The organism is Paraburkholderia sp. LEh10, assembly GCF_017814945.1.
Lineage (GTDB): Bacteria > Pseudomonadota > Gammaproteobacteria > Burkholderiales > Burkholderiaceae > Paraburkholderia.
Window position 1 is genome coordinate 115,343 of sequence record NZ_JAGIPX010000015.1, and the last position, 50,448, is coordinate 165,790.

The 50,448-nt window shown below is 64.3% G+C and carries 47 protein-coding genes, 2 pseudogenes and 1 riboswitch (1 of these 50 running past the window's edge); of the genes and pseudogenes, 32 read left to right on the forward strand and 17 right to left on the reverse strand.

The window, feature by feature from the left end; translation table 11 throughout:
- On the forward strand, positions 1-322 hold the 3' portion of the coding sequence (locus tag J8I87_RS15215; RefSeq protein WP_209932277.1) for a type II toxin-antitoxin system RelE/ParE family toxin. Its footprint begins 17 nt before the window's first position; the window shows 322 of its 339 coding nt (coding positions 18-339); the start codon falls outside the window, past its left edge; the stop codon is at positions 320-322.
- Positions 319-657 carry a helix-turn-helix domain-containing protein gene (locus J8I87_RS15220; protein ID WP_209932278.1) on the forward strand — a complete coding sequence of 113 codons (339 nt, stop codon included), beginning with the start codon at positions 319-321 and terminating at the stop codon, positions 655-657. Before J8I87_RS15215 ends, J8I87_RS15220 begins: the two co-directional genes overlap by 4 nt.
- Positions 658-700: 43 nt before the next feature.
- Here J8I87_RS15220 and J8I87_RS15225 read toward each other — a convergent pair whose 3' ends face one another.
- Positions 701-1,258 (reverse strand): cob(I)yrinic acid a,c-diamide adenosyltransferase, encoded by a 558-nt coding sequence (locus J8I87_RS15225; RefSeq protein WP_209932279.1) that lies wholly within the window; start codon positions 1,256-1,258, stop codon positions 701-703.
- A gap of 222 nt (positions 1,259-1,480) precedes the next feature.
- Between J8I87_RS15225 and J8I87_RS15230 the strand changes: the two genes are divergently transcribed.
- The 6 genes from J8I87_RS15230 (at position 1,481) to proC (ending at position 8,655) form a co-directional block, all read left to right on the forward strand.
- On the forward strand, positions 1,481-2,896 hold the full coding sequence (locus J8I87_RS15230) for an FAD-binding oxidoreductase (RefSeq protein WP_209932326.1): 1,416 nt from the start codon (positions 1,481-1,483) through the stop codon (positions 2,894-2,896).
- A gap of 64 nt (positions 2,897-2,960) precedes the next feature.
- Positions 2,961-4,466 carry an FAD-linked oxidase C-terminal domain-containing protein gene (locus tag J8I87_RS15235; RefSeq protein WP_209932280.1) on the forward strand — a complete coding sequence of 502 codons (1,506 nt, stop codon included), beginning with the start codon at positions 2,961-2,963 and terminating at the stop codon, positions 4,464-4,466.
- 220 nt (positions 4,467-4,686) lie between these two features.
- Complete coding sequence (glcE, locus tag J8I87_RS15240; protein WP_209932281.1) at positions 4,687-5,775, forward strand: glycolate oxidase subunit GlcE; 1,089 nt, start codon at positions 4,687-4,689, stop codon at positions 5,773-5,775.
- Between the two features lie 7 nt (positions 5,776-5,782).
- Entirely contained in the window at positions 5,783-7,009 is a 1,227-nt protein-coding gene (gene glcF, locus J8I87_RS15245) for a glycolate oxidase subunit GlcF (RefSeq protein WP_209932282.1), read from the forward strand.
- Positions 7,010-7,126: 117 nt separating this feature from the next.
- A complete protein-coding gene (locus J8I87_RS15250) occupies positions 7,127-7,825 on the forward strand; it encodes a YggS family pyridoxal phosphate-dependent enzyme (protein ID WP_209932283.1) in 699 nt (232 codons plus the stop codon).
- 14 nt (positions 7,826-7,839) lie between these two features.
- A complete protein-coding gene (gene proC, locus J8I87_RS15255; protein WP_209932284.1) occupies positions 7,840-8,655 on the forward strand; it encodes a pyrroline-5-carboxylate reductase in 816 nt (271 codons plus the stop codon).
- An 87-nt stretch (positions 8,656-8,742) separates the two neighbouring features.
- Here proC and ubiA read toward each other — a convergent pair whose 3' ends face one another.
- From ubiA to recG, 7 genes and pseudogenes are all read right to left on the reverse strand, one after another.
- Positions 8,743-9,606 carry a 4-hydroxybenzoate octaprenyltransferase gene (gene ubiA, locus J8I87_RS15260; RefSeq protein ID WP_209932285.1) on the reverse strand — a complete coding sequence of 288 codons (864 nt, stop codon included), beginning with the start codon at positions 9,604-9,606 and terminating at the stop codon, positions 8,743-8,745.
- A gap of 167 nt (positions 9,607-9,773) precedes the next feature.
- Positions 9,774-10,262: a Dps family protein gene (locus J8I87_RS15265; RefSeq protein WP_209932286.1), complete on the reverse strand. Its 489-nt coding sequence runs from the start codon at positions 10,260-10,262 to the stop codon at positions 9,774-9,776.
- Positions 10,263-10,433: 171 nt separating this feature from the next.
- A complete protein-coding gene (locus J8I87_RS15270; RefSeq protein ID WP_209932287.1) occupies positions 10,434-10,601 on the reverse strand; it encodes a hypothetical protein in 168 nt (55 codons plus the stop codon).
- A 164-nt stretch (positions 10,602-10,765) separates the two neighbouring features.
- Positions 10,766-11,644, reverse strand: a pseudogene (locus J8I87_RS15275) (catalase); the annotation flags it as partial.
- 58 nt (positions 11,645-11,702) lie between these two features.
- The gene (locus J8I87_RS45690) at positions 11,703-11,834 is read right to left on the reverse strand and encodes a hypothetical protein (protein WP_280923075.1); all 132 of its coding nucleotides are present in this window, start codon (positions 11,832-11,834) and stop codon (positions 11,703-11,705) included.
- Between the two features lie 183 nt (positions 11,835-12,017).
- Entirely contained in the window at positions 12,018-12,977 is a 960-nt protein-coding gene (locus J8I87_RS15280) for a LysR substrate-binding domain-containing protein (protein ID WP_209932288.1), read from the reverse strand.
- A gap of 124 nt (positions 12,978-13,101) precedes the next feature.
- Positions 13,102-15,336, reverse strand: a complete 2,235-nt coding sequence (gene recG, locus J8I87_RS15285; RefSeq protein ID WP_209932289.1) for an ATP-dependent DNA helicase RecG — start codon at positions 15,334-15,336, stop codon at positions 13,102-13,104.
- A 217-nt stretch (positions 15,337-15,553) separates the two neighbouring features.
- On the opposite strand from recG, the gene queA reads away from it, so the two are divergent.
- From queA to secF, 5 genes are all read left to right on the forward strand, one after another.
- A complete protein-coding gene (gene queA / locus J8I87_RS15290) occupies positions 15,554-16,615 on the forward strand; it encodes a tRNA preQ1(34) S-adenosylmethionine ribosyltransferase-isomerase QueA (protein WP_209932290.1) in 1,062 nt (353 codons plus the stop codon).
- Positions 16,616-16,696: 81 nt separating this feature from the next.
- Positions 16,697-17,884, forward strand: coding sequence for a tRNA guanosine(34) transglycosylase Tgt (gene tgt, locus J8I87_RS15295; protein ID WP_209932291.1), 1,188 nt, complete (start codon positions 16,697-16,699; stop codon positions 17,882-17,884).
- Positions 17,885-18,091: 207 nt separating this feature from the next.
- Entirely contained in the window at positions 18,092-18,421 is a 330-nt protein-coding gene (gene yajC / locus J8I87_RS15300) for a preprotein translocase subunit YajC (protein ID WP_012401902.1), read from the forward strand.
- Positions 18,422-18,556: 135 nt separating this feature from the next.
- Complete coding sequence (secD, locus tag J8I87_RS15305; RefSeq protein ID WP_209932292.1) at positions 18,557-20,608, forward strand: protein translocase subunit SecD; 2,052 nt, start codon at positions 18,557-18,559, stop codon at positions 20,606-20,608.
- 18 nt (positions 20,609-20,626) lie between these two features.
- Entirely contained in the window at positions 20,627-21,577 is a 951-nt protein-coding gene (secF, locus tag J8I87_RS15310; protein WP_209932293.1) for a protein translocase subunit SecF, read from the forward strand.
- A gap of 84 nt (positions 21,578-21,661) precedes the next feature.
- Here secF and J8I87_RS15315 read toward each other — a convergent pair whose 3' ends face one another.
- The 4 genes from J8I87_RS15315 to J8I87_RS15330 all read right to left on the reverse strand — a co-directional run bounded on the left by J8I87_RS15315 (position 21,662) and on the right by J8I87_RS15330 (position 24,929).
- Positions 21,662-22,939, reverse strand: a complete 1,278-nt coding sequence (locus J8I87_RS15315; RefSeq protein WP_209932294.1) for an MFS transporter — start codon at positions 22,937-22,939, stop codon at positions 21,662-21,664.
- Positions 22,940-23,173: 234 nt separating this feature from the next.
- Positions 23,174-23,743 carry a YceI family protein gene (locus J8I87_RS15320; RefSeq protein ID WP_209932327.1) on the reverse strand — a complete coding sequence of 190 codons (570 nt, stop codon included), beginning with the start codon at positions 23,741-23,743 and terminating at the stop codon, positions 23,174-23,176.
- A 41-nt stretch (positions 23,744-23,784) separates the two neighbouring features.
- The gene (locus J8I87_RS15325) at positions 23,785-24,348 is read right to left on the reverse strand and encodes a YceI family protein (RefSeq protein WP_209932295.1); all 564 of its coding nucleotides are present in this window, start codon (positions 24,346-24,348) and stop codon (positions 23,785-23,787) included.
- An 8-nt stretch (positions 24,349-24,356) separates the two neighbouring features.
- Positions 24,357-24,929 carry a cytochrome b gene (locus J8I87_RS15330; RefSeq protein WP_209932296.1) on the reverse strand — a complete coding sequence of 191 codons (573 nt, stop codon included), beginning with the start codon at positions 24,927-24,929 and terminating at the stop codon, positions 24,357-24,359.
- 415 nt (positions 24,930-25,344) lie between these two features.
- On the opposite strand from J8I87_RS15330, the gene J8I87_RS15335 reads away from it, so the two are divergent.
- The 5 genes from J8I87_RS15335 to J8I87_RS15355 all read left to right on the forward strand — a co-directional run bounded on the left by J8I87_RS15335 (position 25,345) and on the right by J8I87_RS15355 (position 30,470).
- Positions 25,345-26,094 (forward strand): paraquat-inducible protein A, encoded by a 750-nt coding sequence (locus tag J8I87_RS15335; protein WP_209932297.1) that lies wholly within the window; start codon positions 25,345-25,347, stop codon positions 26,092-26,094.
- Between the two features lie 7 nt (positions 26,095-26,101).
- Positions 26,102-26,785, forward strand: coding sequence for a paraquat-inducible protein A (locus J8I87_RS15340; RefSeq protein ID WP_209932298.1), 684 nt, complete (start codon positions 26,102-26,104; stop codon positions 26,783-26,785).
- The gene (locus J8I87_RS15345; RefSeq protein ID WP_209932299.1) at positions 26,778-28,415 is read left to right on the forward strand and encodes an intermembrane transport protein PqiB; all 1,638 of its coding nucleotides are present in this window, start codon (positions 26,778-26,780) and stop codon (positions 28,413-28,415) included. The genes J8I87_RS15340 and J8I87_RS15345 overlap by 8 nt, the downstream gene beginning before the upstream one ends.
- On the forward strand, positions 28,412-29,125 hold the full coding sequence (locus J8I87_RS15350) for a membrane integrity-associated transporter subunit PqiC (protein ID WP_209932300.1): 714 nt from the start codon (positions 28,412-28,414) through the stop codon (positions 29,123-29,125). The genes J8I87_RS15345 and J8I87_RS15350 overlap by 4 nt, the downstream gene beginning before the upstream one ends.
- 76 nt (positions 29,126-29,201) lie before the next feature.
- Positions 29,202-30,470: a class I SAM-dependent RNA methyltransferase gene (locus tag J8I87_RS15355; RefSeq protein ID WP_209932301.1), complete on the forward strand. Its 1,269-nt coding sequence runs from the start codon at positions 29,202-29,204 to the stop codon at positions 30,468-30,470.
- A 1,179-nt stretch (positions 30,471-31,649) separates the two neighbouring features.
- Here the strand turns inward: J8I87_RS15355 and ribB are convergent.
- From ribB to J8I87_RS15375, 4 genes are all read right to left on the reverse strand, one after another.
- On the reverse strand, positions 31,650-32,381 hold the full coding sequence (ribB, locus tag J8I87_RS15360; RefSeq protein WP_209932302.1) for a 3,4-dihydroxy-2-butanone-4-phosphate synthase: 732 nt from the start codon (positions 32,379-32,381) through the stop codon (positions 31,650-31,652).
- 225 nt (positions 32,382-32,606) lie between these two features.
- Positions 32,607-32,773, reverse strand: a riboswitch (FMN riboswitch).
- Positions 32,774-32,848: 75 nt separating this feature from the next.
- Positions 32,849-33,553, reverse strand: a complete 705-nt coding sequence (locus J8I87_RS15365; RefSeq protein ID WP_209932303.1) for a helix-turn-helix domain-containing protein — start codon at positions 33,551-33,553, stop codon at positions 32,849-32,851.
- Positions 33,554-33,873: 320 nt separating this feature from the next.
- Positions 33,874-35,052, reverse strand: a complete 1,179-nt coding sequence (locus J8I87_RS15370; protein ID WP_209932304.1) for an MFS transporter — start codon at positions 35,050-35,052, stop codon at positions 33,874-33,876.
- 20 nt (positions 35,053-35,072) lie between these two features.
- Positions 35,073-35,468: a VOC family protein gene (locus tag J8I87_RS15375; RefSeq protein ID WP_209932305.1), complete on the reverse strand. Its 396-nt coding sequence runs from the start codon at positions 35,466-35,468 to the stop codon at positions 35,073-35,075.
- 114 nt (positions 35,469-35,582) lie between these two features.
- Between J8I87_RS15375 and J8I87_RS15380 the strand changes: the two genes are divergently transcribed.
- The 14 genes and pseudogenes from J8I87_RS15380 to J8I87_RS15445 all read left to right on the forward strand — a co-directional run bounded on the left by J8I87_RS15380 (position 35,583) and on the right by J8I87_RS15445 (position 50,299).
- Positions 35,583-36,617 carry a LysR family transcriptional regulator gene (locus tag J8I87_RS15380; protein ID WP_209932306.1) on the forward strand — a complete coding sequence of 345 codons (1,035 nt, stop codon included), beginning with the start codon at positions 35,583-35,585 and terminating at the stop codon, positions 36,615-36,617.
- Between the two features lie 193 nt (positions 36,618-36,810).
- On the forward strand, positions 36,811-38,193 hold the full coding sequence (gene miaB / locus J8I87_RS15385; RefSeq protein WP_209932307.1) for a tRNA (N6-isopentenyl adenosine(37)-C2)-methylthiotransferase MiaB: 1,383 nt from the start codon (positions 36,811-36,813) through the stop codon (positions 38,191-38,193).
- Between the two features lie 34 nt (positions 38,194-38,227).
- The gene (locus tag J8I87_RS15390) at positions 38,228-39,301 is read left to right on the forward strand and encodes a PhoH family protein (protein ID WP_209932308.1); all 1,074 of its coding nucleotides are present in this window, start codon (positions 38,228-38,230) and stop codon (positions 39,299-39,301) included.
- 30 nt (positions 39,302-39,331) lie between these two features.
- Positions 39,332-39,793: an rRNA maturation RNase YbeY gene (ybeY, locus tag J8I87_RS15395; protein ID WP_209932309.1), complete on the forward strand. Its 462-nt coding sequence runs from the start codon at positions 39,332-39,334 to the stop codon at positions 39,791-39,793.
- A gap of 95 nt (positions 39,794-39,888) precedes the next feature.
- Positions 39,889-40,542 carry a gamma-glutamylcyclotransferase gene (locus J8I87_RS15400; RefSeq protein WP_209932310.1) on the forward strand — a complete coding sequence of 218 codons (654 nt, stop codon included), beginning with the start codon at positions 39,889-39,891 and terminating at the stop codon, positions 40,540-40,542.
- A gap of 242 nt (positions 40,543-40,784) precedes the next feature.
- The gene (locus J8I87_RS15405; protein ID WP_209932311.1) at positions 40,785-41,681 is read left to right on the forward strand and encodes an HlyC/CorC family transporter; all 897 of its coding nucleotides are present in this window, start codon (positions 40,785-40,787) and stop codon (positions 41,679-41,681) included.
- A gap of 37 nt (positions 41,682-41,718) precedes the next feature.
- Complete coding sequence (gene lnt / locus J8I87_RS15410; RefSeq protein ID WP_209932312.1) at positions 41,719-43,431, forward strand: apolipoprotein N-acyltransferase; 1,713 nt, start codon at positions 41,719-41,721, stop codon at positions 43,429-43,431.
- A gap of 180 nt (positions 43,432-43,611) precedes the next feature.
- On the forward strand, positions 43,612-44,619 hold the full coding sequence (gene glyQ, locus J8I87_RS15415; RefSeq protein ID WP_209932313.1) for a glycine--tRNA ligase subunit alpha: 1,008 nt from the start codon (positions 43,612-43,614) through the stop codon (positions 44,617-44,619).
- 15 nt (positions 44,620-44,634) lie between these two features.
- Positions 44,635-46,734 carry a glycine--tRNA ligase subunit beta gene (gene glyS / locus J8I87_RS15420; RefSeq protein WP_209932314.1) on the forward strand — a complete coding sequence of 700 codons (2,100 nt, stop codon included), beginning with the start codon at positions 44,635-44,637 and terminating at the stop codon, positions 46,732-46,734.
- Between the two features lie 10 nt (positions 46,735-46,744).
- On the forward strand, positions 46,745-47,302 hold the full coding sequence (gene gmhB / locus J8I87_RS15425; RefSeq protein ID WP_209932315.1) for a D-glycero-beta-D-manno-heptose 1,7-bisphosphate 7-phosphatase: 558 nt from the start codon (positions 46,745-46,747) through the stop codon (positions 47,300-47,302).
- 40 nt (positions 47,303-47,342) lie between these two features.
- Complete coding sequence (locus J8I87_RS15430) at positions 47,343-48,101, forward strand: 1-acyl-sn-glycerol-3-phosphate acyltransferase (RefSeq protein WP_209932316.1); 759 nt, start codon at positions 47,343-47,345, stop codon at positions 48,099-48,101.
- Positions 48,102-48,170: 69 nt separating this feature from the next.
- Positions 48,171-49,028: a M48 family metallopeptidase gene (locus J8I87_RS15435; RefSeq protein ID WP_209932317.1), complete on the forward strand. Its 858-nt coding sequence runs from the start codon at positions 48,171-48,173 to the stop codon at positions 49,026-49,028.
- A gap of 307 nt (positions 49,029-49,335) precedes the next feature.
- Positions 49,336-49,527: pseudogene (locus J8I87_RS15440) on the forward strand (VOC family protein); the annotation flags it as partial.
- Positions 49,528-49,612: 85 nt separating this feature from the next.
- The gene (locus tag J8I87_RS15445; RefSeq protein ID WP_209932318.1) at positions 49,613-50,299 is read left to right on the forward strand and encodes a helix-turn-helix transcriptional regulator; all 687 of its coding nucleotides are present in this window, start codon (positions 49,613-49,615) and stop codon (positions 50,297-50,299) included.
- 54 nt (positions 50,300-50,353) lie between these two features.
- Here J8I87_RS15445 and J8I87_RS15450 read toward each other — a convergent pair.
- On the reverse strand, positions 50,354-50,448 hold a 95-nt coding region (locus J8I87_RS15450), incomplete at its 5' end, for an NAD(P)(+) transhydrogenase (Re/Si-specific) subunit beta (protein WP_209932328.1).

The following is a 50,448-nucleotide window of genomic DNA, read 5'->3' on the forward strand; positions in this document are numbered from 1 at the left end:
AATACGCTGGCTCGGCTCCAGCTACCACGATCTGCTTGCGTTTCCGGACGAAGCGCGCCGCCAGGCCGGCTTCCAGCTTGCCAAGGTGCAGGCGGGCCTCGATCCGGACAACTGGAAGCCGTTCGATATCGTCGGCGCGGGCACGCGCGAAATTCGCATCGTTGAACAGGAAGGCGCGTTTCGCCTGATGTACGTCGCCAAGTTTGTCGAAGCTGTCTACGTACTGCACTGTTTTCAGAAGAAGACGCGGGCAACGGGCCAGCACGACAGGGAAATCGCCGAAGCGCGCTATCGCGCCATAGCCAATGTGAGGAAAGCATGACCAAAACGATCGACACGACGATCCGTCACGTCACGAAACCGGGCGCGAATCTGTTTCTCGAGCTCGGCTTCCCTGCTGACGAGGCAAAACGGCTGCACGCCGCATCACAGAAGCAGATCAACGACACGCGGCTGCTCAAGGAACAGTTGATGACCGAACTGTCCACGTGGATCGAACAACATCATCTGAAGCAGTCGGAGGCAGCGGAAATTCTGATGGTGTCGCGGCCGCGCGTGTCGGACGTCGTCAACAAGAAGACGGCCAAATTCACGATCGATACGCTCGTCGAAATGATGAGCCGCATCGGCAAGCCCGTCACGCTCGCGGTCGGCTGAATGGCCTCGCCTGCCGTCAGGCTAGACGTTACGCTACTCGTTGTTATCGGCCTGCGCCACGGTCGTGCCGCCACAGCACATCACTGCCGCCGTCCACGCGGTTCAATACGCGGGCCAGCACGAACAGCAGATCCGACAGACGGTTCACGTAGCGGCGCGGCGCAGCGTTGATCGTATCGACGGCGCCCAGCGCCACGATCGAGCGCTCCGCGCGCCGGCAGACCGTCCTGCACACATGCGCGAGCGAAGCGGCCCGTGTGCCCGCCGGCAAGATGAATTCCTTGAGCGGCGGCAACGTCGCGTTGTACTCGGCAAGCCAGCTATCGAGCTGGGCGAGATGCGTATCGGCGATCATCGAATGACCAGGGATGCAAAGCTCGCCGCCCAGGTCGAACAGATCGTGCTGGATCGCCGTCAGCGCCGCGCGAACTTCGTCGGGTAATGCTTCGCACAACAGCACGCCGATGTTCGAGTTCAACTCGTCGACATCGCCAATCGCGGCAATGCGTGCGTCGTCCTTGCGCACACGGCTGCCGTCGCCGAGGCCTGTGGTGCCGTCGTCGCCCGTGCGCGTCGCGATCTTGCTCAAGCGGTTGCCCATGATGTGCGTTTCCTCATATCGATTGGCGATGCATCCGTACGGATACATCGCAGCATGCCAGTCGGTTTCAGCTCATTATAAAGTTGCCCGCCCGGCCCTCGCGGCGGCCACGCGCGCTTTCCGGCCCGATCCGGCGCGATCTGCCGGCATCGCGCCGCGCCGGCGGTCGATCGGCGTAAAATGAATAACAACCATCAGAACATTCGCCAACAGGAGACGCAGGTGAACCATCCCGTGCCGCCCACTTCCGTGCGCCGCCCCTTTCCTGCTGAACTTCTCGCCGCGCTCAAGTCGGCATTCGGCGAACGCGTATCCACGTCGGAGGCCGTACGCGCCCACCATGGCCGCGACGAATCGCCATTCGATCCGCAACTGCCCGATGCCGTTGTGTTTGCTCGCAACACCGAAGACGTGCAGACCATCGTCAAGCTGTGCGGTCAATATGACGTGCCCATCATTCCATATGGCAATGGTTCCTCGCTGGAAGGCCATCTGCTTGCCGTCCAAGGCGGCGTGTCGATCGACCTGTCCGAAATGAACCGCGTGCTCGCGATCAACGCGGAAGATCTGACCGTTACCGTCGAGCCCGGCATCTCGCGCAAGCAGCTTAACGAAGCGCTGCGCGACACGGGTCTGTTCTTCCCGATCGATCCGGGCGCGGATGCGAGCATCGGCGGCATGTCGGCGACGCGCGCGTCTGGCACGAATGCCGTGCGCTACGGCACGATGCGCGAAAACGTGCTCGGCCTAAGCGTCGTCCTGGCCGATGGCCGCGTGATTCATACAGGCACGCGCGCACGCAAGTCGTCGGCGGGATACGACCTTACGCGGCTTTTCGTCGGCTCGGAAGGCACGCTCGGCGTCATCACCGAAATCACCGTGCGCCTTTATCCGCAGCCGGAAGCGGTGTCCGCGGCTATCTGCGCGTTCCCGTCGATGGGCGACGCGGTGCGCGCCGTGATCGAGACGATCCAGATCGGCGTCCCCGTTGCACGCGTCGAGTTCGTCGATTCGCTCGCGGTCCGCTCGATCAACCGTCATTCGAACCTGACGCTGCGCGAGGCGCCCACGCTGTTCTTCGAGTTTCATGGCACGCAGGCGAGCGTGAAGGAGCAGGCCGAACTCGTGCAGGACATCGCCGCGCAGAACAGCGGCGAAGGCTTCGAGTGGGCGACGCGTCCTGAAGACCGCAGCCGTCTATGGAATGCGCGTCACAGTGCCTATTTCGCGATGCTGCAACTGAAGCCTGGCAGCCGCGCCGTCACGACGGACGTGTGCGTTCCCATCTCGCGCCTTGCCGAATGCGTGGTGGAAACGGAAGAAGACTTGAAGAGCTCGCCGCTGCCGTGCCCCATCGTCGGTCATGTCGGCGACGGCAACTTCCACGTCGCGATGCTGATCGACCCGAACAAGCCGGAAGAGCTGGAGGAAGCCGAACGCCTCAATCATCGTATCGTGCAACGCGCGTTGCGCATGGACGGCACCTGCACAGGCGAGCATGGCGTGGGGCTGCACAAGATGGGCTTCCTGCTCGAAGAACATGGTCCCGTCGCAGTCGACGTGATGCGTTCGATCAAGCACTCGCTCGACCCACGCAACCTGATGAATCCAGGCAAGATTTTTACGTGGGCGGCATAGCGTAACCATATGTCCGGCCGCGCGGCACAACGAGAAACGCGGCCGTCCAAGGAGGAGACCTTCCATGAACGCACCCGGCGAGCTGTCCCCCGAGATGTCGCCCGAGATGCTCGCGCAGCGTCAGCGCGAAGTCGTTCAGGCGTTGATGGCCGTACTGCCAACGCATTGCCTTTTATATCGTCAGGAAGACACCGTCGCGTACGAGTGCGACGGTCTTGCCGCGTACCGGCGCTTGCCGCTGGCCGTCGCATTGCCCGAAACGGAATCGCAGGTGCAGCGCATCGTGCAGATCTGCCACCGGCTGAATGTGCCGATCGTGCCGCGTGGCGCGGGCACGAGCCTGTCGGGCGGCGCGATGCCGATCCGTCATGGCGTCGTGGTCTCGCTCGCGCGTTTTCGCAAGATCATCGAAGTCGATCCGTACGCACGCACGGCGACGGTGCAGCCCGGCGTGCGCAATCTTTCGATATCGGAAGCGGCCGCGCCTTACGGGCTTTACTATGCGCCCGATCCTTCGTCGCAGATTGCCTGCACGATCGGCGGCAATGTCGCCGAAAATTCCGGCGGCGTGCATTGTCTCAAGTACGGGCTGACGGTGCATAACGTGATGCGCGTCCGCGCGGTCACGATGGAAGGCGAAATCGTCGAGTTCGGTTCGCTGAGCCCGGACGCGCCCGGTCTCGACCTGCTCGCCGTTGTGATCGGCAGCGAAGGCATGTTCGCGATCGTCACGGAAGTGACGGTCAAGCTGATTCCCAAGCCGCAGGCAGCGCAGGTCATCATGGCGAGCTTCGACGATGTCGTGAAAGGCGGCGATGCCGTCGCCGGCATCATTGCCGCGGGCATCATTCCGGCTGGCCTCGAAATGATGGACAAGCCCGCCACGCGCGCCGTCGAAGAATTCGTCAAGGCCGGCTACGACCTCGACGCCGCTGCTATCCTGCTGTGCGAATCGGACGGCACGCCCGAGGAAGTCAGCGAAGAGATCGTGCGCATGACAGCCGTGCTGCGCGAGCACGGCGCGACACGCATCCAGATCTCCCGCACGGAAGCCGAGCGCCTGCGCTTCTGGTCGGGGCGCAAGAACGCGTTTCCCGCCGCGGGCCGCATCTCGCCCGATTACTACTGCATGGACGGCACGGTGCCGCGGCGCAGCATCGGTCCGCTGCTCGCGCGTATCGAAGAAATGGAGAAGAAGTACGGCCTGCGCTGTATCAACGTGTTCCACGCGGGCGACGGCAACATGCACCCGCTGATCCTCTTCAACGGCAACGACCTCGACGAATGGCACCGGGCGGAAGCATTCGGCTGCGACATTCTCGAAACGTGCGTGGAACTGGGCGGCACAGTGACGGGCGAACACGGCGTGGGCATCGAGAAGATCAATTCGATGTGCGTGCAGTTTTCGCCGGAAGAGCGTGATGCGTTCCACGCCGTCAAGCGCGCCTTCGATCCCGCTTGCTTACTCAATCCCGACAAAGGCATTCCAACGCGCGCCCGCTGCGCCGAGTACGGCAAGATGCACATTCGCGGCGGCCTGCTGCCTCATCCCGAGCTGCCGCGTTTTTAAGCACCGCTTCGCGATGCCGGGCCAACCGGGTGATGTCCGGCATCGCTTGCAAGCCGGGCGGCCGCCGGCGCTTGTTGCCCGCTTCACTTGACGGACACGCATCACCGTTGCAGCGCGAAAACGCATAACCAGCCTCAATACCGTCGATACGGGTCGGAACCGGGTTGCCAGCGCGGCTTGCCTCGGTACAATCGAAAGCACTACAACGAAGCAACGCACCATGAAAGAGGACGACATCGTCGCCGCGTGGGCGGAACGGATTCGTGCGGCCACGGCCGCGGAGCAGCCGATCCGCGTCCGCGGTGGCGGCACGAAGGACTGGTACGGCCAGTCATTGCAGGGTGAGATCCTCGACACGCGCGCGCACCGCGGCATCATTGCGTATGACCCGGCCGAACTCGTCATCACTGCGCGCGCCGGCACGCCGCTCCTTGAAATCGAGGCGGCGCTCGCCGAACACGATCAAATGCTCGCTTTCGAGCCGCCCCACTTCGGCCCGCAGGCGACGCTCGGCGGTTGCATCGCGGCGGGGATCGCGGGTCCGCGCCGTCATTCGGCGGGCGCGCCGCGCGACTTCGTGCTCGGCGCCGTCATCCTGAACGGCCCGGGGCAAGTGCTGACGTTCGGCGGTCAGGTCGTAAAGAATGTCGCCGGTTACGACGTGTCTCGTCTGATAGCCGGTTCACTCGGCACGCTTGGGCTGATTCTTGAGCTGTCCGTTAAGGTATTGCCGCGCCCGAAGGCTGAAGCCACGCTCAAGTTCGACATGAACGGCACTGATGCCGTGCGTAAGCTCAATGAATGGGGCGGCCGCCCGTTGCCCATTACGGCGAGCGCATGGCGTCACGGCACGCTTGCCGTGCGGCTGGGCGGCGCGGAGGCGGCCGTGAAGTCGGCGCGCACGTCGCTGGGCGGCGAAGTGGTCGACGCGGTGGAGGCCGAACGCTTCTGGGCGGGCCTGCGCGAACAGACCGATCCGTTCTTCGCGGCCATCGGACCGAAGTCCGCGCTCTGGCGGCTCGCGCTGCCGACCATCACCGAACCGCTTCAGCTGCCCGGCGCGCAACTGATGGAATGGGGCGGCGCGCAACGCTGGTGGATCACCGACGCCGACGCGCAGACCGTGCGCATCAGCGCGAAGCAGGCGGGCGGCCACGCGACGATCTTCCGCACCGGCACCGGCTACGACCGCAGCGCAGGCGTGTTCACCCCGCTGCCCGCCCCGCTGATGAAGATTCATCGCGGCCTGAAGGCTGCCTTCGACCCGGCCCGCATCTTCAACCGCGGCCGGCTGTACCCCGACTTCTGAGCGCGCGATGCAAACCAATCTCGCCGACTTCATTCGCAACACCCCCGACGGTGACGAAGCCGACGCCATCCTGCGCAAATGCGTGCATTGCGGCTTTTGCACCGCCACCTGTCCGACCTATCAGCTGCTCGGCGACGAACTCGACGGACCGCGCGGACGCATCTATCTGATCAAGCAGATGGTGGAAGGCGCGGAGGTCACGCGCAGCACGCAACTGCACCTGGACCGCTGCCTCACGTGCCGCAATTGCGAATCGACCTGTCCTTCCGGCGTGCAGTACGGCAGGCTTGTCGAGATCGGCCGCAAGCTCACGGAAGAGAAAGTGCCGCGCCCGCTGAGCCAGCAACTGATGCGCCGTTTGCTGGCGAGCTTCGTGCCGAACAGCACGCTGTTCACGCCGGCGATGCGCCTCGGCCAGCACTTCCGTCCGCTATTGCCGAAGAAGCTGCGGGACAAGGTGCCGCAACGGCAGCGTCAGCTCGCATGGCCGACGGCCACGCACGAGCGCAAGATGCTGATGCTTGCCGGCTGCGTGCAGCCTTCGATGATGCCTAACGTCAACATCGCGACGGCGCGCGTACTCGACGCGCTCGGCATCCAGACCGTCATTGCGCCGGAAGCGGGATGTTGCGGCGCGATCCGCCTGCATCTCGGCTACAACGATGAAGCGCTGAACGACGTACGGCAGAACATCGATGCATGGTGGCCGCATGTCGAACAGGGCGCCGAGGCGATCGTGATGAACGCATCCGGCTGCGGCGCGACGGTCAAGGAATACGCGCATCTCATGCGCAACGACCCTGCGTATGCGGAAAAAGCGAAACGCATTGTTGAACTGACGCGCGACATCTGCGAGATCCTGCCCGAGTTCGAAGAGGCACTGACGCCGCTCACGCGGCGGCGCGCGATTCACACCGTTGCGTATCACCCGCCCTGCACGCTGCAGCATGGCCAGCAGATTCGCGGCAAGGTCGAGCATCTGCTGACGGCGCTCGGCATCGACGTGAAGCTGCCCGCCGACAGCCACCTGTGCTGCGGCTCGGCGGGCACCTATTCGCTCACGCAGCCCGCGCTTTCGTACGCATTGCGCAACCAGAAGCTGGAAAAGCTGAAGGCAGAGGAGCCACAGATCATCGTGTCTGCGAATGTGGGTTGTATCGCGCATCTGCAAAGTGGCACCTCCACGCCTGTTGTGCATTGGATCGAACTCGTCGAGCACATGCTCGCGTCCTGAGCGGCAGCATCGCCTGTCGGGAATTCGCACGCAACCTGGCCATTCGGCCAGGTCGTGATGCGCGGGCGGCGTCCGTATAATTCGAATCGTCGCCCTCGCATCGGTAGTCAACGCTTCATGCCCGATCTCACTCACAATCTCGACGCAGTGCATCAGCGCATCGCCCTCGCCGCGCAGGTAGCGGGCCGCGATCCGCGCTCCATTGCGCTGCTGGCCGTCTCGAAGACCTTTCCAGCCGAAGACGTTCGCGCCGCGCATGCCGCTGGCCAGCGCGCGTTCGGCGAAAACTACGTGCAGGAAAGCCTGACGAAAATCGAAGCGCTGTCCGATCTGCGCGCATCGATCGAATGGCATTTCATCGGGCCGCTGCAGTCGAACAAGACGCGTCCCGTCGCCGAAAATTTCGACTGGGTGCATTCCGTCGACCGGCTGAAGATCGCGCAGCGCTTGTCCGAACAGCGGCCGGACGCGCTGGCCCCTCTCAACGTCTGCCTGCAGGTCAACATCAGCGGCGAGGCGTCGAAGAGCGGCATGACGCCAGACGAAGCCCTCAGCATCGCGCGTGAAGTCGCCGCTTTGCCAAAGCTGCGCCTGCGCGGCCTGATGGCGATTCCAGAACCGGCGGGCGGCGTCGAGCAGCAGCGCGTGCCCCATCGCGCGTTGCGCGAACTGTTCGAGCGGCTGCGCGCGGAAGCGCTCGATCTCGATACGCTGTCGATGGGCATGTCGGGCGACCTCGAAGCCGCCGTGCTCGAAGGCGCGACCATCGTGCGCGTCGGCACGGCGATCTTCGGCGCCCGCGACTACTCTCACTGAACTCTCCGGACATCATGAAAATTGCCTTCATTGGCGGTGGCAACATGGCCGCCGCGCTCATCGGCGGTCTGATCAGGCGCGGCGTCGCGCCGTCGGATATTCGCGCCATCGACCCCAACGACGACGCGCGCAAGCGCAACGAGCAACAATTCGGCGTCAGCACGAGCGCGTCGGCGGACGCCTCGCTGAAATCGTTCGACGCCGTCGTGCTCGCCGTCAAGCCGCAAATCGTCAAGGACGTCGCGGCCGCGCTCGCGCCGCATCTGTCGGCGTCGCAGCTCGTCATCAGCATCGTCGCGGGCATTCGGGGCGTGGATTTGACGCGCTGGCTCGGCGGCCACGCGCGCATCGTGCGCACGATGCCGAACACGCCCGCGCTGATCGGCATGGGCGTGACGGGGCTGGTCGCGCTGGAAGGCGTCGATGAAGCGGGACGCGCGCTCGCTTCGCAAGTGCTCGGCGCAGTCGGTCAGACCGTGTGGTTCGACGACGAGGCGAAGATCGACGCCGTCACCGCGATCTCCGGCAGCGGCCCGGCCTACGTCTTCTACTTCATCGAAGCACTGCAGGAAGCCGCGCGTCAGCTCGGCATGGACGAAGAACAAGGCCGCGCGCTGGCTGTCGCGACGTTCACGGGCGCCGCGCAACTCGCCGCGCAATCGGATGAACCGGCCAGCGTGTTGCGCGAACGCGTGACGTCGAAAGGCGGCACCACGGCTGCCGCGCTGGCGTCGTTCGATGCACAGGGCGTGAAGGACGCGATCGTGCGCGGTGCATTGGCGGCGGATGCGCGCGCCCGGGAAATGGGCGAAGAATTCGGCAAGCAGTGATGCCGCTTGCGGAGTGATGGCAGAGTCGATGCGGGTTGCGGCAACCACCGAACCCGCATCGCTCAAGCAGAAATCACGAAGCGGAAATCAGAAAGCCTGCGCCGCATAGTGCGCGGCAATGCCCGCGAACAACGCGCCGCCGAGCCAGTTGTTATGCCGGAACGCCGCGAAACAGGGCATGCGCTCGCGGTCCTTGATCAGCGTGTAGTGGTACACGGCGCAGCCTGCCGCGGCGGCGAGACCGATCCAGTAAAGCGCGCCGAAGCCGAGCATGACGCCGATGCCGACATAGATGCCGAGCGTGACCGCGTAGCAGATCATGATCGCGAGCACGTCGAAGCGGCCGAATGTCAGCGCGGACGTGCGAATGCCGATCTTGATGTCGTCGTCGCGATCGACCATCGCGTACTCGGTATCGTAGGCGACCGACCAAAACACGTTCGCGATCAGCATCACCCACGCGAGCAGCGGCACCTGGTTTTGCACGGCTGCAAAAGCCATCGGAATACCAAAGCCGAACGCAATGCCCAGATACGCCTGCGGAATCGCAAAGAAGCGCTTCGTGAACGGATACGTGCCTGCGACGAACAACGCGGCCACGGACAATTCCTTCGTCAGCGTATTGAGCGGCAGAATCAGCAGGAACGCGACCAGCGACAGCCCCGCCGCCAGCGCCACCGCTTCCCATGCCTTGATCTTTCCCGACGTGATCGGACGGTTTTCCGTGCGCTTCACATAGCGGTCAAAGTCGCGGTCGGCGTAGTCGTTGATTGCGCAGCCGGCCGAGCGCATCAGTATCGTGCCGATCACGAAGATCACCAGCAGCGACAACGACGGATGACCATCCGACGCGATCCACAATGCGTTGAGCGTGGGCCACAGCAGCAGCAGGCTGCCGATCGGCTTGTCCATGCGGACGAGGCGGAGATAGAGCGGGAGGCGGGCGAACATGGCGGTGCTCAAGGATACGATCCCCGTATTTTAGAGCAGCGTGGACGACAGACCTTCTCGGACACGCAGCACAAAAAAGAAAGCCCGACAGGGTTCACCCATCGGGCTTCTGATTTTGCCACGCGGCAACGGGCGCCTCCCCCGGCACTCCGATGCCGCGACGGTCATCAGGCCAGCATCGAACGCAGCATCCATGCGTTCTTTTCGTGCGTCTGCATGCGTTGCGTCAGCAGGTCGGCCGTCGGCTCGTCGTTGGCCGCGTCCGTCACCGGGAAGATCGCGCGCGCCGTGCGCACGACGGCTTCCTGGCCTTCCACCAGCTGGCGGATCATGTCTTCGGCGGCCGGCACGCCGTCCGCTTCGGCGATCGACGACAGCTTTGCGAATTCCTTGTAGCTGCCCGGCGCCGCGACGCCCAGCGCACGAATGCGCTCGGCGATCAGATCGACGGCCGTCGCCAGTTCCGTGTACTGCGTCTCGAACATCAGATGCAGCGTGTTGAACATCGGACCCGTGACGTTCCAGTGGAAGTTGTGGGTCTTCAGATAAAGCGTGTACGTGTCAGCGAGAAGGTGCGAGAGACCTTCGGCGATCTTCTTGCGATCCTTGTCGCTGATACCAATGTTGACGTGCGGTACGGCTTCTTTCTTGGCCATGATGACTCCTTTTAAGAGTGATTCGAACCGGTCTGCATGCCCGGAGATGCGCGTGCGCACTCCTTGAACGCTCGAACGCCCGTCAGTGTAGCGTAGAAACCGCATGCGTTCGCGAGACCCCGGCGCCTCGCTGCGCGTGCCCTCCGGCCGCTTGTCGGCAAGTGTCGCCCGTCATCCTTTGACTGCGTGAACCAGGCTCGCGACGAGCACCACATAGCCGCTGCCGAGAATCACGAGACCCGCGAGCTTCTGAAAAAGCATCGTGCCACTCACCTGTTGCGCGCTGCCGCCCGTGCTCCCCGAGTGATAGCCGACTGCGCCCATTACCATCTGGACCATGATCGTTCTCCATTGATACGGGCGGCACGTTCATGCACGCCCTTGCTGCTCAATTGCCGTTTGTTCCGCACATTCACTGCCGCTCGATGCCTGACTGCGCGTTCGCTTTCGCGAGCGCCTCGATGGCGGCGACCACCCCGTCCGCGTACGCAGCGTCGATGTACGCCGACGTCGATCAGCGGATAGTCGTTGTACGGCCACACCTTCGTGACGTCGAACGGGTTGAATCGATACGTCTGCGCATCCGCTTCGGGCATCACCTGAATCTGGAAGCGCCATCGCGGGAACTTGCCGCTGTCGATCGACCCGATCAGACCTCGCTGCGCGCTCTCACGGTCGCGCGCGACGACTTGCGAGGCTTCCTCGTCGGTGTAGTTCTGGATGCCCTGCATCGACTTGAAATGGAACTTCACCCAGAAGCGCTCGTTGTTCGCGTTGATGAACGAGAACGTATGCGACCCGAAGCCGTGCATCTGCCGATAATTCTTCGGGATGCCGAGATCGCTCATCAGTATCGTCACCGGATGCAGCGCCTCCGGATGACGCGAGAAAAAATCCCATGCGTTCGTCGCGCTGCGCGTGTTCGTGTGCGGATCGCCCTCTTGCGTGTGGATGAAGTCCAGAAACTTCAACGGATCGCGGATGAAGAATACGGGCGTGTTGTTGCCGACCACGTCCCAGTTGCCTTCTTCCGTGTAGAACTTGATCGAAAATCCGCGCCCGTCGCGTTCGGCGTCGGCGGCGCCGCGCTCGCCCGGCACTGTCGAAAACCGCATGAAAAGCGGCGTTTGCTTGCCGACTTCCGAGAACACCTTGGCTTTCGTGTAGCGCGTGATGTCGTGCGTCACCTTCAGCGTGCCGAATGCACCCGGGCCTTTCGCGTGTACGCGGCGCTCGGGGATCACTTCGCGATCGAAGTGCGCGAGCTTCTCGATCAGCCACACGTCCTGCAACGCGACGGGCCCGCGCGGACCCGCCGTCAATGAGTTCTGGTTATCGGCGACGGGTGTACCCGACGCCGTCGTGAGCGGGCGTTCAGACATGCTCGTTCTCCGATATGGTCTTGCCGTGTTCGAGTCGGAAGAAAAAATACAGCGCGCGTCAGGCGGCCAGAGCGCGATCGACGAGCAGCGCGAATGCGACGGTCCTGAAGCTGTACGCAAATGTCTTCGTGCTCGGGGCTTCCCGTGACGATGGGGAAACGGCCTGAATCAGCGGCGTAGATGACTGCATGATTTCCTCCCATGTGTCGTGGTGGATCTCGATGACCCGTTGGAGGAAATCCTAGCAAAACTATCGAAAATCGTGATTTGATTAATTTTATTTATTCGATAGCTTTCGCCTCGTCCGGAAGGCACAAGGCAGCAAGCGGCCCGGCGGCACGCGCAAGGCTGCGGCGCGCCGCCTGAGAGGGAGTCAGTTGACGGCGGCCGGCAAATCGAGCTTCTTCACGCCCGGCAGTTCGCATGCGGCGACCGCGTCGCAGATCGCATCGATGGCGGGCATCCGCGTGAAGCTCTTACGCCACGCGAGCACGACTCGGCGGTCCGGCACAGGATCGTCGAATGGCACGTAGCTGAGCAGGCCCGAATCGACGCCGCCCGCGTGCGGCTTCACCTCATGCACCGACATGCGCGGCAGCACGGTAATGCCGACGCCGCTCGCGACCATATGCCGGATCGTTTCCAGCGACGATCCTTCAAAGGTCTTCTGGATGCCGTCCGCGTTCTGCGAAAAGCGCATCAATTCCGGACACACGCCGAGCACATGATCGCGGAAGCAGTGGCCGCTGCCGAGCAACAGCATCGTTTCCTGCTTCAGGTCGGTCGGGTCGATCTTGTGCCGCGACTCCCACGCGTGCCCCGACGGCAGCGCGACGACGAACGGCTCGTCGTACAGCGGGCGCAGCATCAGCCCCGTTTCCGGGAACGGCAGAGCCATGATCGCGACGTCGATCTCGCCCTGCTTGAGCAGCTCGATCAGCTTTAGCGTGTAATTTTCCTGGAGCATCAGCGGCATCTGCGGGACGCGCTTGATCATCTGCTTGACGAGCGTGGGCAGCAGGTATGGCCCGATCGTGTAGATGACGCCGAGGCGCAGCGGCCCGACGAGCGGGTCCTTGCCCTGCTTGGCGATTTCCTTGATGGCGAGCGTCTGTTCGAGCACGCGCTGCGCCTGCGTGACGATCTGTTCACCGATCGGCGTGACGCTGACTTCGCTCGTGCCGCGCTCGAAAATCTGCACATTGAGCTCGTCTTCGAGCTTCTTGATCGCAACCGACAGCGTCGGCTGGCTCACGAAACACGCTTCCGCCGCGCGGCCGAAGTGGCGTTCGCGGGCAACGGCGACGATGTATTTCAGTTCGGTGAGGGTCATTGGGGACCAATCAGGGCGATAGATTCGATAGGTTTCTGTTATACACCTATGGGGCCAATTCGCCAACCTTCAAGCCGGAATCAGCCATTGTGCGGTGCGCAAGCGCTTTCACGCGCCCCTTTCGTCACGCTTTCAGGTATTGCTCGCGCGTATTCAGCCACCGCAGAAGATGCTGCGTGACGACGTTCGGATACCGCGCGAGCAGCGTCGCGGCCGCCTCGCGAGCGGGTTCGATGAGCCAGCCGTCGTTTTCGAGGTCCGCGAAGCGCAGCATCGCAGCGCCCGACTGCCGCGCGCCGAGAAACTCGCCGGGACCACGGATTTCCAGGTCGCGGCGGGCGATCTCGAAGCCGTCGGTGGTTTCGCGCATCGTTTGCAGCCGCGCGCGCGCCGTCATCGACAGCGGCCCCGAATACATCAGCACGCACACGGAAGCCGCGCTGCCGCGCCCCACCCGCCCGCGCAACTGATGCAGCTGCGCGAGCCCGAATCGCTCCGCGTGCTCGATCACCATCAGCGACGCGTTCGGCACGTCGACGCCCACTTCGATCACCGTCGTCGCGACAAGCAGTTGCACCTCATTGCGGCTGAACGCGTCCATCACGGTCGCCTTTTCGACGGGCGTGAGGCGTCCATGCACGAGCCCGACTTTCAGCTCCGGCAGCGCGGCGACGAGGGTTTCGTACGTTTCGACGGCGGTCTGCAACTGCAGCGTTTCGCTTTCTTCGATCAGCGGACACACCCAGTACACCTGCCGCCCCGTCAGCGCCGCCTCGCGCACGCGCCCGATCACTTCGTCGCGGCGCCCGTCGGACACGAGCTTCGTCAGGATCGGCGTGCGGCCGGGCGGCAGTTCGTCGATGGTCGAGACGTCGAGATCCGCGTAATACGTCATCGCCAGCGTGCGCGGAATCGGCGTCGCTGACATCATCAGTTGATGCGGCTGGAAGTCGCGCGCGCCGTCGGCTGCGTTTTGCGCCTTCGCGCGCAGCGCGAGCCGCTGCTCAACGCCGAAGCGATGCTGTTCGTCGACGATCACGAGGCCGAGCCGCGCGAATTCGACCGCGTCCTGAATGATCGCGTGCGTGCCGATCACGAGTTGCGCGGTGCCGAGCGCGGCCGCCTCGAGCGCGCTGCGCTTCTCTTTCGTCTTCAGGCTGCCCGCGAGCCACGCGACCGTCACGCCGAGCGGCTCCAGCCAGCCGCGCAGCTTGCGCGCATGCTGCTCAGCGAGAATTTCGGTCGGCGCCATCATCGCGGCCTGATAACCGGCGTCGATCGCCTGCGCGGCCGCGAGCGCCGCGACGATCGTCTTGCCGCTGCCGACATCGCCTTGCAACAGGCGCTGCATCGGATGCGGCTGCGTCAGATCGTGCGCGATCTCGTTGCACACGCGCTGCTGCGCGCTGGTTAGCGCGAACGGCAGCGCCTTCAGCAAGCGCGCGACCAGCGATGCTTCGTCCGCCGTCTCACGGCGCGCCATTGCGGGCGCGGCGCGGGTGCGGCGCTCCTCGTGCGCGCGCTTGAGCGACAACTGCTGCGCGAGCAGCTCCTCGAACTTGATGCGCGTCCACGCGGGATGCGTGCCGTCGATTAGCGCGGTCTCGTCGGAATGCGCATCCGGATGGTGCAACGTGCGCACGGCATCCATCAAAGCCGGCACCTCGAGCGGCTTCAGATACTGCTCGGCGACGGGCTCGGGCAGCAGTTCCGGCAGCGACGTGCGCGACAGCGCGTTGTCGATCGCCTTGCGCAGATAGGCCTGCGAGACGCCCGCCGTGCTTGGATAAACGGGCGTCAGCGCCTGCGGCAGGGGCGTGTCCTCATCGACGACGCGCACGGCCGGATGCACCATCTCCATCCCGAAAAATCCGCCGCGCACGTCGCCGCGCACGCGCAGCCGCACGCCGACCGACATCTGCTTGACCTGCGAGCCGTAGAAGTTGAGAAAACGCAGGATCAGTTCATCGCCCGCGTCGTCGCGCATTTTGACCAGCAGCTGACGACGCGGCCGGTACGCGATTTCGTTGTCGAACACGACGCCTTCCGACTGCGCGATGCCGCCCGGCAGCAGTTCGCCGATCGGCGTCAGCGACGTTTCGTCCTCGTAGCGCATGGGCAGATGCAGGACGAGATCGATGTCGCGCGTGAGGCCGAGCTTCGCGAGCTTGTCGGCCGTTTTGGCGACGGTGGACTTCGCAGCGGACTTCTTTGCGGCAGGCTTGCTTGCGCCTTCAGCATCGGCTGCGGACGGCGCCTGAGCCGCGCCCCCGCCCGCCTTGCTCCGCGCGGCGCCGCGCTTGTTCGTGGCGCTGGCGTCGTCGGTGTCGAGGGGTGGACGGCTGTCGGACAAGGGCATGAGTCGCTTCGCAAGTACAATATCGGCTTCAGAAGTTTTCGCGGCCGGCGCGCGCCTGTGACGGCATGCGCGCGGGCCGCTGCGGCAATGTCCCGCAATCATAGCCGCTCGGCGGCCGCTGGCGTATCCGCGCTGTCGATCCGACCATCGATCCCGCCGCCGCTCCAGCTTCGTTCCGCCCGAGGGGCCATTCCGTTTCGTACCGCATCAAATCCGCATGTTCACGCTTTCCGATTTCGATTTTGACCTGCCCCCCGAACTGATCGCACAAGTCGCGCTGCCCGAGCGCAGCGCGAGCCGCCTGCTCGAAGTGAACGGGCAGACCCGGCCCGCGGCGCTCGCCGACCGCCGTTTCGCCGATCTGCCCGACTGCATCGAGTCCGGCGACCTGCTCGTGTTCAACGATACCAAAGTACTGAAGGCGCGTTTCCTCGGCCAGAAGGCCAGTGGCGGCAAGATCGAAGTCCTGATCGAGCGTCTGACGGGCGAACGAACGGCGCTCGCGCAGATCCGCGCGAGCAAGAGCCCAGGCCCCGGCACGACGCTGCGCCTTGCCGATGCATTCGACGTCACCGTCGGCGAACGCGTGGAGCCGTTCTACACGCTGCATTTCCCCGACGACTGCCTGACGTTGATCGAGCAGTTCGGCCGCCTGCCGCTGCCGCCGTATATCGAGCACGACCCCGACGCATTCGACGAAACGCGTTACCAGACCGTGTATGCGCAGAACCCGGGCGCCGTCGCCGCGCCCACGGCAGGCCTGCATTTCGACGATTCGATCTTTGCGCGGCTCGATGAAAAAGGCGTCGAGCGCGCGACGCTCACGCTGCATGTCGGCGCGGGCACGTTTCAGCCAGTGCGCGTCGAGAATATCGCCGAGCACAAGATGCACAGCGAGTGGTATCAGTTGCCGCAGTCGCTCGTCGACAAGATCGCGGCAGCGAAGGCGCGCGGAAACCGCGTGATCGCCGTCGGCACCACGTCGATGCGCGCGCTCGAAGCCGCCGCGCGCGACGCCGAAGCGGCTGGCCGCCCGCTTTGCGCGACGAGCGCCGAAACGGACATCTTCATCACGCCAGGCTACAGATTCCGCCTGGTCGACCGGCTGGTGACGAATTTCCATTTGCCGAAGTCGACGCTGCTGATGCTGGTGTCCGCGTTCGCGGGCATCGAAACGATTCGCGCGGCGTACCGGCATGCGATCGATGCGCGCTACCGCTTCTTCAGCTACGGCGACGCGATGCTGCTCACGCGCAGCGAAGACGCGCTTAACGCATAATCCATCACCCGCCGCCGGCAGCCGTCCGGCGGCGCTCATCAATTGCGCCGGACTGTATTCCGGTGGCACTGGAGTTAATCAATGACGGAAGGTCATCACCACGGCGCCTACCTTGGCGACCACGTTCGCCCCGACAACGGCCTCAGGTTCGAACTGCTCAAGACCGACGGCCAGGCGCGCCGCGGCCGCCTGACACTCAATCATGGCGTGATCGAAACGCCGATTTTCATGCCCGTCGGCACGTACGGCACGGTCAAGGCGATCCAGCCGCGCGAACTCGAAGAAATCCGCGCGCAGATCATCCTCGGCAACACGTTTCACCTGTGGCTGCGCCCCGGCCTCGAAACGATCGGCGCGCACGGCGGCCTGCACGGCTTCATGGGCTGGAAACGGCCGATTCTCACCGACTCCGGCGGCTTTCAGGTCTTCTCGCTCGGGGATCTGCGCAAGATCACCGAAGACGGCGTCACGTTCGCGTCGCCGATCAACGGCGACAAGCTGTTCCTGTCGCCGGAAGTGTCGATGCAGATCCAGAAGGTGCTGAACTCGGACATCGTGATGCAGTTCGACGAATGCACGCCCTACGCGACCAACGGCGTGCCGACGTCGCGCCAGGACGCCGCCGACTCGATGCGCATGTCGATGCGCTGGGCGAAGCGCTCGATCGACGAATTCAACCGGCTCGGCAATCCGAATGCGCTGTTCGGCATCGTGCAAGGCGGCATGTTCGAGGACCTGCGCGACGAGTCGCTCGCGGGGCTGTCCGAGATCGGCTTTCATGGTCTCGCGATCGGTGGACTGTCGGTCGGCGAGCCGAAGGAAGACATGATGCGCGTGCTGAACCATATCGGTCCGAAGCTGCCCGCCGACAAGCCGCACTACCTGATGGGCGTCGGCACGCCGGAGGACCTGGTCGCGGGGGTCGCGGCGGGCGTCGACATGTTCGACTGCGTAATGCCGACCCGCAACGCGCGCAACGGCTGGCTTTTCACGCGCTACGGCGACATCAAGATCCGCAACGCGACGCACAAGAACTCGCTGCGCCCGCTCGACGAACAATGCGGCTGCTACACCTGCCGCCATTTCACGCGCGGCTATCTGCACCATCTGCATCGCGTCGGCGAAATCCTCGGCGCGCAGCTGAACACGATCCACAACCTGCACTACTACCTGGAACTGATGCAGGAAATGCGCGACGCCATCGACGCGCAGATGTTCGATGCGTTCAAAAAGCGGTTTCAGGACAACCGGGCGCGCGGGACGGACTAAAGTTAAGCGAAGCTCAGGACGACGGGTGAAAACGGCAAAACGCACGTCCTCCCACATAGCGCAGCAGACATTACAATTGACTTTCGGACCGTCACCCAAACCCCTTGACAGGCCGTCAGGAAAACCCGCTCCGGGTGCCGTCCCATAAATGGCCGGTGGTAGAATAACCGGCTGATTTTTTTCGATTGTTATAACGGAGAGACCAACGTGTCGTTCATTTCCAATGCCTTCGCGCAAGGCAGTGCAGCAGGTGGCGCCGAATCGAGTCTGATGAGCTTCCTGCCGCTGATTCTGATGTTCGCGGTGCTGTACTTCATCATGATTCGCCCGCAAATGAAGCGCCAGAAGGAACACCGCAACATGCTCGCAGCGATGGCGAAGGGCGACGAAGTGGTGACGAACGGCGGTATCGTCGGCAAGGTGACCAAGGTCGGCGAAGCCTACGTTGGCGTCGAGATCGCTGAAGGAACCGAAATCACCGTGCAGAAGGCGTCGGTCACGACCATTCTGCCGAAGGGCACCCTGAAGTCGCTGTAAGGCCTGCTCTCTCGCGTCCGGCGCGGCCACGCGCCGCGTGAAGCACAGACCAAGGCGCAGACCGCCCATGCTTCCGCCCTCCGCGCTCATCGCCGGACGCATCGCTTTCAAGCCAACCTCCCGTTGGACCACTCCATGAATCGTTACCCCCTCTGGAAATATGCCGTGATGCTGGTGGCGCTCGTCATCGGCCTCGTCTACACGCTGCCCAATTTCTTCGGCGAAGCGCCGGCGGTGCAGGTGTCGAGCGGCAAGGCAACGGTGAAGCTCGATTCGGCCACGCTGTCGCAGGTCGAAGCCGCGCTCGCCTCCAGTCAGATCAAGCCGGACGACGTCACCTTCGACAATTCGACGTTGAACGCGAACATCCGCGTGCGTCTGAAGGACACCGATACGCAGTTGCGCGTGAAGGATCTGCTGCAAAAGGCGCTCAATAGCGACCCGAGCGATCCACAGTACATCGTCGCGCTGAATCTGCAGAGCGCGTCGCCGCACTGGCTGACGGCGCTGCACGCACTGCCCATGTACCTCGGTCTCGATCTGCGCGGCGGCGTGCACTTCCTGCTGCAGGTCGACATGGCGGGCGCGCTGAACAAAAAGCTGGATTCGGACGCATCGGATGCGCGCACGCTGTTGCGCGACAAGAATATCCGTGACGGCGGCGTGAATCGCGTCGGCCAGTCGGTGGTGGTGAATTTCGCGGACCAGGACGTTGCGCAGACGGCGCTCAAGCAACTGCAGACGGGTGTCACGGAACTCCAGTGGGCCACGCAGCCGAACCCGAGCGGCGGCTTCCAGGTGGTGGGCACGTTCACGCCGGCCGTGCAGAAGACGGTGCAGGACGCGGCGCTCAAGCAGAACATCACGACGCTGCACAACCGCGTCAACGAACTCGGCGTGGCCGAGCCGGTGATCCAGCAGCAAGGCCCCGACCGCATCGTCGTCGAACTGCCGGGCGTGCAGGACACGGCGAAGGCGAAAGACATCATCGGCCGCACCGCGACGCTCGAAGCGCGCCTCGCCGATCCGAACGGCCTGCATCCGAACCCCACTGACCCTGTCCCGCCCGGCGACGAGCTCTTCACGCAAGGCAATCAGGCACCCGTGCTGCTGCGCAAGGCGGTGATCTTCACGGGCGACCGGATCATCGACGCGTCGGCGGGCTTCGACGAGCATCAGCGACCATCCGTCAACATCCGTCTCGACTCGGCGGGCGGCCGCGCGGTGCGCAGCGTGTCGCGCGACAACATCGGCAAGCCGATGGCAATGGTGCTGTTCGAAAAGGGCAAGGGCGAAGTGCTGACGGTTGCGACGATCCAGTCGGAACTGGGCGACCGCTTCCAGATCACGGGCCAGCCGACCCCGCAAGCCGCAACCGACCTCGCGCTGCTGCTGCGCGCCGGCTCCCTGGCGGCGCCGATGGACATCATCGAAGAACGCACGATCGGCCCGAGCCTCGGCGCAAACAACATCAAGAAGGGCTTCGATTCCGTCGTCTACGGCTTCATCGCGATCGCGGCGTTCATGATCGCGTACTACATGCTGTTCGGCCTGATCTCGATGATCGCGCTGTCGGTGAACCTGCTGCTCCTGATCGCGATCCTGTCGATGCTGCAGGCCACGCTGACACTGCCCGGCATCGCCGCTATCGCGCTCGCGCTAGGTATGGCAATCGACGCGAACGTGCTGATCAACGAGCGCGTGCGTGAAGAACTGCGCAACGGCGCGCCGCCGCAACTGGCGATCCAGAACGGCTACGCGCACGCATGGGCGACCATTCTCGACTCGAACGTGACGACGCTGATCGCCGGTCTTGCGCTGCTCGCGTTCGGCTCCGGTCCCGTGCGCGGCTTCGCCGTCGTGCACTGTATCGGCATTCTGACGTCGATGTTCTCGGCCGTGTTCTTCTCGCGCGGTCTCGTGAACCTGTGGTACGGCGGTAAGAAGAAGCTGAAGTCGCTGGCCGTCGGCCAGGTGTGGAAGCCCGCTGCCGCCGACGGCGCAACGGCTTACCTCGACAACACCGACGCGCAGACCGACACGGCCAGCGCGATGACGGCGGCCACGACGCCGAAGCCCAAGACGAAGGCGAAATCGCCTGCTGGCGCGCAAGCCCGCGCCGGCAAGCCGACGCTGCGCAACCGCAACGCGCCGGGTGGCACGAACAAACCGGGTTCATCCCGCTGAGTCCCGGAGAAAGAGAACATGGAATTTTTCCGCATCCGCAAAGACATTCCGTTCATGCAGCGCGCGTTGATCTTCAACGCGATCTCGCTGCTGACGTTCATTGCCGCCGTGTTTTTCCTGCTGCATCGCGGACTGCATCTGTCCGTCGAGTTCACGGGCGGCACCGTGATCGAAGTGCAATATCCGGGCGCCGTGCCGCTCGAGCCCGTGCGTGAAACGCTGACGAAGATCGGCTACGGCGACGCACAGGTGCAGAACTTCGGCACTTCGCGCGACGTGCTGATCCGTCTCCCCTTGAAACAAGGCCTGACCTCGGCGCAGCAAAGCGATCAGGTGATGGCCGCGCTGAAGGGCCAGGACGCGAATGCGAAGCTGCAACGCGTCGAGTTCGTCGGCCCGCAGGTCGGCAAGGAACTCGCCACCGACGGCCTGCTCGCGCTTGCGTGCGTGGTCGCGGGCATCGTGATCTATCTGTCGTTCCGCTTCGAGTGGAAGTACGCAATCGCGGGCGTGATTGCGAACCTGCACGACGTCGTGATCATTCTCGGCTTCTTCGCGTTCTTCCAGTGGGAGTTTTCGCTGTCGGTGCTGGCCGCCGTGCTCGCGGTGCTCGGCTACTCGGTGAACGAATCGGTGGTTATCTTCGACCGGATTCGCGAAACGTTCCGCCGTGAACGCAAGATGAGCGTGATTGAAGTCATCAACCACGCAATCACGAGCACGATGTCCCGTACGATCATCACGCACGGCTGTACGCAGATGATGGTGCTGTCGATGTTCCTGTTCGGCGGCCCGACGCTGCACTACTTCGCGCTCGCGCTGACGGTGGGTATTCTGTTCGGCATCTACTCGTCGGTGTTCGTCGCGGCGGCGCTGGCGATGTGGTTCGGCGTCAAGCGCGAAGACCTGCTGAAGGACAAGAAGGAACGCCACGATCCGAGCGACCCGAACGCGGGCGCACAGGTTTGATCGAAATCGTCTGATACGCTCCGATGCAAAACGAAAGGCCGGTTCGAATGCGAACCGGCCTTTGTCGTTTACATCGGCTGCCTATCATCTGAAGCCGAGCTTGCGCCGCGCCGCCACGAGCGCGATCACGCTGATCACGGCGGCGAACATCAGATAGAAAGCCGGCGCGACTTTCGAGTCCGTCGCGCGAATCAGCCACGCGATGATGAACGGCCCGAAGCCGCCGAAAATCGTCACCGCGATGTTATACGCGAGCGACATGCCCGTCGTGCGCGTCTGCACCGGGAAGATTTCCGACAGCAAGCCCGGCAGCGAGCCGAAGTAGCCCGTCATCAGGAAGCCGAACACGATCTGCATCAGCATCAGCGTGTCGAACGTGGGATGCGCGACGAGATACGCGAACGCCGGCCAGATCAGAAGCAAAAGCAGCACGGCGGGCACGAGCATGATGCGCACGCGCCCGTGGCGATCCGACAGATGGCCGATGATCGGCGCGAACACCATCTGGATCACGCCGACCAGCGCAATCGCCTCGAACGCCACCGACGGCGCGAGGCCCAGTTGTTTGATCGCGTACGTGGGCATGAAAAGCACGAGATACGTCGCGACGGTGCCCAGCACGACGATCCCCATGCCGATGAAGAGCCGCGTCTTCTGGCTCGCGAACGTATCGCGGATCGGCGTGCTGGTCGTTTCCGCGGCGAGAAATTCAGGCGTTTCGTCGAGCTTCGCGCGGATGTACCACGCGACGGGCCCAATCAGCAGGCCGAAGAAAAACGGCACGCGCCAGCCCCACGCGCCCAGTTGCTCTGGCGACAACCGGCCCGTCAGGACCGCGCCGAACAACGCGGCCAGCAGCGTCGTAAGCCCCTGGCTCGCGATCTGCCAGCTTGCGAAAAAGCCGCGCCGGCCCGGCACGTGCTCGGCGAGAAACGCGGTCGCGCTGCCGAACTCGCCGCCCGCCGAGAAGCCCTGCATCAGCCGCGCGACGACGAGAATCAGCGGCGCGGCGAGCCCGATCGACTGATACGTCGGCAGCACCGCGATGATCAGCGTGCCCGACATCATCAGCAGGATCGACAGCGTGAGCGCGGCCTTGCGCCCTGCACGGTCCGCATAGGCGCCGAGTACGATCGCGCCGAGCGGCCGCATGAAGAACGACACGCCGAAGGTGCCAAGCGTCAGGAGCAGCGACACCGTGTCGTTGCCCGCCGGAAAGAACAGCTTCGAAATGACGACGGCAAAAAAACCGTAGACGACGAGGTCGAACCATTCCAGCGCATTGCCGATGGACGCGGCGACCACCGTGCGCCATGTATCGGGACGGCTTTGCGCCGCACTCGCGGCTATCGTTGAGCTCATTGCGGATCTCCTCGTGCGCGCGGTGGTCTTTCGTGGCGGCGAAATGCCCGGCCCGTCAGTCGGCCGGATTCGATGCGCGCACAACCGTTCCGGCGTCTCTCGTCCACTATGTACCTGAAAAATAAATTCAGCACGAGCCGTAAAAGCGCCAGGTGCAGGCGCGCCAATAAAAAAACCGCTTCGCCGGCAACGCCGACGAAGCGGTCCTGCTGACACGCACCGCCGCAAAAGGCGTTACTGCTTGATGCCTTCCGCCTGGATATGCAGCACGGTCTTCATGTTGAAGCCATATTTGGTGCCAAAGTCCATCCCATAGTCCGCGCGATTGAACTCTCCCGTCGCCTCGACGCCGCACACTTCGCGCTTGAGCACCGGATGCTGAATGCACTTGAACGATTCGATCTTCAGATTCAGCGGCTTCGTGACGCCCTTCAACGTGAACTGGCCGTCGACGGCAACCGGCGTGTCGCCGTCGAACTTGATCGCCGTGCCCTTGTAGGCCGCCGTCGGATATTTCGCGACGTCGAAGAAATCGTCCGAACGCAGATGTTCTTCGAGCTTCGTGTTGCCGATCTGGATCGACGATGTGTCGACGGTCACATCCACGGTGCCCGTCTTCGCGGCGCGGTCGAGCGTGACCGTGCCCGAGCTCTTCGTGAACTTGCCGCGCCAGGTCGATACGCCGCCCATGTGGTCCGCTTCGAAGCTCGGATACGTGTGCGCCGGATCGAGCTGATAGGTGTCGGCGGCAAATGCACCCGCTGCAAGCGATGACGCCAGCGCGCCAGCCGCGATCAAAAGCATCGGATTCACTTTATTCTCCTTGCTGTTCTGCGTGCGATAGATCACTTGCTCGCGGCGACGATATGAAACTTGATCGTCACATCGTCCGCGACCACCGACGTGTCCTTCCATTCGCCCGTGCCGATATCGAACTGCGAGCGCTTGACGGACAGCGCGCCGTCATAAACCTGTGCGGCGCCCTGCTTCGCCACCGTGACGGGCACGACGACAGTCTGCGACTTGCCCTTCATCGTCAGCTTGCCTGTCACCTTGAACTGATTGTTGCCGGCGGGAGCAATTGCACTGGAGACGAACGTGGCCGTCGGATACGTCTTCGAATCGAACCAGTCCTTGCCGCGCACCTGCTCGTTATAGCTTTCGTCGCCGAGATCATAGCTGGATGTATCGATCGTCACCTGCGCGCTGCCTGTGGTCGGCTTCGACGGATCGAACGCGATCTGTGCAGTGAACTTGTTGAACTTGCCTTCGACGGGCACGTTCATCTGCTTTGAGATCGCCGTGACCGTGCTCTTGCCCATGTCGACCTGCGCGAACGCGCCGCCCGACGCGGCCAACGATGCCGCAGCAAACGCGGCGAGCATATAGCGATAGAACAAAACCTTCATGTTTGTCCTTATTTGAGGAAAGGGAGCATGCGCGACAGCAGGCCATCGCGATCGAGCCATTGATGCTTGAGGGCCGCCACGACATGCAGCGCGACCAGAGCGAGCAGCGTGTAGTTGAGCGCGCTGTGAACGGACTTCAGCACTTCCTTCAGGTGCGGATCGGGCGCGATCAGGCGCGGCAGCGGCACGAGCCCGAGATAGACGACAGGCACGTTCGCCGCGGAGCTATACAGATAACCGGACACAGGAATCGCGACCATCAGCACGTAAAGCAGGAAGTGCGTGAGATGCGCGACACCACGCTGCCATGCGTGCATGTGCGCGGGCATCGGCGGCACGGCATGCGTGGCGCGCCAGAGGATGCGCAGCACGACGAGCGCGAATACCGTCACGCCGATCCACTTGTGCCACGAAAAGTATTTGAGCTTGGTCGGCGTGAAGCCGGGGATATCCGTCATCACCCAGCCGAGCGCGAATCCGCCGACGATCAGAAGTGCGATAAGCCAGTGCAGCGCGATGGCCGTCGATGTGTACGACGAACCGCGTGCAGAGAACGAATGAAACGAAGAAGTATGTGCCATGACAGAACCGACGCCGACATAAAAGTTAAACGACACAGCCGATGCCGTTATTCCCTTTGCGCCCGGCCTCGGCGCCAACGGCTTGCGCGGCGCTAATCGTACCGCAAGCGGCGGCAACTGGCCGGCCACTTCTGGCGCGGCGCGATACTTGCTAATGCCGGTTGAACCCGCGTGCGCCGCATTTGCCGGACAAAGCCTACAACGCATGGGCGATGCCTGCCCGGCGCCGTCATATCGGCAGGGGCGGCCTTACGAACGTCATCGATACGAGCTTTGATACTATTGCCCCCAAGCCGTGCACCGCGCGACGCTCGCACGCGCGCCAGCGCGAGGCGCGGCAGTGCGCGGTAACAGTCTGTAATATGCCGGCCACCAACACGACGACAACACCGCTTCCCGTTTTCTGATCGCCTGCATGGACCATGATCATCTGATTGCCTGTCACGAATGCGACGCGCTGTTCCAGAAACCCCGCCTCGGACGCTGGCGGGTCGCGCGCTGCCAGCGGTGCGGCGCGATGCTGTACTGGAGCGCGTCGGGGCGGCTAGACGGCATCACGGCAATGACGTTCGCCGCGCTGATCACGTTCCTCATCGCGCAGGGATTTCCGATCGTTGAGCTGGAAACGAACGGCATCACGTCGCAGACCAGTCTGCTCGGCGCTATTGTCGCGCTATGGGACGAAGGGATGCAGATCGTCGCGATCATGGTGTTCTGCTCGACCACACTCTTTCCGCTCACCGAACTGCTCGCCCTGCTCTATCTGCTGATCCCGATCCGCGCCGGCTATGTGCCGCCCTGCTTCAATCAGGTGCTGCGCGCGATCCAGTTCGTGCGTCCGTGGGGCATGATCGAAGTGTTCATGCTCGGCGTGCTCGTGACGATCGTGAAAATGGTCAGCATCGCGCGCGTGATTCCCGAAGCCGCGATGTTCGCGTTCGGGGCGCTCACGCTGATATTCGTCGTGGTCGTCACCTTCGATCCGCGTACGCTGTGGGACGTCGCCGAAGGCCTGGGCGTGCTGCAGGCGCGGCGCGAGCGGCATCAGCGCGAACAAGAAGCACGCGAAGCCAGCCAGCGCGACGCGCGCAACGAGCAGCGCCAGAGCGGCGAGGCAGGCGAGGCAGGCGATAGGGATGTCGATGGATCGCCGCACCGGGGATGAACGGCCGATGAAATACCTCACGGCCTCGCGCGCCGGTCTCGTCGCATGTCACGCGTGTTCGCGCGTGCAGCCGCGCGTGCGCTCGAAAGAGCCGCAACGCTGCACGCGCTGCGGCGCGGTCCTGCACCGGCGCAATCCCGACAGCCTGATGCGCACCTGGGCGCTGCTGATCGCGGCCGCCTTGCTCTACATTCCCGCTAACCTGCTGCCCGTGCTGCACACGACGTCGCTGCTCGGCGCCGAGGACGACACGATCATGAGCGGCGTTGTTTACTTCTGGATCTCGGGCGACTGGCCGCTCGCGATCATCGTGTTCGTCGCGAGCATCCTCGTGCCGATGCTCAAGCTCACGGTGCTCGCGCTCCTCACCATCACCGCGCAACGCCATTCCACATGGCGCCCGCTCGAACGCACAAAGCTCTACCGGATCGTCGAGCGCATCGGCCGCTGGTCGATGCTGGACATCTTCGTCATCACGCTGACGGTCGCGCTCGTGCGCTTCAAGTCGCTGGCCGTCATCACGGCGGGACCGGGCGCGCTCGCGTTCGGCTCGGTCGTGATCCTCACGATGATCGCCTCGATGCAATTCGATCCACGCCTCATCTGGGACGACGTGGACAAAGTCACGGGCGACGCAGCCCGCGCGAGCCGCAAAACAGCCGCAAAACCTCAGGACCCGCCACATGAATAGCCCTCAAGAGCCGACGCCGCCCTCCGGCCCGCCGAACAACGAACCCGTGCCCGAACCCGAGATCGTCGCCAAGCGCGGCTGGCTGCCTTCGCTCGTGTGGGTGATACCTCTGATCGCGGCGCTGATCGGCGTGGGGCTCGTGGTCAAGTCGGTGATCGAGAAAGGGCCGACCATCAACATCACCTTCACCACCGCGGAAGGGCTCGAGCCGGGCAAGACCAAGGTCAAGTACAAGGACGTCGACATCGGCTTCGTGAAGACGATCAAGCTCGCGAAGAACCACTCGCGCGTGAACGTCGAGGTCCAGTTGACGAAGGAAGCCGAAGACTTCGCGGTGAAAGACAGCCGCTTCTGGGTCGTGCGTCCGCGCATCGGCGCAAGCGGCGTGTCGGGACTCGGCACGCTGCTGTCGGGCGCGTACATCGGCGTGGACGGCGGCCGTTCGACGGAAACGCAGACAGAGTTCGTGGGCCTCGAATCGCCCCCCGCCGTCACCGTCGATCAGAAAGGACGCCAGTTCACGTTGCACGGCGAGTCGCTGGGCTCGATCGACATCGGCTCGCCCGTGTTTTACCGGCGCGTGCAGGTCGGTCAGGTGACGCGCTTCTCGCTCGACAAGGACGGCACGGGCGTCACCGTGCAGGTGTTCGTCAACGCGCCATTCGATCAGTACGTCGGCACGAACTCGCGCTGGTGGCACGCGAGCGGCGTCGACGTGCGGCTCGATTCGAGCGGCTTCAAGCTGAACACGCAGTCGCTCGCGACGGTGATCGTCGGCGGGCTCGCGTTCCAGTCGCCGCCGGGCCAGGCCGTCGGCGTGCAGGCGCCGAACAACATGACGTTCCGGCTCGGCTCGGACGAAGCCGACGCGATGCGCGAGCCCGACGGCGAGCCGGTGCGCGTCGTGATGAACTTCAACCAGTCGCTGCGCGGCCTGTCCGTCGGCGCGCCCGTCGATTTCCGCGGCATCGTGCTCGGCCAGGTGACGAATATCGGCGTCGAATATGATCCGATGACGAAGAACTTCAACATGCCCGTCACGATCGATCTCTACCCTGACCGGCTGCGCCGACGTACGCTCGGCCAGCCGATGCCCGACACGGGCACGGACGCGAGCCACAAGATGCTGCTCGCGCTCGTCGCGCACGGCCTGCGTGGCCAGCTGCGCACGGGCAATCTGCTGACGGGTCAGTTGTACGTCGCGATCGACCTGTTCCCGAAGGCGCCGCACGCAACCGTCGACGTCACACGCGAGCCAATCGAGCTGCCGACGATGCCGAACTCGCTCGACGAGCTGCAGCTGCAAATCGCGGATATCGCGAAGAAGCTCAATCAGGTGCCGTTCGACCAGATCGGCAATAACCTGAACACCGCGCTGAAGAACGCCGACCAGTTGTTCAGCCGGCTCGACAAGGAAGTCCTGCCGCAGGCACGCGACACACTGGCGGCCGCGAAGCAGACCTTCAGCACGGCGGAAGCGACGCTACAGCAGGACTCGCCGATGCAATCCGACGTGCACCAGGCGCTGCAGGAACTGACGCGCACGCTGCAATCGCTGAACGCGCTGTCGGATTACCTCGAACGCCATCCCGAATCGCTGCTGCGCGGCAAACCAGGAGAGAAGCCATGACGTCCGCACGCGTCACCCGAACGATGCGCGTCGCCGCGCTGGCACTGCCGGCCGTGCTGCTTTCCGCGCTCGCCGCATGCTCGTCGCCGCCGAGCCACTTTTACACGCTCTCGTCCGGCGACACATCGCCGGATGCGTTGCGCACGGCGAGCAACCCGTCGTTCCTGATCGAAGTGCCGCCCGTGGACGTGCCGCCGCAAGTCGCGAAAAACCAGTTGGTCGTGCAGACAGGACCGACCCAGGTGCAGGTGCTCGAACAGGAACGCTGGGCATCGCTGCCCGGCGACGAGATCCGCCGCGCGCTGTCCAGTTCGCTCACGCAGCAGTTGGGCACGATCGACGTGTATGGCACGCCGTATCCCGATCGCGTGCCCGTGTATCGCGTCAGCGTGAACGTGCAGCGCTTCGAGTCGTGGCCCGGCTCGCGCGCGTTGATCGACGCCGTGTGGAGCGTGCGCGCCGTGCGCACGCAGGCGGTGCTGACGTGCCGCAGCGTCGTCAGCGAGGCGGTGGCGGGCGGCTACGATGCGCTCGCCGGCGGTCATCGGCGAGCGGTTCAGCAGATTTCGACGGAGATCGCGGCCGCCGTGCGCAATCTCGCGGCTGCGCCAGCGCGCGGCGCCGTTGTGACGTGCCCGGCTTCGACGACGGGACCCGCTGCTTCGCCATCCGCGTCCGCGCCGGCTTCGAACGCGGGGACCAAGGGTTGAGCCCGGCACCTGCCCGAAGGCGCGGCAAGGCGACCGCGTACAATGTCGCCTTGATCCACGCCTGACGGCAACCTCCATGTCCTTCGAATTTTTCATCCCCTGCCCGCGCGGCCTCGAAGCCGCGCTCGCCGCCGAACTCGCCGAGATCGCCGCGCGTCATCTGAACGGCGCGCCGTTCACCGCCGGCGCGCAGGTGCCGGGCGGCGTGCACTTCAAGGGCGGCTGGGCAGCCGGCATGGCCGCCAATCTGCATTCGCGGATCGCGAGCCGCGTGCTGCTGAAGATCGCGCACCGCCCGTACCGCAGCGAGCAGGACATTTACGCGCTCGCGCTCGAACAGCGCTGGGAGCAATGGTTCTCGGCCAACGAGACGCTGCGCGTCGATGTAACCGCAATCAAGTCGCCGCTGCGCAGCCTCGAATTTGCGACGCTGCGCGTGAAGGACGCGATCTGCGACCGTCTGCGCGACAAGACGGGTGCGCGTCCGAGCATCGACACGGGCGCGCCCGACGTGCGTGTGTTCGCGTTCCTGACGGCCACCGATTGCACGCTGTATCTCGACACCTCCGGCGAGCCGCTCTTCAAACGCGGCTGGCGGCTCGACAAGGGCGCCGCGCCGCTGCGCGAGAACCTTGCGGCGGGTATCCTGCGGCTGACGAGCTGGACGCCGGGCACGCCGCTATACGACCCGATGTGCGGCAGCGGCACGTTCCTCGCGGAAGCCGCGCAAGTGGCGCTGAGCATCGCACCGGGTGTCGACCGTCGCTTCGGCTTCGAGAAGTTCAAGCAGTACGACGTATCGGCCTGGCAGTCGCTGAAAGTCGCCGCGCAGGACGCGAAGCGCGCGGCGCGTGCGGGCCGCGGCGATCTGTTGATCTTCGGCAGCGACATCTCCGTCAACATGCTCGACAAGGCACGCGCGAACTTCGAACGCGCGGGTTTTCCGGCGTTGCCGCTGAAGCAGATCGACGCGCGCAACATGATGCCGCCTGTCGGCGAAGCGGGCATCCTCGTTGCGAATCCGCCGTATGGCGAGCGGATCGAAGTGCGCGGACGCGGGCCGCGAGGCGAGATTCGCAATACTGGACGTGAAGAAGGCGGTTTCCGTCGCGCGGAGGCGGATACGGCGGATATCGCCGAGTTCTTTCAGTCGTTCGGCGATGCGTTGAAGAAGCGCTTTACCGGATGGCATGCGTTTGTGCTGACTTCGGACCGGAAGCTGCCGGGGCAATTGCGGTTGCGCGAGTCTGCGAAGACGCCGTTGTATAACGGGGCACTTGAGTGCCGGTTGTTCAGGTTTGATCTTGTGGCGGGGAGTGTCAGGCAGAGACCTGGATCGGAGTGAATTTCGATTCCCGGTGTGCGTTGGTTTTGCCTTTCGCTGGCATTTGCGAATGCGGTTCGCTTTTGCCGCTGTCGCTGGCGTCCGCGATGCGGTCTGTTCTGCCGCTGTCGCTGGCATCCGCGATGCGGGCTGTTCTGCCGCTGTCGCTGGCGTCCGCGATGCGGTCTGTTCTGCCGCTGTGGCGTCCGCGATGCGGTCTGTTCTGCCGCTGTCGCTGGCATCCGCGATGCGGTCTGTTCTGCCGCCTTCGCTGACATCCGCGATGCGGTCTGTTCTGCCGCCTTCGCTGACATCCGCGATGCGGTCTGTTCTGCCGCTATCGCTGGCATCCGCGATGCGCCTCGCGGCGCAGGCGTTGCCCCTGTGCGGGGCGGCACTTACTTTCTTTGCCGCCGCAAAGAAAGTAAGCAAAGAAAGCGGCTCACACCGCCAATGCTTGACCCTTGTCCACGGGCTCTCAACGTCCCCGCACTTCGCACGGCAGCGTGCTGAACTTGCCCGTTGCGCGCGCGCTGATTGAATGCCTCACCCGCTTCACGCGCTCGCACAGCGACTACCCGTGCCAGATGTTTCAGTGCCGCTTTGCGGCAAACCTATGTTGGTCGTCGCGTATCACAGGCCAGCGCACGAACCGGGTACGCGCATCACGCGGCAAAGGTGTTCTGATGGCGCGAATGCCTACATAGGTTTGCCGCATGGGGACGCTGAATAATCGAGGGCGTGGTCTGCAACGCAGGGGCATGAAGCGGGTGAGACCCGAGTCAGTGCGTTGGTAACGGACATGGGCCAGCACACTGCCGCGACAAACATGGGGATGTTGCGGGCCCGTGGGTAACGGTCAAGAACTAGCGGTGTGAGCGGCTTTCTTTGCCTACTTTCTTTGCCGCGGCAAAGAAAGTAGGTGCCGCCCCGCACAGGGGCAACGCCCGCGCCGCGAGGCGCATCGCGGATGCCAGCGACAGTGGCAAACCAAACCGCATCGCGGATGCCAGCGACAGCGGCAAACCAAACCGCATCGCGGATGCCAGCGATAGCGGCAAATGACAAACCGCATCGCGGATGCCAGCGACACCGGCAAACCAAACCGCATCGCGGATTCCAGCGAAAAAGCAAAGCGCACCGCATCGCCGATGCCCGCGCGGTTGACCACCCAGACCGAAAATCCCTCGAAGGTCCCCTTCAAACCTCGACACACTCCCGCGCCGCAGCCAACGCGCAACGAAATTCAACCAGCTCCGCAATCGTCAACATCGGCATCTCGTGCTGCGCAGCAAACTTCTCAACATCGGCGCCACGCATCATCGTTCCATCCGCGTTCATCAGTTCGCATAGCACGCCTGCTGGCTTGAGGCCCGCCAGCGTCACCAGATCGACCGTGCCTTCCGTATGCCCGCGGCGCGCCAGCACGCCACCTGGCATCGCGCGCAGCGGGTACACGTGGCCCGGACGCACGATGTCCGACGGCTTCGCATGATCGGCGATCGCGGCACGGATCGTCGTGATGCGGTCCGCCGCCGACACGCCCGTCGATACGCCCTCGCGCGCCTCGATCGATACCGTGAACGCCGTCGTGTTGCGGCTCTCGTTGTGCGCGGTCATCGGCGGCAGTTCGAGCGCGTGGACCTTCTCGTCCGTCAGGCACAGGCACACAATGCCGCTGCACTCGCGAATGAAGAGCGCCATCATCTCGACGCTCATGCGTTCGGCGGCAATGATCAGGTCGGCTTCGTTCTCGCGATCGTGGTCGTCCTGCAGCACGACCGCGCGGCCTTCGCGCAACGCGGCAAGCGCAACGGCAATGCGCGGCGGGACGGGTTCGGTGGCGAGCAGGGGAAGATCGGCGCTCGCGTCGTCGGCGATTGCGGACGGGGCGGGCCAGGCGAATGCTGCAGACTTCGATACTACGGACATGTGAAACGCTCCTCGCAAGAGTGTGGGCGAAAAACGTTTCAGGGCATTGCAAACAGACAAACGCGTCCCCGCCGGCCGCGAACGGCTACCCCATGCGTCGCACGGACAACGAACCCGCGCGCCGCTCATCGCAACGAGCGGCAGAGCCGCAACCATGTCGGATGGGACGGGAGCAAGCCGCGAAAGCGCCCACTCCCGCTGACAGGAACAGTCAGATGACTATCTGCACATCTTCTTCCATCCGGACTCTGACCGTCGGCTCTGGCCTCTCACCAGATCTGCTGACCCTGCCACAACGGCGCAGGCGCTCGCGGGCTCGCAGACTCGCGCTTCACGAAGCGCGCCGCCTGCATACCGCCGGTGGGGAATTTCACCCCGCCCTGAAGACGTACTGATTGCCGGATCGATCCGGCTCGCAGAGCATACCGCATCGGCGCGCGGCATGCAGGCCGCGCGCGCAGACGATGTCATGCGCCGGAATGGGCGGGCGCGAGCGGCGCGTCGTGGGGCACTTCCCAGCGCGGCGGCGTCTCCGCGTTCACCGTCACGCGAAATGCGCGCGCTTCCGTGTCACCGGGATTGCGCAGGCTGTGCGGCTGGTCGGCGTCGAAGACGATCGCGTCGCCTGTCGCGAGCAACTGGCGTCGATCGTGCACGCTGACTTCGATCGTCCCTACGCTCACGACGAGATTCACCGTCGTACCCGGCGCGCGCCGCGTGCCCGGCTCGGTATGCAGCGGCGCGATGCGCAACTCGTGAAACTCCGCTGCCGCCGGCTCGGCATCGGGATGCAGCGCGCGCGTCCAGTAGCGGCCATTCGACGTGACGACGCGCGCCGTCCGATCCGCGGGCAAATGCTCGAAGCCGTTCACGGCATGCTGACGCAGGAACGCCGCCACCGACACCTTCAACGCCGCCGCGACCTTGCACAGCACCTTGATCGACGGCACGCTGCGCGCCGATTCGATCTGCGCGAGCATCGCGCGCGAGACACCCGACGCACGCGCCAATGCATCGAGCGATAACTGGCGCTCGGCGCGCAGGCGCGCGAGATTCACACCGACGCGGCGCTCGAGCGCATCGAACTCCGATGCACGCGCTTCGTCGTGAGGGTGAGCTGCTTCGTGATTGTCGTGCGCGCGCTCGCGCACCAGTGCAAGCGGTGATTGCATGGTTGCCTCCAGACGCCCCGCCGAAACGCGGAGCGAGCATCAGTGAAGGCAAGCCTAGCATCCCGTTTTCAGCGTCCCAACGAAGTTATCTTCACACTGTTATCACGATCGCAGAGGACGCTTATGCGCTAGCGTGCGATGCGTTCAGCACGCGTGGCAGCGCTGGAGCAACGCTGCGCGCGTAGCCGCTGAAAACAGCAAGCGCCTTTTGTCGAAGGACGCCTGCTCGCGCTTCGTCGGCTGGCAAACCGCGGCAGATCGCAACGTCATTCGGGCGCGGACCGCGATTGTGACCTTCGCGACGCGGCCCGGCGCCGGCATCAGGCCCGCTCGCGCACTTCCGGCGACACGACAGCAGCAGGCGCATCCATGCGCGCGGCGATCCAGGTCAAGGCCAGCGCGGCGAGCGCGACCACGGCGGCCACGTACGGCAACGCATCGAGCCCGTACCCGTGTCTTATCGCCAGACCGCCGAGCCACGCGCCGCCCGCATTGCCGAAATTGAACGCACCGATGTTCAGCGTGGACGCGAGATTCGGCGCGGCCTTCGCCTTCTCGACCACGCGCATCTGCAGCGGCGGCACCGTCGCGAACGCCGCGATGCCCCAGACGAACACCGTGATCGCCGCCGCGACCTGCGAGTGGCTCGTATGCGCGAAAACGGCCATCACGACGGCGAGCGCAATCAGAATGCCCATCAGCGACGGCATCAGCGAACGATCCGCGAGCTTGCCGCCGATCGTATTGCCGAGCGTCAGCCCCGCGCCGAACAACACGAGAATCAGCGTGACGCCGTGCGGCGTGAAGCCGCTCACCTGTTCGAGGATCGGCGCGATGTAGGTGAACACGACGAACACGCCGCCGAAACCGAGCACCGTCATCGTCAGCGCAAGCCACACTTGCGGCTCTTTCAGCACGCGCACTTCGTGGCCGAGACCAGCCGGGCCCGCGTCATGACGGTTCGGCACGAGCGCCGTGATGCCGGCAAGCGACAGCACGCCGAACGCGGCGACGATCCAGAACGCGGCGCGCCAGCCGAACTGCTGGCCGATGAACGTGCCGAACGGCACGCCGAGCACGTTTGCGAGCGTGAGGCCCGTGAACATCAGCGCGATCGCGCTTGCACGCTTTTCCTGCGGCACGAGCGACGCGGCCACCACCGCACCGATGCCGAAGAACGAACCATGCGCGAACGATGTCACGACGCGCGCGATCATCAGCACCGGGTAGTCCGACGCAATCGCGCACAGCACGTTGCCGACGATGAACACGCCCATCAGCAGTTGCAACGCGAGCTTGCGCGGCATCTTGCTGGTGACGACGGCGAGCAGCGGCGCGCCGACGGCCACACCGAGCGCATACCCGCTGACGAGCAGACCGGCGCAAGGAAGCGAAACGGCGAGATCTTTCGCCACGTCGGGCAGCAGGCCCATGATGACGAACTCGGTCGTGCCGATGGCGAATGCGCTGATCGCGAGCGCAAGCAACGGAATGGGCATGAAAAGCTCCAGACGACGATTCAGAAGGACGCGCGCTGGACGTTGCGCGCCGCCGTCACGAACTCGATGACGACAGCGCTCGCGAGCGCGACGAACAGTTGCACTTCACCCGAGAGCGGCACATCGGCCATCCGGTACACGACGCCCGCTGCGTTGAGGCGCGCGAGCAGCGCCTGCCGCGCATCGTCGCCGTCGAGACGGAACGCGATGTGGTCGATGCGCGGGCTCGCGCGGCCGACGTGGCCCGGCAGCGTCGAATCGACGAGATGGATCACGGGGCGGCCTTGCGCGCATAGCCAGTGGCCGCTGATGCCGAACGGCGGCCGCGCACCGTCCGTCAAGCCGACGACATCGACGAAAAAGCGCCGGGTGGCGTCGAGATCAGGGGTGACGATCGTCGCGTGGTCGAGATGCATGATGCGAACTCCGGGTAAACGCGGACTCCGCGTTTTCAGGATCGGATTCTCGGCGAACCGCACGATTTTGATAATTGGCGTACGATTTGAAGGATTTTCAAATGCCGTCGAATAATGACCGACAATCTAGGTGACATTCGCCTCTTCGTCGAAGCGGCCCAACAGGGCAGCCTGTCGGCGGCCGGGCGCAAGCTCGGTGTCACGCCGGCTGCCGCCAGCGCGCGCCTCGCGAAGCTCGAAGGCGGGCTGAAGGCGCGGCTTTTCGAGCGCACGACGCGGCAACTGCGGTTGACCGACGAAGGCCGTCTGTATCTGAACTGCTGCCAGCAGGCGCTGCGCGCGCTCGACGACGCCGAAGCCGCATTGCAGGCCGGCCAGAACGCGGTGCGCGGCAAGGTGCGCATCTCCGCGACGTCGGATTTCGGCCGCAACCTGCTGATGCACTGGCTCGACGAATTCAACGCGCTTTACCCCGACGTCACGTTTGCGCTGACGCTGTCCGATTCGCTGTCGAATCTGGTGCAGGAAGACATCGACCTCGCGATCCGCTTCGGCATTCCGCAGGACAGCTCGCTCGTCGCGCGCCGCCTCGCGCCGAACCCGCGCGTGCTGTGCGCGTCGCCGGACTACATCGCGCGGCGCGGCGAGCCGAAGGATCCGCTCGATCTCGCGCGCTTCGACTGCATCGTGCTCGGCACGGCGTCCGGGCCTGTCAACGAATGGCGCTTCACGCGCGGCGACGAAACGCTCACCTACACCGTGCCGCTCGAATCGGCGCGCGAAACCAACGACGGCGCCGTCGCCCGTGAATGGGCGCTGCGCGGCTACGGCATCGTGATCAAGTCGATGTGGGACGTCGAAGCCGATCTGAAAAGCGATGGCCTGCGTGTGCTGCTGCCCGACTGGCGTTATCCCGACGCACCGCTGCACGCGCTCTACCACCGCAACCGCTTCATGGCGCCGCGCGTGCGCGTGCTGCTGGACTTTCTCGCCGACCGCTTCGCCAAAGTGACGGGCGAACTGGAAGCGCAGCTTGGCTTGCCGCAGCCGCCAGGCGGCGCGCGAGCACGGCGCGGCGGAACGCCAGAAACGCCAGAAACGGCAGCACGGACGCGAAAGGCGTCGGCGAAGCGGGAATCGCGCGCATAGCAAACGCCCGCGCTCGCCCCGGCACGCCGCCAAAGCCCCACGCCCCAAAGGGCTATAATGTGGGACTACGCTGTAAAAACGCGTCTCGGGCGCTCAGATTCGCCCGTCTCTCCGCGCCGCGGCGCCGCGCGTTTTTGTCTCTTCACCCTTTATTGACGCCCCCAGGTTAATTACTGCGACCGGCGAACACTCGATGACCAAGAAAGTTTATGTAAAGACCTTCGGCTGCCAGATGAACGAGTACGACTCCGACAAGATGGTCGACGTACTCGGCGCTGCTGAAGGGCTCGTCAAGACCGACAACCCCGAAGACGCTGACGTCATTCTCTTCAACACGTGCTCGGTGCGCGAAAAGGCGCAGGAGAAGGTCTTCTCCGACCTGGGCCGCGTGCGCGAACTGAAGGAAGCCAATCCGAACCTGCTGATCGGCGTCGGCGGCTGCGTCGCGAGCCAGGAAGGTGCGTCGATCGTGTCGCGCGCGCCGTATGTGGACCTCGTGTTCGGTCCGCAAACCCTGCACCGCCTGCCGCAGATGATCGACCAGCGCCGCGCGAGCGGCCGTCCGCAGGTCGACATCACTTTCCCGGAAATCGAGAAGTTCGATCACCTGCCGCCCGCGCGCGTCGAAGGCCCGAGCGCGTTCGTGTCGATCATGGAAGGCTGCAGCAAGTATTGCAGCTACTGCGTCGTGCCCTATACGCGCGGCGAGGAAGTATCGCGCCCGCTCGACGACGTGCTGACCGAAATCGCCGGTCTCGCCGATCAGGGCGTGCGCGAAGTGACGCTGCTTGGCCAGAATGTGAACGCTTATCGTGGCAAGTTCAGTGGCGCAACGACGCCCGGCTCCAGTGAAATCGCCGACTTCGCGACGCTGATCGAATACGTCGCCGAGATTCCCGGCATCGAACGGATTCGCTATACGACATCGCATCCGAAGGAATTCACGCAGCGCCTGATCGACACCTACGCGAAGGTGCCGAAGCTCGTGAGCCATCTGCACCTGCCCGTGCAGCACGGCTCGGACCGTATCCTGATGGCGATGAAGCGCGGCTACACGGTGCTCGAATACAAGTCGGTGATCCGCAAGCTGCGCGCGATCCGGCCGGACCTGTCGCTGTCGACGGACATGATCGTCGGCTTCCCCGGCGAGACGGAAGAAGACTTCGACAAGATGATGCAGCTCGTGCACGACATGAGCTACGACACGAGCTTCTCGTTCATCTACAGCCCGCGCCCTGGCACGCCCGCCGCGAACCTGCACGACGACACGCCGCGCGAAGTGAAGCTGCGCCGTCTGCAACATCTGCAGGCGACCATCGAAGAGAACGTGCAGCGCATCAGCCAGGCGATGGTCGGCAAGGTCGAGCGCATTCTGGTCGAGCGCCCCGCGCGCAAGGACCCGAACGAACTCGCGGGCCGCACCGAGAACAACCGCGTCGTCAATTTTCCCGCGCCCGTGGAGTCGCACGCGCGCCTGATCGGCCAGATGATCGACGTGAAGATCGTGCATGCGTACCCGCACTCGCTGCGCGGCGAACTCGTGATGGTTCACGACACGGCAACGGCCACTCATTAAGCAATGCACTGACTGACAGGACAGATTCAAAGCCTTGAAGACCTCTCAGCAACATCTGGAATTCACCGCGCCGCGCGACGACAACGCACGGCTTGCCAACCTATGCGGCCCGCTCGACGAAAATCTGCGGCAGATCGAGCAGGCGCTCGACGTCACGCTGCAACGCCGGGGGCACCGCATCAGCATTCGCGGGCGCGGTGCGAAAGTCGCGCTGAATGCACTCGAAAACTTCTACAACAGCGCACGCGATCCGTTGTCCGTCGACGATATCCAGCTCGCGCTCGTCGAAGCGCGCCATCCGGGCAACGGCGGCCGGCCGAACGGCGATGGCGACACGGGTGTCGACGCGCGTTTTCGCGGCGATCCCGATCATCCATTCGACGAACCGGCGCATGAAGGCGACGAGGACGTCGAGGAGCTCGGCCCGAAGCTGTACACGCGCCGCGCCGATCTGCGCGGCCGCACGCCGGCGCAGCGCGAGTATCTGAAGCAGATCGTGTCGCACGACGTCACGTTCGGCGTCGGCCCGGCCGGCACGGGCAAGACGTATCTGGCCGTCGCGTGCGCCGTCGACGCGCTGGAGCGCGATCAGGTCAAGCGCATCGTGCTGACGCGCCCCGCCGTCGAGGCGGGCGAGCGTCTCGGCTTCCTGCCGGGCGATCTCGCGCAGAAGGTCGATCCGTATCTGCGGCCGCTCTATGACGCGCTGTACGATCTGCTCGGCTTCGACAAGACGGCGAAGATGTTCGAGCGCCAGATGATCGAAATCGCGCCGCTCGCGTACATGCGCGGCCGCACGCTGAATCACGCGTTCATCATTCTCGACGAGGCGCAGAACACGACGCCCGAGCAGATGAAGATGTTCCTGACGCGTATCGGCTTCGGCTCGAAGGCGGTCGTCACGGGCGACACGACGCAGGTCGACTTGCCGCGCGGGCAAAAGAGCGGGCTGATCGAGGCGCAGCAGGTGCTCGCCAACGTGCGCGGCATCGCGCTCACGCGCTTTACGAGCGCGGACGTGGTGCGGCACCCCCTCGTCGCGCGCATCGTCGAGGCGTACGACGCGGCCTCGAAGAAAGAAGTGGACGCCGCGGACGCAGCGAAGTGACACGGACATGACCGCTACGAAGAACAACGCATGAGCCGCGCCCCGAAACTGTCACTGAACCTGCAATTTCCCGCCGGAAAAGCGTGGCCCGGGCACAAGGCGCTGCTGCCGAAGGCGACCGTCGCCGGGTGGATCAAGGCCGCGCTCTTCGCCGACGCCGAACTGACCGTGCGGTTCGTCGATGCCGAAGAGGGCCGTACGCTGAACCGCACGTATCGCGGCAAAGACTACGCGACGAATGTGCTGACGTTCGCATACGCCGAATCGGACGACGATCCCGTGACGGGCGATCTGATCCTGTGTTGCCCTGTCGTCGAGAAAGAAGCGGGCGAGCAGGGCAAGCCGCTTGAAGCGCATTACGCGCATCTGCTTGTCCACGGCACGCTGCACGCCCAGGGCTACGACCACGAAGACGAACAAGAAGCCGAAGAGATGGAAGCCATCGAAACCGAAGTGCTCGGCAAGCTCGGCTTCCCCGACCCGTACGAATAAGGCTCGACAGCAACAGTATCGCGCGACAGAGCCCGACGTCGCTTTCGATCGCAGGCTCTGATCCTCAAGTCAGCCTGCGAACCGATCGAACCACCGTGAGCCAGCCCCTTTCCTCCCCGCCGACGCTTCCGCCCTGTCCCGGCTATCCGCCCTCGCTTGGCGAATCGCGGCTTTTGACGGACGACGAGTTGCGGGCGTCGCTGAATGCGTCGCTGAACGGCTGGGACGGCACGAGCGATTTGTGGCTGTTCGGCTATGGCTCGCTGATCTGGAACCCGGGCCTGCCGACGGCGGAAGCGATGCGTTCGCGCGTGCACGGTTATCACCGTGGGCTGTATCTGTGGTCGCGCGTGAATCGCGGCACGCCGGAGCAGCCGGGACTCGTGCTCGCCCTCGATCGCGGCGGCTCGTGCAGCGGCATCGCGTTCCGGCTCGCGGCGGACGGCGCGATGCCGCATCTCGAAGCACTGTGGCGCCGTGAAATGGCGATGGGCTCATACCGGCCCGCGTGGCTGCCGTGCGTGCTCGCGGATGGGCGGCGCGTCGCCGCCCTCGCGTTTGTGATGCGGCGCGAGGTGCCGTCGTACACGGGCAAGCTCTCGGACGAAGTGGTGAGAACGGTGCTCGGGTGCGCGTCGGGACGCTATGGGACGACGCTTGACTACGTGAGCCGGACGGTCGAGGCGTTGCGGGCGAGCGGGATGCCGGATCGGGCGTTGGAGGCGCTGCTCGCGCGGTGCAGGGGATGAGTGCTTTTGCCCTGCGCGGGCGCATCTGCCACCAGAACCGTCGCAGATACGGGCAAAGCTTGTTAATTTTGACCTGCCGCCCCCGCCGCCCGGATATCAGTTAGGATAAAAGCAAGTGTGTTCCGCCGACCCGGCGGCATTTGCCGCGAAATCGATGATTTCCCCGGGACACGGTCCTGCCACGCGCGTGGTGTATCCTTAACGCTCTGCAACAGCGCGCCCAGCTTTTCGGGCGCACCACCATGAACGACACGTATCCCAGTCGACGCCATTCCAGCGACAAACCCCACGAAAAACGCTCGCTTCTTGAGCGATTGACCGATTTCATCTCGCCCGAGCCCGATTCTCGCGGCGAACTCCTCGAAATCCTGCAGGACGCGCATGAGCGCAATCTGATCGACGCGGATTCGCTGTCGATGATCGAAGGCGTGTTCCAGGTTTCCGAGCTCTGCGCCCGCGACATCATGATTCCGCGCGCGCAAATGGACGCGATCAACATCGCCGACGCCCCCGCCGATTTCATCCCCTTCATGCTGGAAAAGGGTCACTCGCGCTACCCGGTCTATGAGGGCAACCGCGACAACGTGATCGGCGTGCTGCTCGCGAAAGACCTGCTGCGCTACTACGCCGAAGAAGAAGCCGACGTGCGCGGGATGCTGCGCCCGGCCGTGTTCATTCCCGAATCGAAGCGCCTGAACGTGCTGTTGCACGACTTCCGCGTGAACCGCAATCACATCGCGATCGTCGTCGACGAATACGGCGGCGTCGCGGGCCTGATCACGATCGAGGACGTGCTGGAGCAGATCGTCGGCGACATCGAGGATGAGTACGACTTCGACGAGGAGAGCGGCAACATCATCGCGTCGCCGGACGGCCGCTACCGCGTGCGCGCGCTGACCGAGATCGAGCAGTTCAACGAGGAGTTCGGCACCCATTACTCCGACGAGGAAGTCGATACGATCGGCGGACTCGTCACGCATCACTTCGGACGCGTGCCGCATCGCGGCGAAAAAGTGCGACTCGACGACCTGATCTTCGAAGTGCTGCGCGCCGACGCCCGCCAGATTCACATGCTGCTCGTGCGCCGCGACCCGCTCGCGGGGCAGCGCGAACGCGACGCCCAGCACGTGCAAACCTGATTCCCCTGAGTTTTCCGTTCCAGCCGACCACGCAATAATGGCCGACCCGATCACCTCCCGTCTGCGCCGCGGCGTGACGTCCGACGCAGCGAACACCCGCGGCCGGACGATGCCGTGGTGGCACTACCTCGCCGCAGCCACTGCCGGCGCGCTCAATACGCTGTCGTTTGCGCCGACGCCGCATGGCGGCTGGCTCGAACTCGCGATCTTCGTGTTCTTCTTCGCGTGGCTCACGCGCACGACGGGCTGGAAAAGCGCGGCGTTCACCGGCTTCGCGTTTGGCTTCGGCAACTACGTGACGGGCGTGTGGTGGCTGTATGTGAGCATGCATTTCTATGGCGGCATGGCGCCCCCCCTCGCGGGCGCGGCGCTCGTGCTGTTCTCGATGTATCTCGCCGTCTATCCGGCGCTCGCGGCGGGAATCTGGTCGTTCTGCGCGGGACACGCGCGCAACGGCAAGCTCGTCGACGACGAGCCGTTTTCGCCGACCTGGCACGGCGCATTCGCGTTCGCGAGCGCGTGGGCCATCGGCGAATGGCTGCGCGGCACTGTGTTCACCGGCTTTCCGTGGCTGGCGGGCGGCTATGCGCAGGTCGATGGTCCGTTTGCCGGTTTCGCGCCGATTGCGGGCGTATATGGGGTCGGCTGGGTGATGGCGCTTGCCGCCGCGCTGATCGCGCAAGCCGTGCTGCGCGCGCGATCGGACGCCAATCGCGATGCGGGCGAGTCTTCAGCCGCGGCGCGCGTCGTCACACCCGCCGTGATCGCGATCGCGCTGATCGCCGCGGGCCTGCTGCTGCCGCTCGTCTCGTGGACGACGCCCGCCAACGCATCGCTCACCGTGCGTCTGCTGCAAGGCAACGTGAAGCAGGACATGAAGTTCGAAGAATCTGGCGTGAAGGCGGCCATCGACGAATACCAGCGGATGATCACCGAGAAGCCCGCCGACCTGATCGTCACGCCGGAAACAGCAATTCCCGTGCTCGCACAGGCCGTTCCCGAGTCGTTCGCGCTCGCCGTGCGCCGTTTCGCGGACTCGACGAATACGTCGATCCTGTTCGGCGCTATCGGTGGAACGATCACGCCGGAGGGACGCGTGGTCGACTATACGAACAGCCTGTTCGGCATCACGCCGGGCCAGGCGGGCGTGTACCGCTACGACAAGCATCATCTCGTGCCTTTTGGCGAGTTCGTGCCGTGGGGCTTTCGCTGGTTCGTCAATCTGATGAACATTCCCCTGGGCGATTTCGCGCGTGGCCCGGCAGTGCAGAAGCCGTTCGTCGTGCACAACCAGCCGGTCGCCGTCGATATCTGCTACGAGGACATCTTCGGCGAGGAAATCGCGCGCACGGTTCGCGAGAGCGCGATGCCAGCGGGCGTGCTCGTCAATTCGACGAATCTCGCATGGTTCGGCAACACCATCGCGCTCGACCAGCATCTGCAAATCGCCCGCATGCGCTCGCTCGAAACCGGGCGCCCGATGCTGCGCGCGACGAACACAGGCGCAACGGCCGCGATCGATGCGCACGGCAACGTGATCGCGCGCATGCCCGCATTTACGGCAGGCTCGATCGACGCGACCGTTCAGGGCACGACGGGCACCACGCCGTATGTGACGAGCGGCAACAATACCGTGCTCGCCGTCTCGCTGCTGTTCCTCGCGTTTGGATTTGCGTTCGGTCCTGGCCGAGCGAGGTCGAACGGCAACAGCGGCGCGAACGGCGCGTCAAAGCGCGGCGGCAACGGCTAAGATCAACACGAAGGGCGGCGCAACGCGAAACAACACAATGAAGCGCCCCCGTTTGATTCACCGGGCCCCAGAAAGTCTCAAGCCAGCGGCAATCCGGTAAAATTCGGGGTTTCACAGCACTGGGCCGCGCGAGCCGCACGGTATCCGCGTCCTGCCTGAAAGGCACCTTCAAGGCACTTCATGCTCACGTTTCAGCAAATCATCCTGACGCTGCAATCCTATTGGGACAAGCAAGGTTGCGCGCTGCTCCAGCCGATCGACATGGAAGTCGGTGCGGGCACGTCCCACGTCCATACGTTCCTGCGCGCAATCGGCCCGGAGCCGTGGCGCGCCGCGTATGTCCAGCCGTCGCGCCGCCCGAAAGACGGCCGCTACGGCGAGAATCCGAACCGCCTGCAGCACTACTACCAGTACCAGGTCGTGCTGAAGCCCGCGCCGGAAAACATCCTCGACCTGTATCTCGGTTCACTCGAAGCGCTGGGCTTCGATCTGAAGCAAAACGACGTGCGCTTCGTCGAGGACGACTGGGAAAACCCGACGCTCGGCGCATGGGGCCTCGGCTGGGAAGTGTGGCTCAACGGCATGGAAGTGACGCAGTTCACGTACTTCCAGCAGGTCGGCGGTCTCGACTGCAAGCCCGTGCTCGGCGAAATCACCTACGGCCTCGAACGTCTCGCGATGTATCTGCAGAAGGTCGAGAACGTCTATGACCTGATCTGGACCGAGTGGGAAGAACAAGGCCCGAACGGTCCGGAACCGCGCCGCCTCACGTACGGCGACGTGTATCACCAGAACGAGGTCGAACAGTCGACGTACAACTTCGAGCAGGCGAACACCGATCTGCTGTTCACGTTCTTCAATAGCTACGAAGCCGAAGCGAAGCGCATGATTGAAGTCCCGCTCGCGCTGCCCGCCTACGAGCTCGTTCTGAAGGCCGCTCACACATTCAACCTGCTCGACGCGCGCGGCGCGATTTCCGTGACGGAGCGCGCGGCGTATATCGGCCGCATTCGCGCGCTGTCGCGACTCGTCGCGCAGGCTTACTACGACTCGCGTGAAAAGCTCGGCTTCCCGATGCTCGGCAACCCCGTGCACGGCGTACCCGGCCTGACCACCGACGAACAGGACGCCGCGATGCCCGCATGGGCGCCGCCGCTCAAAGTCGAACGCAAGATCGACCAGGACTGACGAGACCAAGAAGACATGACGCAATCCCATCAAGCCACCCTGCTCGTTGAACTGCTGACGGAAGAACTGCCGCCGAAGGCGCTCGCGCGTCTGGGCGATGCGTTCGCGGAAGGCATCGCCCAACGCCTTGCGGCGCGCGATCTGATCGAAGGTGAATTGCAGTTCGAGCGTTACGCGACGCCGCGCCGCCTCGCCGTCACCGTGAAGAACGTGCGCAACGTCGCGCCGGAAAAGCACGTGCGCGAAAAGGTGCTGCCCGTTTCCGTCGCGCTCGACGCGAACGGCCAGCCCACGCCGCCGCTCGCGAAGAAGCTCGCCGCGCTCGGCTTCCCCGATTTCTCGGTGACTGACCTCGAACGCGCGAACGACGGCAAGGCCGAAGCGTTCTTCCTGCGCTACGCGGCGCCCGGCGCGACGCTCGCCGAAGGTCTGCAAGCGGCCCTCGACGAAACGCTCGCAAAGCTGCCGATTCCAAAGGTGATGACGTATCAGCGCCCGGACGGCTCGAACGTGCAGTTCGTGCGCCCCGTGCATCGTCTGACGGTGCTGCACGACCATGAGGTCGTGCCCGTCACCGCATTTGGCATCGATGCCGACGACACCACGCTCGGCCACCGCTTTCTGTCCGAAGGCTTCGTGCAGATCCAGCACGCGGACCGCTACGCCGAAACGCTGATGCACCGCGGCCATGTCGTGCCGAATTTCGCGGACCGCAAGGAAACGATCCGCACGCATTTGCTCGCGCAGGCGAACGGCGATCAGGTCGTGATGCCCGAGTCGCTGCTCGACGAAGTGACGTCGCTGGTCGAATGGCCCGTCGTCTATGCATGCCAGTTCGAGGACGAGTTCCTGCAAGTGCCGCAGGAATGCCTGATCCTCACGATGCAGACGAACCAGAAATACTTCGCGCTCACCGACGCGAACGGCAAGCTGCGCTCGCGTTTCCTGATCGTGTCGAACATCGAGACGAAGACGCCTGTCGAGATCGTCGAAGGTAACGAGCGTGTCGTGCGTCCGCGACTGGCCGACGCAAAGTTCTTCTTCGAGCACGACAAGAAGAAGCCGCTCGCCGAGCGCGTGCCGCAACTCGCGAACGTCGTCTATCACAACAAGCTCGGTTCGGCGTTGCAACGCGTCGAGCGTGTCGAAGCGCTGGCGGGCGCCATCGCGCAGATGATCGGCGCGGATGTCGCGCTGGCAAAGCGTGGCGCGCATCTCGCGAAGGCCGACCTGCTGACCGACATGGTCGGCGAGTTCCCCGAGCTGCAAGGCACGATGGGCACCTACTACGCGCGTCACGACGGTGAGCCGGAAGAGGTCGCGCTCGCGTGCTCGGAGCACTATCAGCCGCGCTTCTCCGGCGACGCATTGCCGTCGACGGCGACGGGCACGTTGGTCGCGCTTGCCGACAAACTGGAAACGCTGGTCGGCATCTGGGGCATCGGCCTGCAGCCGACAGGCGAAAAAGATCCGTTCGCGCTGCGCCGTCACGCACTCGGCGTGCTGCGCATTCTCGTCGAGAAGCAATTGCCGATCGATCTCGTCGAACTGCTGCGCGTCACCTACGCGCAATTCGCGAACGTGCCGAACGTCGCCGATTCGACGCAGGCCATTTACGAGTTCTGCATCGACCGTCTGCGCGGCATGCTGCGCGAACGCGGCTACTCGGCGGGCGAAGTGGATGCCGTGCTCGCGCTGGACCCGACGCGTTTCGACGATATCGTCGCGCGCCTCGACGCCGTGCGCGAATTCGCGGCGCTGGCGGAAGCGGCGTCGCTGGCGGCGGCGAACAAGCGCATTTCGAACATCCTCAAGAAGTCCGAAGGCGCAAGCACGAGCGGCGTGCAGATCACACTGCTCGTCGAGTCGGCCGAAAAAGCGCTGCATGCTCAGCTCGAACAGGTCGCGCCGCGCGTGCAGTCGCAACTGGCCGAGCGTCAGTACACGGGCGCGCTGTCGGCGCTCGCGGCGCTGCGCGAACCCGTCGATACGTTCTTCAACGATGTGATGGTCAACGCGGAAGACCCGGCACTGCGCGCGAATCGCCTCGCGCTGCTCGGCGCGCTGCATCAGCAGATGAACTGCGTCGCGGATATTTCCCGCCTCGCCGCCTGAGCCCCGCATCATGCCGACTGCAAAGAAACTGGTGGTGCTCGACCGGGACGGCGTGATCAACGTCGACTCGGACGCGTTCATCAAGTCTCCCGGCGAGTGGGTCGCGCTGCCTGGCAGCCTCGAAGCGATCGCGCGGCTGAATCAGGCCGGTTATCGCGTGGCGATCGCGACAAATCAATCGGGCATCGGCCGCGGGCTGTTCGATATGGACGCGCTCAATGCGATGCATCTGAAGATGCATCGCGCGGCGGCAGCCGTCGGCGGCCGCATCGACGCCGTGTTCTTCTGCCCGCACACGGCCGACGACCACTGCGAATGCCGCAAGCCGAGGCCCGGCATGCTGAAGATGATCGCGGAGCGCTTCGAGATCGAGCCGGAAGATACGCCGTGCGTCGGCGACGCGCTGCGCGACCTGCAGGCGGGCGCCGCGCTTGGTTTCGTTCCGCATCTGGTGCTCACGGGCAAAGGCAAAAAGACGCTCGCGGCAGGCGGCCTGCCCGACGGCACACGCGTGCACGACGACCTGCGCGCGTTCGCGCTCGATTTCCTTGCCGAAGAACAAGAATGACGCGCACACATAGCGCGTCCTCACTTCACTGACCACACTGATGCGCTTCATCCGCTCGCTGCTGCTGCTGATCTTTTTCGCGGTCTTCACGATCCCCTATGCGACCGCGTGCTTCATCGCGTTCCCGTTCATGCGCGCCGACAACCGGTACTGGATGGCGGTCGGCTGGTGTCGTGTGACGCTCGCCGTCGTGCGCGTGCTGAATGGCATCCGATATGAAGTGCAAGGCATGGACAATCTGCCGCGCGGTCCGGCCGTGCTGCTGTCGAAGCATCAGTCGGCGTGGGAAACGGTCGCATTCCCCGCGCTGATGCCGCGTCCGCTGTGCTACGTGTTCAAACGCGAGTTGCTTTACGTGCCGTTCTTCGGCTGGGCGCTCGGCATGCTGAAGATGATTCACATCGACCGCAAGGAAGGCAAGAACGCGTTCGCCTCGGTGACGAGGCAGGGCGCGCGCCGCATGTCCGAAGGCGCATGGGTGATCATGTTCCCGGAGGGCACGCGCACGCCGACTGGCAAGCAGGGCAAGTACAAGACGGGCGGCGCGCGCTTCGCGGTGGCGACGGGTGCCGTCGTCGTCCCGATCGCGCACAACGCAGGGCGCGTGTGGCCGCGCAACTCATTCATGAAATATCCGGGTATAGTCACAGTGTCGATCGGCAAGCCGGTCGACACCACCGGGCTCACGCCCGACGAAGTGAACATGCGCGTCGAAACGTGGATCGAGGCCGAGATGCGCCGCATCGATCCGGCCGCTTATGGCGTCGAGCAGAACTCGCCCGCCGCCGCCCGTATCTGACGCGCCACGCCGCGATGGGCACACGCTGCACGTGTGCGTTGCGCAGCGTATCAGCGCGAAGTGAGTCCGATGCAGAAGTCTCCTAAGCCGCAGCCTGCTGCGGCGCTCGATAGCCGGCAACTCGATCTGCCGCTCTTCGACGAGCCGGGCAAATCCGCCGCGCCGCCGCAGCCCAGGCCCACCGTTCCCCTTGCTCCCGATGGCTCGAAATTGCGCAGCGTCACGCTCGGCGCGCGCACGCTGTACTACGCGCTGAAGCGCTCTTCGCGCCGCTCGATCGGCTTTGCGATCGACAGCACGGGGCTGACGATCACGGCGCCACGCTGGGTCACGCTCGCCGACATCGAAACGGCGATTGCCGAGAAACAGCGCTGGATTTTCACGAAGCTCGCCGAATGGCAGACGCGCACCGAGCAGCGCGTGATGCCGCGCATCGACTGGAAGGACGGCGCCGAGGTGCCCTATCTCGGACAAACCGTGCGCGTGACGCTTGCGGCCGCTAACGGCCAGGTCGCGTTCGATGCCGCGCGGAATGTGCTTGCGTTGCCACTGCCCGCGCAGGCCGATCCGCAGCAGATCAAGGATCGTGTGCAAGGCTGGCTGCAAGGCGAGGCGAAGCGGATCTTCGGCGAGCGTCTCGACGTGTATGCGGAAAAGCTGGGGGTCACGTATCGCGCGTACGCGCTGTCGTCGGCGGCGACTCGTTGGGGCAGTTGTTCGAGTGACGGCAAGATCCGCCTGAACTGGCGGTTGATTCATTTTCCGTTGTCGATCATCGATTATGTTGTCGCGCATGAGCTCGCGCATCTGCGCGAGATGAACCATAGCCCGCGGTTCTGGCAGACGGTCGAGTCGATTTTTCCGGAGTTCCGCGAAGCGCGGCAGACGCTGAAGCATCATCCGCCGGAGTTGTTGCCGGCGATGTGAGTGGTTTGGTTTGGTTTGGTTTGGTTTTGCGCCTGCGCTGGCATTCGCGATGCGGTTTGTGTTTCGACGCTGTCGCTGGCATCCGCGATGCGCCTACGGCGCGAAGGTTGCCCCTGTGCGGGGCGGCACCTACTTTCTTTGCCGCGGTGTACAGACCGGAAGACATGGTTGACACTCGTGCGGGGACATCGTTGACACCTGATACTCACGGTTGTGTCGCCCTGAGGTCAAGTGTTGCGACACGGTGATGGTAGAAAAACAGTTCGATCATGCCGTCCTCGTTTTGCAGCATCGTGCAAGGTTGGAGCCGTCGGCAACGGGTTCGCTCGTCTATCTTGACGCGCGACCAACCGTCAACGCGACACTCGAACGCGTGAAGCGCGCAGGCGGCAAAGTTGAAGAACCTGCCGTGCAACTGCCAAACGACATCGGCTGGATCGGCTTTTTCACCGACACGGAAGGCAACCGCGTCGGCCTCCATTCGAAAACCAACGGCTAAAAACGAACGCCACAGGCGACGGGAGAGCGTCGTGCGGCGCTATCATCGCGGGAGATTCACCGTCTGTCTTCGGGAGACACCCACGATGACGCGTCGCGCCGACCGCCTGTTCCAGATCGCCGAGCTGCTGCGCGGCCGACGCCTGACCACCGCGCAGCAACTCGCGGATTGGCTGCACGTGTCGCTGCGCACCGTCTATCGCGATGTGCAGGACCTGCAATTGTCGGGCGTGCCCATCGAGGGCGAGCCGGGCATCGGCTATCGCTTGAGCCGCAGCGCCAGCCTGCCGCCGCTCACCTTCACCGCCGAAGAGCTCACTGCCCTCGCCGCCGGCGCGCGGATGCTCGAATCGTGGGGCGGCGAAAGCATGGCGGCAGGCGCGCGCGGCGCGCTCGCGAAGATCGCGTCGGCGATGCCCGCCGAAAAGCGAGCGACCATCGACCGCCTCGCGTTCTTCGCGCCGTCGTTCCATATCGACGGTAACGTGTCGGCGATCGTCGATACGCTGCATCGCGCGATCGATACGAGACATGTGGTCAGCTTCGCGCATCAGGACAAGAACGGTGCGGCGACGCTGCGGCGTGTGTGGCCGCTCGCGCTCGCATACTGGGGCGCGCGTTTTACACTCGGCGCGTGGTGCGAGCTGCGCGAAGACTTTCGCCACTTCGCGCTCGCGAATATCGGTGACCTGAAAGTGCACGAGCCGTTTCCCGATGTCGAGGGAAGACGGCTCGCGGATTTCATGCGCAGCATCGGTGTGAAGCCGCGCTGAGCAGGGGATAGCCAGCATGCGAGACACGCCTTTGGCGCGCCTCGCACTACAACGTCAATCGACGGATTTCACCATGTCTTCGATCACCTTCTTTGCATCGCCGAAGACCATCATCGTCTTGTCCATGTAGAAAAGATCGTTATCGAGCC

What these genes read in the sequence shown, in the direction of transcription:
- J8I87_RS15220 (WP_209932278.1), top strand. Translation starts at nt 319, where the DNA reads ATGACCAAAACGATCGACACGACGATCCGTCACGTCACGAAACCGGGC.
- J8I87_RS15225 (WP_209932279.1), bottom strand. Translation starts at nt 1,258, where the DNA reads ATGGGCAACCGCTTGAGCAAGATCGCGACGCGCACGGGCGACGACGGC.
- J8I87_RS15235 (WP_209932280.1), top strand. Translation starts at nt 2,961, where the DNA reads ATGAACGCACCCGGCGAGCTGTCCCCCGAGATGTCGCCCGAGATGCTC.
- glcE (WP_209932281.1), top strand. Translation starts at nt 4,687, where the DNA reads ATGAAAGAGGACGACATCGTCGCCGCGTGGGCGGAACGGATTCGTGCG.
- glcF (WP_209932282.1), top strand. Translation starts at nt 5,783, where the DNA reads ATGCAAACCAATCTCGCCGACTTCATTCGCAACACCCCCGACGGTGAC.
- J8I87_RS15250 (WP_209932283.1), top strand. Translation starts at nt 7,127, where the DNA reads ATGCCCGATCTCACTCACAATCTCGACGCAGTGCATCAGCGCATCGCC.
- proC (WP_209932284.1), top strand. Translation starts at nt 7,840, where the DNA reads ATGAAAATTGCCTTCATTGGCGGTGGCAACATGGCCGCCGCGCTCATC.
- ubiA (WP_209932285.1), bottom strand. Translation starts at nt 9,606, where the DNA reads ATGTTCGCCCGCCTCCCGCTCTATCTCCGCCTCGTCCGCATGGACAAG.
- J8I87_RS15265 (WP_209932286.1), bottom strand. Translation starts at nt 10,262, where the DNA reads ATGGCCAAGAAAGAAGCCGTACCGCACGTCAACATTGGTATCAGCGAC.
- J8I87_RS15270 (WP_209932287.1), bottom strand. Translation starts at nt 10,601, where the DNA reads ATGGTCCAGATGGTAATGGGCGCAGTCGGCTATCACTCGGGGAGCACG.
- J8I87_RS45690 (WP_280923075.1), bottom strand. Translation starts at nt 11,834, where the DNA reads ATGCAGTCATCTACGCCGCTGATTCAGGCCGTTTCCCCATCGTCACGG.
- J8I87_RS15280 (WP_209932288.1), bottom strand. Translation starts at nt 12,977, where the DNA reads ATGACCCTCACCGAACTGAAATACATCGTCGCCGTTGCCCGCGAACGC.
- recG (WP_209932289.1), bottom strand. Translation starts at nt 15,336, where the DNA reads ATGCCCTTGTCCGACAGCCGTCCACCCCTCGACACCGACGACGCCAGC.
- queA (WP_209932290.1), top strand. Translation starts at nt 15,554, where the DNA reads ATGTTCACGCTTTCCGATTTCGATTTTGACCTGCCCCCCGAACTGATC.
- tgt (WP_209932291.1), top strand. Translation starts at nt 16,697, where the DNA reads ATGACGGAAGGTCATCACCACGGCGCCTACCTTGGCGACCACGTTCGC.
- secD (WP_209932292.1), top strand. Translation starts at nt 18,557, where the DNA reads ATGAATCGTTACCCCCTCTGGAAATATGCCGTGATGCTGGTGGCGCTC.
- secF (WP_209932293.1), top strand. Translation starts at nt 20,627, where the DNA reads ATGGAATTTTTCCGCATCCGCAAAGACATTCCGTTCATGCAGCGCGCG.
- J8I87_RS15315 (WP_209932294.1), bottom strand. Translation starts at nt 22,939, where the DNA reads ATGAGCTCAACGATAGCCGCGAGTGCGGCGCAAAGCCGTCCCGATACA.
- J8I87_RS15320 (WP_209932327.1), bottom strand. Translation starts at nt 23,743, where the DNA reads ATGCTTTTGATCGCGGCTGGCGCGCTGGCGTCATCGCTTGCAGCGGGT.
- J8I87_RS15325 (WP_209932295.1), bottom strand. Translation starts at nt 24,348, where the DNA reads ATGAAGGTTTTGTTCTATCGCTATATGCTCGCCGCGTTTGCTGCGGCA.
- J8I87_RS15330 (WP_209932296.1), bottom strand. Translation starts at nt 24,929, where the DNA reads ATGGCACATACTTCTTCGTTTCATTCGTTCTCTGCACGCGGTTCGTCG.
- J8I87_RS15335 (WP_209932297.1), top strand. Translation starts at nt 25,345, where the DNA reads ATGGACCATGATCATCTGATTGCCTGTCACGAATGCGACGCGCTGTTC.
- J8I87_RS15340 (WP_209932298.1), top strand. Translation starts at nt 26,102, where the DNA reads ATGAAATACCTCACGGCCTCGCGCGCCGGTCTCGTCGCATGTCACGCG.
- J8I87_RS15345 (WP_209932299.1), top strand. Translation starts at nt 26,778, where the DNA reads ATGAATAGCCCTCAAGAGCCGACGCCGCCCTCCGGCCCGCCGAACAAC.
- J8I87_RS15350 (WP_209932300.1), top strand. Translation starts at nt 28,412, where the DNA reads ATGACGTCCGCACGCGTCACCCGAACGATGCGCGTCGCCGCGCTGGCA.
- J8I87_RS15355 (WP_209932301.1), top strand. Translation starts at nt 29,202, where the DNA reads ATGTCCTTCGAATTTTTCATCCCCTGCCCGCGCGGCCTCGAAGCCGCG.
- ribB (WP_209932302.1), bottom strand. Translation starts at nt 32,381, where the DNA reads ATGTCCGTAGTATCGAAGTCTGCAGCATTCGCCTGGCCCGCCCCGTCC.
- J8I87_RS15365 (WP_209932303.1), bottom strand. Translation starts at nt 33,553, where the DNA reads ATGCAATCACCGCTTGCACTGGTGCGCGAGCGCGCGCACGACAATCAC.
- J8I87_RS15370 (WP_209932304.1), bottom strand. Translation starts at nt 35,052, where the DNA reads ATGCCCATTCCGTTGCTTGCGCTCGCGATCAGCGCATTCGCCATCGGC.
- J8I87_RS15375 (WP_209932305.1), bottom strand. Translation starts at nt 35,468, where the DNA reads ATGCATCTCGACCACGCGACGATCGTCACCCCTGATCTCGACGCCACC.
- J8I87_RS15380 (WP_209932306.1), top strand. Translation starts at nt 35,583, where the DNA reads ATGACCGACAATCTAGGTGACATTCGCCTCTTCGTCGAAGCGGCCCAA.
- miaB (WP_209932307.1), top strand. Translation starts at nt 36,811, where the DNA reads ATGACCAAGAAAGTTTATGTAAAGACCTTCGGCTGCCAGATGAACGAG.
- ybeY (WP_209932309.1), top strand. Translation starts at nt 39,332, where the DNA reads ATGAGCCGCGCCCCGAAACTGTCACTGAACCTGCAATTTCCCGCCGGA.
- J8I87_RS15405 (WP_209932311.1), top strand. Translation starts at nt 40,785, where the DNA reads ATGAACGACACGTATCCCAGTCGACGCCATTCCAGCGACAAACCCCAC.
- lnt (WP_209932312.1), top strand. Translation starts at nt 41,719, where the DNA reads ATGGCCGACCCGATCACCTCCCGTCTGCGCCGCGGCGTGACGTCCGAC.
- glyQ (WP_209932313.1), top strand. Translation starts at nt 43,612, where the DNA reads ATGCTCACGTTTCAGCAAATCATCCTGACGCTGCAATCCTATTGGGAC.
- glyS (WP_209932314.1), top strand. Translation starts at nt 44,635, where the DNA reads ATGACGCAATCCCATCAAGCCACCCTGCTCGTTGAACTGCTGACGGAA.
- gmhB (WP_209932315.1), top strand. Translation starts at nt 46,745, where the DNA reads ATGCCGACTGCAAAGAAACTGGTGGTGCTCGACCGGGACGGCGTGATC.
- J8I87_RS15430 (WP_209932316.1), top strand. Translation starts at nt 47,343, where the DNA reads ATGCGCTTCATCCGCTCGCTGCTGCTGCTGATCTTTTTCGCGGTCTTC.
- J8I87_RS15435 (WP_209932317.1), top strand. Translation starts at nt 48,171, where the DNA reads ATGCAGAAGTCTCCTAAGCCGCAGCCTGCTGCGGCGCTCGATAGCCGG.
- J8I87_RS15445 (WP_209932318.1), top strand. Translation starts at nt 49,613, where the DNA reads ATGACGCGTCGCGCCGACCGCCTGTTCCAGATCGCCGAGCTGCTGCGC.